This is a genomic window from uncultured Bifidobacterium sp. (assembly GCF_945269915.1).
Lineage (GTDB): Bacteria > Actinomycetota > Actinomycetes > Actinomycetales > Bifidobacteriaceae > Bombiscardovia > Bombiscardovia indica.
The window spans coordinates 57,672-115,342 of record NZ_CALYOY010000001.1; the positions used below are offsets into that span (position 1 = coordinate 57,672).

Genomic DNA, 57,671 nt, shown 5'->3' on the forward strand with positions numbered 1-57,671 from the left:
GTCGGTCGGCCTCCTGATGGGACGGGGGTACAGTCTGGGCCTGGGCATCCTGATCATCGGTGGATGACCCATCCTGACCGGTTTCCTGATAGGGGGCGGTGCCGGTGATGCCGGCCTTCTGAGCCATCTGGATGACCTGGGGAATGAGCTGATCGGTGATCTGCGTCAACTCCTCGTCCGTGGGCAATCCCTCCAGGATGGGCATGGGTCGCCCAGCCAGGAGGGCGAAGAGGGCCGGGGCCCCCTGAACCTGGAAGGTCTGGGCAATCTGCGGATTGGAGGCGATGTCGATCCGGGAAAGCTGAATCTTCCCCTCCTGGGCGTTGACCGCCTGGCCGAGCTTGGTCGCCAGGGGGAAGAGCCTGTCGTCGGTGGGTACCCAAAGCAGGAGAAGAATGGGGAAGGTGGTCGAGGTCTGCACCATGGCCTGGAAGCCGGCCTCGGTGGTGTCGATCACATACCCGCCGGCCGCCGGCGCCCCTCCGGCCTGACCCGGTTCGGCATCCACCTGGTGCTTGAGGGCACCCAGATCGACCGCCCCCGCCAGTGAAACACCGGGCTGACCCTGCTTGTCATTACTCGCCATGTTCATATCTCCTTGAGCCATTCGACCCCTACCCGTATGAAACCTCTTCCAGACAATCTAGTCGGTCCGGCGGTCTTTCACCCACCGCAATCTCGCCGGCTCAGACCGCCTCCACCTTGATGGGCTCTCGCTCGGCACCCACCGCCCGAATCTGATCCCGGGAGGTTGAGGAGGGCACATACAGGGCTATGACGTTGACGTAGGTGACCTTCATCGTGCTGGTTGCCTTCCCGTCGCCGAAGAGGGCCTTCTCAGCATCCGATGCCGGGGTGGACTCGCGCCCCTCCCCTGCGTGCCTGGTCCAGACCGAATTGATCTGGGCCACGACCAGATCTCCCCCCTCTGAGGAGTGCATGACCCGGATCTCACCATCCTGGGGGGAGAAGGTCTGGTCCTGGGACCCGCGGTTGGCCTCAATCCCCTTCTGGACAGCCTGGGTCAGGGTGTCCATGGAGGTACGGAAGTCATCCTGGGCGAAATCCTTGGCATACTGGCTGGAACCGGAATTCTGCAGGAGGTCGGCATACTGGCGGACCGCCTCGACCGGGGTGGCCTTGAGCCCCTCGTCGGTCGGGGAACCCATCTGGGCACCGATTGTGGCAACCGGGAACTTGGGCAGCTGGGCACCCTGGAAGAGCCGGGCCACCCCCCAGAGCTTGTAGTTCTCATGGGCCGACTCCTGGTTGAGGACCAAGAGACGCTTGGATTGCTGGTCCTCGGTGGTCGTGGTGATGGCAAAAACCGACCGGGGCCATCCCGGATCCCCAGGTATGACGGTCTGGGCGATGGATGTGGGGATGATGGTCTTGGGATTCAGGCTGCCTGTCGCCTTGGCGATCTGCAGCTCGCTGGTCCTGATCTGCAACTGGGGTCCGGAGACCCGCTCATCCAGGCCTGCAGGATCCTTGGACTCGTTGGCCTTGTCGAGGACCTGACCAATCTCCTTGCGGATCGCCGCCTCCTGCCTGGTCGTCAGATTGGGGGTGCGGGTGGCGGTGCCCGAAGACGGGGTCCCGGACTTCTGGACCTGGGGTACCTGGCCCTGGCAGGCCGCCAAGGAAGACAGAAGCCCCAGGGATATGACCACCACCAGTGGCCTGGTTACGAATCGATGCATCCTGCTCATCACTGCTCATCACCATCCTGCGCGAGATCGCCCTCATTGGCCAGTCTGGCCAGGTAGGATTCCATCTCCTCCTTGGAGATGACCGTGGTCTGCGAATCATCATCCACATCCAGGTCACCGGCAGCCGACCCGCCCGATTCTGCCGTCTCCACCGGACCTGCATCCGCATTCCAGGGCAGGTCGGTCGCTTCGGAACCGGCAGGGCTGACATTGTCGGAACCAGTATGGTTGGCATTGGCCATGCCACGGGCGGCGGCATAGGTCAAGGCACCCGGTCTGGGGACAACCACGGGCGATGTCTGCCTGCCGGCCCCCTGCTGGTTGCCGACGGACGCATCCCGCCCCTCTGCACGATCCGATTCCCAGGTGCCATGGTTGTCACTCCGGCCCTGGGCGGCGTCACGATTCGGACCGGACCTGGCCACCTCATGATCGGCCACCATGTTCCTGACCTGGGGATCGATCACCTTGGGCTCCTGCCCACCGACAAAGCCTTCTGTCCCGGTTGAAGATCCGGTTGATTCCGCCGAAGCCTCGACAGGGGCATCCCGGTCGTGGCGGCGATGCCTGCCCGCACCCCTCTTCCTTCTGCCCAAACCGGGTGCCACCACACTGCCCAAGGCCTGGGCCACACTCACCTCGGGCTCGAGCTCCTCCGCCTGCTCAACCTGCTTCTTGCGCCGCTTGGCGGGGTCCATGGCAAAGACCGTGGCGGAAAGGACCGTCAGAACGGCCAGGAGACCGCCACCAAAGTAGAAGGGGATGGCAAAGTCAGGCAGATTGCTACGCTCCCATAAGAGCTGCAGGTTCACGCCGGTCTTGGCGGCGGAGGTCTTTGACTCCTTCTGGTCGGGCCGGGTGTCGACCAGGACAACCAGATCGGGCCTGTCGACCTTGACCCTCATCCTGGCCGAGGAGTCACCACATTCGACCTGACGCCACATATCCGAATCCTTGAAGGGAACAGCCTTGGCCCCGTCCTTCACCTGTTCGCCCGAGACCTTACCCCGCGAGACATCGAGGGTCTCCCAATCATCGAGGCCCTTGATCCGGGTCACGTCCTGCCCGGCCGTCCAGCCGGCCGCATCCTGAGCCGTGGTCAGGGCCATACAGACCTGTGACCTCCCGGCCCCGGCCTTGAGGGGGGTTGCCTCGACACTGACCCGCTTGTCTACCAAGGGGAGCACTCCCGGATCGGTCACCACATACCGCGTATTGGCCCTGCCGCGCGCATCGACATGGGGGGAGGGCTTCCATACCGTGGCGTTCATGATGCCCAGAACGATGCAGGTCACAGCCAACAGCCCGAAGATCGGCGTGACCACACCACGCATGATCGTGCTACGGCGTGACGGCTTGCCAGGCCGGGGTTCACGTTCGGTTCCTTCAGTTTCTTGCTCCATAACATCGACATTCTACAGTGATGGACTTATAATCGGCTCGTTATGAGGGGCAAAATCTCCGTTACGCCCTAGACTTGGGGCTTATGACCACATTCATGAAGAAACGCACTACCGTTCGACAGTTCGCCTGCGTCATGTCCGCTCTGGTCCTCTGCGCCGGGCTCGCTTCCTGTTCGTCAGGCTCCGATACCCCCAAATCCGCCGCTGACACGATGAGCGGGGTTTCGGCGAAGGGGAAGCCGGGGTCCAAGCCCAAGATCAGCTTTGACACCCCCCTCAAGGTCAAGAACCAGTCCCACCAGGTCATCCAGGAGGGTGATGGGGACGTGATCGAGGACGGCGACAGGGTGTGCACACAGAGCGTGGCCCTCGACAACACGACCGGCAAGGAAATCAACTCCACCTGGGACAAGGGCAAGCCGGATTGCTCCATCGTCATCAGCAAGTCCTCCATCCCTGCGTATTACGACACCTTCCTCGGCCAGAAGGTCAATACCACGATCGCCATCGGCATCAATGACCAGGAGTCCGGCAACGCCCAGCAGGGCAGCAAGAAGAGCAGCCAGAATTCAAGCTACATCATGGCCCTCACCTTCGTTTCCAAGTCCAGGGACCTCACCCGGGCCGAGGGTGACGAGGTCAAGGACATTCCGTCCGACCTGCCCAAGATCAGCCTTGACGACAAGGGCAAGCCTTCCGTGGACCTGAACAAGTACAAGCCGAACGGCAAGCTGGTCTCCCAGACCCTGATCAAGGGCAAGGGTGCCAAGGTCGGCGAACACCAGACGGTCAGTGCCAACTACACGGGTTGGCTGGCCAGCAACGGCAAGCAGTTCGATTCATCCTGGGACAAGGGGAAGGCCGCCGACTTCAGCCTGGATCAGGTCGTCAAGGGCTGGCAGCAGGGTCTGGCCGGACAGACCGTCGGCTCCCAGGTGCTCCTGATCGTGCCCCCTGATCTGGGGTATGGCGATCAGGAGAAGTCGGGCATCCCCGCCAACTCCACCCTGATCTTCGTGGTCGATATCCTGGCCGCCTACTGACGGGTCTGCCGGTTTCCGGCATCAGACAAGGCCGGAGGCCCCACCCTTCGACATGCGGGGTGGGACCTCCGGTCCGGGTCATAACCACTTAACCGCGGTTCAGTCCGCGCCCCCTTCGATGACGATGTCATCGGGGTTCGCGGCATCGCCGTAGACCGGGGCCAGGGTCTTCTCGTAATCCTTGTGGAAGAACTGATCCTTGCCCAGCTTGACGATCTCCTCGTTGATGTAATCGAGGAGGGCCTTGTTGCCCTTCTGGACGGCCGGGGCGATGGTGGCCTCATCACCCAGCTTGGTGATGCCCACCGTAAAGCCCTTGTTGGCCTTGGCCCAGGCCAGGACCTCGGTGTTGTCGGTACTCAGCGCATCCCCGCGGTGGTCCTGCAGGGCGCTGTAGGCATCGGCGTACTGGTCGTACTTCTGGAGCTTCACCTTGGGGTAGTTCTTCTCGAAGAAAGGCTCGGCGGTCGTCCCCTTGGCGATGATCAGGTTCTTCCCCTCCAGGTCCTTGACATCCCTGATGGGTGCGGACTCAGGCGAGACCACACCCAGGAAGACCTTCATGTAGGGTTTGGCGAAATCCACCTTCCGGGCCCGCTCGTCGGTGACCGTGAAATTGGCCAGGGTCACATCCACCTTGTTGCTGGACAGGACATCCACGCGGGCCGCCGGGTCCACCGAGGTGTACTCGGGTTCGACACCCAGATCCTTGGCCAGACGCTCGGCCAGGACCACGTCGTACCCCTGGTACTTGCCATCCTTGTCCACATATCCGAAAGGCGCCTTGTCGGAGAAGACGGCAACCTTGAGCTTGCCCGACTTCTTGATGGCATCCAGGGAGCGGGCCGACTGGGAGGTTCCCGTCGACCTGCCCTCGCTCCCCCTGTCGTCGCCGGGCGTGGATGCGGACGGACCGCAGGCCGCGACCGAGGCCATCATTACGATCGAGGCCCCGACCGCCACCGTCGCCCGAACCAATCGGCTCAACACTTTTGCCGCCATAGTCCCTCTTTTCCTTGTTTTCCCTATTGGTTGTCCGCCCTCATGGACGGCTCCCGGGGTTGGTCCCCGGAAAAATCTATACATTTCCCTGACCCGCCTGATGGGCCTGTTCCCCGACCCCGTCTCCACGCCTGCGCTCGTAGGTGAAGGTGGAGAGGAACTGCCGGGCCCGCTCCGTGGCAGGGTCGGTGAAGAAGCGCTCGGGATCGTCGGATTCCTCGACAAGGCTCCCCCTGTCCAGGAGGACGATATGATCGGCGATCCCCCTGGCGAAGGCCATCTCATGGGTGACGATCATCATGGTCAACCCCTGGTCGGCCAGCTCAAGAATGACCTGGAGGACCTCACGGACCATCTCGGGATCCAGGGCAGCGGTCACCTCGTCGAAGAGCATGATCTCCGGGTGGAGGATCAGGGCACGGCAGATGGCCACACGCTGTCGCTGGCCTCCCGAAAGCTCGTTGGGCCAGGCATCCTTCCGGTCCGCGAGCCCCACCCGGTCCAGGAGCTCCAGGGCCTCCTTCCGGGCCTCGTCCCTGGACCGCTTCTGGACCAGGACCGGGGCCATGGTCACGTTGTCCAGGACGGTCTTGTTGGGAAAGAGGTCATAGCTCTGGAAGACCATGCCGATCCGGGTACGCAGGTCGGTGCTGCGGGTGCCGGAGACGCGGTTCCCCCTGGGTGCCCTGACCCCCTTGGAGGCATCGCCGGACTCAACGGTCCGCCCATCCAGGAGGATCCTGCCGCCCTGGATCGGCTCCAGGCCGGCAATGGTCCGCAACAGGGTGGACTTGCCCGAGCCGGAGGGGCCCAGGACCACGAAGACCTTCCCCTTGGGGATCCGGAAGGATATGTCGTTCAGGACCGGGACATCTGCACCGGGGTACTGCTTGACCAGGTGTTCCACCTCCAGCACGGACCTCTGCCCGACCCCGGTCCGCCCCTCCGGGTCGGTGGTTCCGGATGATCGCAATGGTTCCATCGACCGGGCCGACCCTGTCGGGCCCAGGGTCCCGGCCGATTCCCGCCCGGCTTCCAGCCGGTTTTCCTGCCCATCAGTCATGGGCCCACCTCTTTTCCAGATGCCGCGCCACCAGGGAGAGGGGCCAGCAGATGAAGAAATACATGAAGAAGATCACCCCATATATCCACAGGGTGGCCTGGGGGTATAGGAACCTGTTCGCATCGATGATCTGCTGCCCGACCTTGATCACCTCGATGACGCCCAGGAGGGCCGCCAGGGAGGTCGTCTTGACGATGCGGGTGGCCAGGTTGACGCTGGCCGGGAGCATCCGCCGGAAGGCCTGGGGCAGGATGATCCGCCGGAAGGTCTGCCAGGAATCGAGACCCAGCACGTAGGCCGACTCGTACTGGCTGCGGGGGATGGACTCCAGTGCCCCCCGGACCAGGTCGCCCAGCTCGGCCCCTCCCCAGAGGACAAAGACCAGGACACAGGCCCCGGTGGCGTCCAGATTCCAATCGAAGGCCCGGGCGAAGCCATAGAAAGCGATGAACAGGAGGGCCAGCTGGGGCATGATCCGGATGAAGTCCAGGTAGACCCTCATGACCGCACGCACCAGCCCATTGCGGATGGTCATCAGCCAACCGACCAGGAGACCGACCGGAATCGAGAGGATGACCGAGATGCCCGCTATCCACACGGTCACCCAGAGACCCGAGAAGAGGCGTGGGAAGACACCGGGCTGAAGGAGGATCTCAACGCCGTGCATAGTCGAACCTCCGTTCCAGGACGGTACCGATAACCGATATGGGCAGGAGGATGATCAGATAGGTGATGATCAGCAGGGCCAGTGACTCATAGGTGTCGTAGGAAATCCCCATCAGGTCCTTGGTCACGTACATGACATCGGCCAGGGCGATGGCCGAGACCACCGAGGACTCCTTGACCAGGAAGATCACATTGGCCACCACCCCGGGAATGGCGCTGCTCAGGGCCTGGGGAAGGATGATGTGGGTCAGGGTCTGCCGGGGTGAGAACCCCAGGACCCTGGCCGACTCCCGCTGGATCCTGGGCACGGCTTCGAGCCCGCCCCTCATGGCCTCGGCCATGTAGGAGCCCCCCAGAAAGGCCAGACCGACGACGGCACAGGTCTGGGCACTCCAACTGATCCCCAGCTTGGGCAGCCCGAAGTAGAGGAAATAGAGCTGAACCAGGAGGGGTGTATTGCGGGAGAGCTCGATGTAACCCCTGGTTACCGGGCTGAGGATGGGGACGTGTGAGACCTCCAGGGCGGCGCAGACCACGCCGATCAGGATGGCGAAGACCACGCCGAAGAAGGAGATGAAGACGGTAACGTAGGCGGCGTTGACAAAGAAGTGCGCGTTCTGTGCCATAAAGGACCAGTTCATACCCCTACCTCCCCTCCGGTCGTCCCGACCCCCGCCGGAACCTGCCCGACGACGGCCGCCTCTCTCGTGTTCGATGAACTCATGACGTTCTTCCTGGTTTCATTGCTTGGTGCCGATCTGTACGGAATACTGCCGGGACACCTTGCCCACAACCAGTCCCGGCTACCTGCACGAGCCCCCGTTTTCTGCCTTATTCCAATACAGGCCCCGGCACTCTGGTGCCCATCCTAGGGGAAAACAGATTCCCCGTGCGCTTCTGGTTATATGAAAATCGAATATCCTGTTATCCGGACGACCGCCGACCATGGCCTGGCGTTGATGGATGGAGAAAAGGACGGGTATACAAAAGGGCCCGGTTCATCTTTCATGAACCGGGCCCTTCCTCGTCCTGATGATCAGGCGTAGACCTTGGCTGCCGCCGCTACCTTCTTGATCATGTCTGGACGATACCCGCTCCATGCATACTCATCGGTAACCACGATCGGGGTCTGCTTGAAGCCCTGGGCGATGAACTGGTCAACCAGCTCCTGATTCGCGGTCAGATCCACCTGGTCGAAGTCCAAGCCCTGCTTGGTCAACTGACGCTTGGTGGCATCACACTGCGGACAGTGCGTCTTGGTATAGACCGTAATCGACATAATCGCCTTCTCCGTTGCGTTAAGGTTCGAAATCCTCCGGTACTCGGAGAGTCGGCCAGGATACCCTTCCCGCGAAATCCCGACCGGCCCTGAACCGGACCTGTTGATTGAACACTACACACGTCGAGATGAAAGTACAACACCATCAGTAGTGGCGTGTCACCGAGCCAATCCCTATATCTAGTGGTATCAAGCCATTTCGAGGGCAGAAACTACATAAGTGTGACATCCATCTCATCCCCTCGGGGGGGGGGGGCTCGGCCACTGTCAGAAGAGGGTCAACTCGTCGCTCTCCACACCCTTCATCTCCTCGTAGTCCAATATCAGGCACTCGAACCCACGATCCTCGGCCAGGGTGCGGGCCTGGGGGGTTATGGACTGAGCCGCGAACATCCCCCGAACCGGAGCCAGGAGGGGGTCACGGTTCAGGAGTTTGCAGTAACGGGTGAGCTGTTCCACTCCGTCGATGCCGCCGTGCCTCTTGATTTCGATGGCCACATGCCTGCCCTCACCATCGACGGCCATGATGTCGACAGGGCCGATCGGGGTGGGGTATTCCCGCCTGACCAGCTTGGCCCCCTCACCGATCCGCTCGATCTGCTGGGCCAGGCAGAGCTGCAGGTGGGCCTCCACCCCGTCCTTGACCAGACCCGGATCGGTACCCAGATCGAAAGTCTGGTCCGAATAGACCCGATAGAGCCGAATGGTCAGGACATCGCTGGACTTGGTGGCCGACACCCTGAGCACCTTGCAAACCGAACCGGCCGGGTCTTCTTCCTGTTCCTCGGCGATCAGGTCTTCGGGGGCGGCCGACTCGGCCTGGCCCTCATCCATGTTCCCCAGGTCGGCCTGCCCGTCCAGGGCATCGGCGGTGCCGTCGCTGCCGGAATCTTCGGGGACGATTTCACGAATCGTGCAGGGGGCGCTCATCCAGTTCAGCGGCTTGTAGGACCCGAGTTCGGAGAAAATCAGACAACTCAGGTCGGCCTTGATCAGGATCACCCGCCTGGCAGGACCCAGGGAGGCGTTGAGACGTCCGGAGTATTCGGCCGAGCAGTCGGCAACAATGATTCGCACGTGTGCCAATATATCAGCATGTCCGCATCTGGCCACCCCGACCGCATTGGCGCATGCCCTCAATCCGTCACAGTCCAATGTCTGACGTCGATAGACCTGATAGGGGCCGTGGCAGGACCGGCACAGGGGCGGCACAATACGCGATGAGGGCCCGCGCCCCGCAAGGGGGCAGACCCTCATCAAATCACAGCGGACAGGTCAACCCGTCCATGGGACCGTCTGCATGGGTCCGACACTGACAGGCTGACGAACAGTCAGCCCTGATTCCCGTCCTGACCGTCGCCCAAGTAGTGGACGACGGCCACGGTCAGCTTGTTGGTATCAAAGGAGGCGAAGCCATTGTCCACGTGGAAGCTCTGCTTTCCTCCGTCCAAGGCCTGAACCGAGACATCACCCTCCTTGAGGAGGGCCAGGACCGGCTCATGGTCGGGCATGATGCCCATGGACCCCATCGTGGCGGGCACGGTGACCGAACGGGCCTGGCCGGACCAGACGGGCTTGGCGGCCGAGACGATGGTGACCTGCATCGAGGTCTTTGCGGTTCCTGCCATTATGCCTGGTATTCCTTCTGCATGTCGTGCCACTTCTTCTCCAGGTCATCGATACCGCCGATACCGGAGAAGGCCTGCTCGGGCACGTCGTCATAGGCGCCGTCGCAGATGCGGGTGAAGGCCTCGATGGTCTCGTCCGCTGGCACATAGGAACCCTTGCGGCCGGTGAACTTCTCGGCCACGTAGAAGTTCTGGCCGAGGAACTGCTCGATCTTGCGGGCTCGGTTTACGGTGGTCTTGTCCTCCTCGCCCAGCTCGTCGATGCCGATCAGGGCGATGATGTCCTGGAGCTCCTTGTTCCGCTGCAGGATGGCCTTGACCCGGTTGGCGCAGTCGTAGTGTGCCTGACCAACGTAGCGGGGATCAAGGATCCTGGAGGTCGAGGCCAGCGGGTCCACGGCCGGGTAGATGCCCTTGGAGGCGATGTCACGGCTGAGCTCGGTGGTGGCGTCCAAGTGGGCGAAGGTGGTGGCGGGGGCCGGGTCGGTGTAATCATCCGCAGGCACATAGATGGCCTGGAGTGATGTGATCGAGTGGCCGCGGGTGGAGGTGATGCGCTCCTGGAGGGCACCCATCTCATCCGCCAGATTGGGCTGATAGCCTACGGCCGAGGGCATACGGCCCAGAAGGGTCGAGACCTCGGAACCGGCCTGCGTGAACCTGAAGATGTTGTCGATGAAGAGCAGCACATCCTGGTTCTCCACGTCACGGAAGTACTCCGACATGGTCAGGGCGGTCAGGGGAACACGCAGACGTGTCCCCGGGGGCTCGTCCATCTGTCCGAAGACCAGTGCGGTCTTCTCCAGAACGCCGGCATCCTCCATCTCACCGATCAGGTCGTTCCCCTCACGGGTTCTTTCGCCGACACCGGCGAAGACGGAGACACCGCCGTGGTTCTGGGCCACGCGCTGGATCATTTCCTGGATCAGCACGGTCTTGCCGACACCGGCACCGCCGAAGAGGCCTATCTTGCCACCCTCGACGTAGGGTGTCAGAAGGTCGATGACCTTGATGCCCGTTTCGAACATCTGGGTCTTGGACTCCAGCTGATCAAACGCGGGAGGGTTGCGGTGGATGGGCCAGCGTTCCTTGACCTCGATCCGCTCCCCCTCCTTCTTGTTGAGAATGTTTCCGGCCACGTCGAATACGTGCCCCTTGGTCACATCCCCCACGGGCACCTCGATGGGACCTCCCGTATCCGTGACCGTGGCACCGCGGACCAAACCATCCGTGGGCTTCAGGGCCACCGTACGCACGGTGGAATCACCCAGGTGCTGCTCGACCTCCAGCATGATCGTGGTCAGGGACTCCCCCTCCGTATCGGAGGACTTGTTCAGGTCCACGGTCAGGGCGTTGTAGATGTCCGGCAGGTGACCCGCGGGGAATTCGATGTCGATGACCGAACCCTGAACGCGGGTGACCCGACCCTTGGAGGCCGAATCCTGCCTGTGGCTCGCTGTGGTCGTCTCTGCTTGCTTTGCAACCATTGGCGTTCCTACTCTTCCTCTTTGTTGAGCGCATCGGCACTGCCGACGATCTCGGTAAGTTCCTGTGTAATCGATGCCTGGCGGGAGGCATTGAGCTTCCTGGTCAGATCGTCGATCAGGCTTCTGGCGTTGTCCGTCGCAGTGTGCATGGCATTCTGTCTGCTGGCCGTCTCCGATGCGGCCGAGGTGAGCAGACACTCATGGATACGCGATTGGATGTACTTGGGCAGCACCGCGTCCAGCACCTTCTGGGGGCTGGGTTCGAAGTCGTACAGGGCGGCATAGTGGGAATCGGGCTCACCGCCGGTGTCCTGCTCTCCGGGAACGGGGGAATCCACGGCCTGCTCCGGACCCTCCTCATCGTTTCGAACCAGTTCCAAGGGCAGCATTCTCAGGACACGGACCTTTTGGACCACCATGTTGATGAACTCGGTGAAAACAATGTAGAGCTCGGCAACCCCGCCCTTTTCGGCCGGGGTCATGTAGGTCTCCAAAAGTGCGTCCGATATTTCCCTGGCCACCTCCACGCCCGGGCGGTCGCTTTCACCCTCCCAGGTTCTGGCGATGTCCCTGTTGCGGTACTTGTAATAGGAGATGCCTCGGCGTCCATAGACGAAGAGCTCAGGCTTACGCCCCTGCTGGTCCAGACGTTCCAGAAGGGACTCGGTCTCCCTGATCACCGATGAGGTGTAGGCCCCGGCCATGCCACGATCGGCGGTCAGGGCCAGGACCGCCACCCGTGGGTTCTTCTCGTTCTTGCGAACGATGGGGTGGCGGATGTCATCGGTATGGGCCACCAGGGCCTGGACCGCGTCGAAGATCGCATCGGAGTAAGGCTTCGCGTCCATGGCCACGGTACGGGCCTTGGCGATATGCGAGGAGGCTATCATCTCCTGGGCGTTGAAGATCTTCTCCAAGGCCGATGTGGAGGCGATCCTTGACTTGAATGCGAGTTGTGAGGCCATCGTCTACCGCTTCCCGGCCTTTGCGTTCTTGCCCCCGTCGGCGACCAGTCTCTCCTGCTGGACCGTGACGGGCTTCTCCTCCTGCTGGTCGGCCTGACGGCCATCCAGGGTCTGCCCCTTGTGGGTCACGAAGGTCTTGGCGAAATCATCGACGGCCTTTTCCAGGGCCTGTTCCGTCTCGTCGGTGAAGTCCTCGGTCTCTCTGATGGTCTTGAGGATATCCGTGTTGTGGTCCAGGTAGTCCAGAAGTCCCGACTCGAAGGGAAGCACATCCTCCAGATCCAGATCATCCAGCTTGCCGTGCGTACCGATCCAGACCGAGACCACCTGTTTCTCCATGGAGTAGGGGGTGAACTGCGGCTGTTTGAGCAGCTCGGTCAGCCTGGCACCACGGGTGAGCTGGGCCTTGGATGCCGCATCCAGATCCGAGGCGAACATGGCGAAGGACTGGAGGGAACGGTACTGGGCCAAGGATATCTTCAGGGTCGAGGAAACCTTCTTCAGGGCCTTGGTCTGGGCGGCACCACCGACTCGGGAGACGGAGATGCCCACATCCACAGCGGGTCGCTGGTTGGCGTTGAAGAGGTCGGACTGGAGGAAGATCTGGCCATCCGTGATCGAGATCACATTGGTGGGAATGTAGGCCGAAACATCATTGGCCTTGGTCTCGATAATCGGCAGACCGGTCATGGAACCGCCCCCAAGATCATCGGAGAGCTTCGCACAGCGCTCCAGCAGACGCGAATGCAGGTAGAAGACATCCCCGGGATATGCCTCACGCCCCGGCGGACGACGCAGGAGGAGGGAAATCGACCTGTAGGCCTCGGCCTGCTTGCTCAGGTCATCGAAAACGATGAGGACGTGCTTGCCGCCGTACATCCAGTGCTGGCCGATGGCCGAACCCGTGTAGGGGGCAATGTACTTGAAACCGGCCGAGTCCGAGGCCGGGGAGGCCACGATGGTCGTGTACTCCATGGCTCCGGCCTCCTCCAGGGAGGAACGCACCGAAGCAATGGTGGTGCCTTTCTGACCGATGGCCACATAGATGCAACGGACCTGCTTCCTGGGGTCGCCGGACTCCCAGTTGCGCTTCTGGTTGATGATGGTGTCGATAGCGATGGCCGTCTTGCCGGTCTGCCTGTCACCGATGATCAACTGACGCTGCCCGCGCCCGATGGGGGTCATGGCATCGATGGCCTTGATACCGGTGGCCAGGGGTTCGTCGACGGGATGCCTGTGCATGACATCGGGCGCCTGGGCCTCCAGAATCCTACGGCTCTCGCTTTTGATCTCACCCAATCCGTCGATGGGCTCACCCAGCGGGTTCACGGTACGTCCCAGGTAGCCGTCACCGACGGGTACCGAAAGCACCTCCCCCGTCCTGTGGACCTCCTGGCCCTCTTCGACACCTGCGAAGTCGCCCAGGATGACCACGCCGATCTCTCGGGCATCCAGGTTGAAAGCCAGGCCCAGGGTGCCGTCCTCGAAAGTCAGCAGCTCGTTGGCCATGCAACCCGGCAGTCCCTCCACGTGCGCGATGCCATCACCGGCCGTCCGGACGTGACCCACCTCCTGGGTGGGTGTGTCCGTCGGCTTGTAGGACTCGACGAACTGGTCGAGCGCCTTGCGCACCACAGCGGGATCAATGGTCATTTCTGCCATGATCACTCCTTATTTTCTTTCTTGTTCAAGTCTGTCATAGTCATTCCCGCCTCAGCCCGCCGTGGCCATCAGCCGTTGCAGATGCTTCAGCTGGGTCACCACCGTGCCATCCGCGGAAACGGACCCGTACTGGACCTTCATTCCGCCGAGGACCGAAGGATCCACAACCGAGTTGATATGAACCGCCTTGCCCAGCTTCCGGCCGTAAACCGCCTGGATGTTGCTGGACTGCTCGTCGCTCATGGGAATCGCCGTGGTTACGGTGACCATGACCTGGTCCATATGCTCCGAGAACCTGTCCACCAGCCACATGACCGTATCGGGGAAACGCCGTCCACGCAGGTCCTCCGTGGCATTCAGGGCCAGCTGCTCGGTGACCGGATGCAAGTGCTGTCCATCCAGCAGGGACTTCAGCAGGTTGACCCTGGCCTGGGGCTTGCTGTACTCATCCGAAAGGTGGAAGAGCACCAGGGGCATACCCAGGAGGGCGGAGTGAATCTGGGCCAACTCGCCAGCCACCTGGTTGGTGATGCCCCGGGCGTCGGCGTAATAGGCCGTCGCATCCACGGACATATCCTCCGCAGCATTGGCGATGTGGGCGATTCTGCTCCACTGTAGGGCCGCCAGATCATGGAGGATATCCACGGTCAGTGGGTCGGCCCTGCCGCCAAGAATCAGGTCGATCACCTGCTGCTTGTCGTCGGCCGGACGGGAGGGGTCGGTCAGGGCCCGCTCCAATGTCTTGTTGGCATCCAGCAGATTGACGAAGGCGTAGAGCTCCGTGGCGACGCGGAGAGCATCCTTCCCCCTGCTCTTCAGCATGGGCGCGTACTTGTCGCGAATCTCCCTATCGGAGGCCAGTGAAGTCTCTCCTCGCATCTCACCTCCCTGTCCGCTTGGACGATGATCCCGCAGTCTGCCTGTCGATCATCATGCCTTCTGCCCGTCCGATTCGCCCTTGCCGGCATCCGCGATGATCGAATCGATCATGGAGGACTGCACGGCATTGTCCTGCAACTGGGAACCCAGAATCTTGCCTGCCAGGGCCGTGGCCAGGGTGCCCACCTCCCCCTTCAGGGAGACCAGGGCCTGCTGCTGCTGGGACCGCAGGGAACGCTGGGCGTTCTCGGTAATCTGGTTCGCCTCGGTCTCGGCCCTGTTGCGGGCGTCCGCGACGATCCGGGAAGCCTCGGCCCGGGCGTCATCCCGGATCTGTGAAGCCTCCACGCGGGCCTTGCCCAGCTGATCCTCATACTCCTTCTTGGCCTCATCGGCATCATCCCTGGCCTTCTGGGCTTTCTGAATGTTGCCTTCTATCTTGGCCGAGCGCTCATCGAAAATCGCCTGGAACTTCGGCATGAAGAACTTATAGAAGAAGACTGCGAGAATGAGCAGGATGATCAAAGACCATACGATGTCATAGAGCTTGGGGATGAACAGCTCAATCCCGTTTCCGGCTGCCACCGCGTTCATCGGCTCCTCCTTTCCGCTATCGAAGCCATGCCATCTTGTGCATCATGACGATGCGTTCGCCGCATGGGATCAGGCGATGAAGAGAGCCACGAAGCCCAGCAGTGCCAGCACCTCGATCAGTGCCAGACCGATGAACATGGTAGTACGCAGCTGGCCGCTGATTTCGGGCTGACGGGCCATGCTCTCAACGGTCTTGCCCACCGCGATGCCCAGTCCCAGGGCAGGACCCAGGGCGGCGATGCCGTAGCCCAGGATGCTCAGATTGCCGGAGACCTCAGCAAGAGTGATGATGTCCATTTAATTTCCTTTCCTAGACCGTTGCCGGTTCTTGGATCTTGACACGGTTCCGACCGCTGTGACCCGATCGGTACCGTAAAATTCTGTAGGGTGCAGCCCCTCAGACCTCCGTCCGGAGTCCCCCAGGGGACACCACTCGGCGGAGTCCATGGTTGTGATTCATCGGTTTAGTCCTCCTCAGGGTAGCTCATGGAGATGTAAACCGTTGAAAGAATGGCGAAGATATATGCCTGCAGGGCGGCCACGAATATCTCGAAGGCCGTCAGGGCGAAGCCCAGGGCAAACCAGCCGATGCCGGCCAGGGCAAGGAGCTTGTTGGTGGCCTCGATGACGTAGAACTGGGCGAAGGCCAGGCTGACAGCCACCAGAAGGTGGCCGGCAACCATGTTGGCGAAGAGTCGGATGGTCAGCGAAGCCGGCTTGACGACGATCATCTCCAGCAGCTGGATGGGCGTCAGGATGATGTAGAGGGGCCACGGAACGCCCGCCGGGAAGAGCTCGGCCTTGAAGTAGCCCCAGACCCCCTGCTCCCTGATGCCGGTGATCATGTACTGGAAGAAGGTCCACAGGGCGAAGACCAGGGGCATGGTGATGGTGGCCGTGGCCGCGATGTTCATGCCGGGAATGATGCCGCAGAGGTTGAAGACCAGGATGGTCAGGAAGATGGTCGTGATCATGGGGACGTACCGCTTGCCACGAACCTCGCCCAAGGTGTCATAGACCACGGAGTCACGGATGAACTCGATGACCCACTCGATAGCCCCCTGCCAACGCGAGGGAATCAGCTTGGCCCGGGCGGCTGTGATGCCCAGGACCAGGAGAATGACCACCATGGCGACGAACCTGACCAGAATGATACGGTTCATGGCGAATGGGGTCCCCTGGAAGAGAATCTCCGGAGGCAGGAAATCATCGACGGAAGGGAGTTCACTCGGCTTGGCCATGGCCAAACTGATCGTCCCGCTTCCTATTGCCTCTAACATCTATCGCCTCCTGAAACGACGTAGTGCTCACTATAGCGCGTAAACACCCTATAGCGGCACCGTATTGGTAGTGTAGCCCATCATTCGTAAGCCCGTAATCAACACCACGCGAACTTGACGCATAAATGACCGGACAGGGTAATCAACCCTCCCTTTCCACACTTACCGGGGTGAAGATTAGGACAGGCCATTGACCTTTGCGGCGCCCCCATTGACCAACCCGTACCCATCCCTTTCCAGGGGCAGATACCCGTCACGGCGGGGCGTACCCGGGGCGTGCCTGATCGACCGGTCCGTGCCCAACTCGCGGGCCGCACGCAGGGCCGGCACCCGGGCCAGATCGTACGGCGTGGTCTCATATACCCAGTTCAGCCAGTTGCGCCAGAGAAGATTGGCATGGGCCCTCCAGGAGAAGACGGGCTCCAGGGTGGGGTCATCATGGGGGAAGTAGTTTGCCGGGAAGGGGACGTTATCAAGGCCCTTGTCCATGTCGCGGCGATATTCCTGGGCCAGGGTGGCGCGGTCATACTCCCAGTGGCCCAGGGAGAATATCTCCGAAAAGTCCAGGGAGCAGATCAGGCCGGGGCCGGACTGGGGACCCCAGGTCAGCACCTGGAGGTCCGGCCGGGCCCGCACCTGGTCTTCGTCAACCCCGGCCAGGCGGGAGTGGGGCTGGAGGGAGATTTCGTCAAAACCGTTGGTGATGAAACAGTATTCGTCCTGAAGGTACTGGGGGAAGACCCCGAAGAGCTTACGGTCGAGCAGGTGCTTGCTGATGCCATACCGGTGATGGAGAGCGGCCATGGCCCCCCAGCAGAGGTAGATGGTCGAGAAGACATGACTGCCGGCCCAGTCCAGGATCCGGGTCAGTTCAGGCCAGTAGTCGACCTCCTCGAACTCCATCTGCTCGACCGGGGCCCCGGTGACGACCAGGCCATCGTAGTAGTTGTCCTCGAAGGCCTCCAGGTTCTCGTAGAACTTGACCAGGTGGTCCTGGCTGGTGTGGGTGGCCTCATGGGTGGAGGTCTTCATGAAGTCGACCTCGACCTGGAGGGGCGACTTGGAGATCAGCCTCAGGAGCTGTGTCTCGGTCTCCACCTTCTTGGGCATCAGGTTCAGGATGACCACCTTCAGGGGGCGCACCTCCTGGCGCTCCGCCTCATGGGTCTCCAGAGCGAAGATGCGCTCCGAATCCAGAATGGATCTGGCAGGTAGTCCAGTGGGGATGTTGATAGGCATGAGTCCATTATCCCCTTTCCGGCGCCAAAACCTCCAAGGTTTCCGGCTGATGACCCGCATAATCGCCCATACTTGACAAGAGGCCACCAATCCGTACAATAGATGACTGCTGCGCAACGCAGCCGACGCGGGGTGGAGCAGTTCGGTAGCTCGCTGGGCTCATAACCCAGAGGTCTCAGGTTCAAATCCTGACCCCGCTACCAGATGACCCGGAATTCCAGCGAATTCCGGGTCTTTGTTCTTGACACGTGCCAGGTCGGCAAAAAACAGCTGTATCCCTGTGCATTCTGAAGCAGTACTTCTATATGACCACACTTCAGATGGGTCAGCCCGCGCGATGCGGGATGACCTGGATGCCATCGGATCAGCTGGTGACCGAACGCACGGAGGCATCGGAACGGCGAAGACGGCCGACCATGAGGCCCGCGCAGAAGTAGAGCAGTGCGAAGAGAAGGACGATCAGGGCCGGGGTTGACCAGTTGGCGGCGGAAAAGACCCCTGCCGAGACCGTTTTACCACTGGGGCTGAGACCAAAGACGGCGTTGACGGCGGAGTTGTACCACCAGCCGGGAGTCAGCTTGCCGACCAGGGTCATGGCGGCCGGCATGTCAATCGGCATGGCCGAGCCGGAAGTGAACATGATGACCAGGCCCATGATGATGGCGACCGTGTTGATCACCGTGTTGGACAGGTTGAACTGGCTCAGCATATACCCGAAGGCGGAGGCTGCGACCACGAAGATCATCATGGTCAGCAGGGAGATACAGATCCTCCCCCAGCCCAGGGATTCCGGATTGCCGCCGACCACTACCGTCGAACCCAGAATCAGGATCGTGAAGTAGGCCCATGCTACCAAGCCGAAGAGGAGAGCTGCAAGAAACTGCTGGAGGTTCAGGGAGAAATTGCGGATGGGGGAGGCCATCAGCCTGCGATGCTGCTCGGCCATGCTGAATGATCCGAAAAGGAGGGCCAGACAGACGGTCAGGGCGGTCATCAGCGGGTAGGAGGCCAGACTGACGGTTTGGGCGAAACCAGCGCTCAGGGTCTTGGTCTCCTTTCTCGGAGAGGTCTGCACACTGATTTTGGCCTGGTTATTGGCGAAGTGCTTGACCGTATAGTCCGAGGCGGCCTTGAAGGCCCGGGCATCCACTGTGATAGGCCGGGCATTCCCCCTGGAGGACATCTGGGCACCTTGGCTGGCTGTGTTGGCTACTGCCGAAGGGTTTGACGAGGCGGCATTCGCCATATCGGCCATGTTCGCCGTATCCGACATGGCCTCTGTATCCACTTCAGCGTCCCTGGTCGACTGACCGAGCCCACCAAGAAGAGCCGCACTGACCCCGTCGAAGTAGGAATCGACCTGGACCTGTGCCAGGTCACCATGATCGGACTTGTAGTTGGTGGCCGTTTGGACCTTGGGGACGGATACCGACTTAGCGCCGGCGGAGACATCGGCACAGGCTTCGAGGAAACGACGGCTGAACCCCTGTGGGATGATGATGATCAGATCGGTCTGGTCACCGTTGGCCAGGGCATCCTGCATGGTCTGGTTTTCGTCGGGTAAGGAGACCATGTCGGCCGAGCGGGACAGATAGTCCGTAAGCCCCCGACCCAGATTGCGTCCGAGCGAATCCCCACTGTCACGGTTGATAACGGATACCTTGGCGCGGACCGGTTTGAAGGTGCCGACCGAACTCTCCTTGGTGGCCTCGACCGCCTGGGACATGGAACCGTATCCGATGATCATGGTGATCAGGCTCATACCGACCAGATAGATCAGCATGTAGTTCTTATGCCGCCAAATGATGCGTATGGCTGTTTTAAAGGTGCTCATATCGTTGCCTCCTCAGCAGCAGGGCCGCACCCGCCAGGAAGACGGCACTCATGATAACAAGAATCAGGCAGGTTCTCACGAAAGGTCGGAAACTGTCGTAATAGACGATGTCGTAGAAGAGGTTGGAGACCTGCTTGACCGGGTTCAGGTAGTGCAGATAGGGGGTCTTCTCCTGGATGGAGTGATCGATATCCATGGTCGAGGGGCCATACAGACCTGCGAATACGGACAGGGTGCAGTCGATGAAAACGTTCAGTCCCACCTTGATTTCCGCGGAAAGCCGGGGTAGCGCACCCAAAAGGGCACCGAAACTGGAGGCCATGAAGGTGGAGAGAACCAGGGCAACCAGGGCAACAGGGTCGCGGCCGCCGACCCCCATGCCACAGACCGTTCGAATGAAGACGTAGGCAACCATGAGGCTGATGCAGGAGAAAAGCCAGGTGGCCAGGAAGGCCCCTCCCACCCTGACCCATACAGGAGACGGGGAGACAGCAAACCGGGCACCGATTTTGGAGAGGTTGGCCTGGGTGGAGGCGATCAGACTGGCGGTCACTCCGGCGCCGATCATGCAGGCCATGCCCAAAACGGCGAAATAGTAAGGTGCGGTCATGGTTGGCTCGACGTGGGTCAACTTGATTGTCCTGGTATAGGTTCGATTACCGGACTGGATACCGGTCAGAAAATTCGGATCACGAAGGCGGGCCGGATTGGCCTGAGCCACAACCTTGAAGGTCGAACCTGTCTGGTTGAGCCGCGCCATGTACGCGCTGAGCAGACTGACTGTGACCCCCTTGGCGGAGTTGCCCCCACTCTGTATTTCGGCCGCGTCCCGATCGGCCAGGACCATGCGGATCAGCCCGTCACCATCCATATAGATATACCCGATATCCTTGTGTTCATCCAGCCGGTTCATTGCCTGGGACCGGTTCGTCACGGTATGGGCCTTGATCAGCTGATCCCCATCCTTCGTTTCAGACTGCGCCGATGAGATGGATCCCACCATCTTCCCTGCGGAGGGCACCTTCTGCCAGGCCGCGTCATTCACGACGGCGAAAGGTTGCGCTTCCACGGTATGCCCCTTCTCCACACCGCTGAGCATGCCCATCATCATGGCCGCCAGGATGACCGGGAAGGCCAGGGTCCAGAAGACGGACGAGAAATTGCGGAATGACATCTTGACGTTGGTCAGGAAAACCTGCCACATGGGTCTTCCTCCTTTCTGTCGACTGGGCCCTCAATCACGCAACTGCTTGCCGGTCAGCTCCAGGAAGACGTCATTCAGGGAGGGAGGGCGACTGGTCAGGTGGGTGAAGGAGACTCTGCGACTCTCCAGGAGGGTGAGAACATCCTGGAGGTTGCGATCGCCCCGGTTGCAGTGGATGACCAGCTCCCGGCCGTCATAATCCGCAGACTGGGTAACCGCAAGGGCATTGATCGCATCCAGGGTGGAATCGTCAAGGTCGAGGGTCTCGACGCTGATCCGCTCCCCGACCTGAATCATGTCCTTGAGCTCGTCGGCCGTGCCCAGGGCGATTGTGCGACCATGGTCCATGATCATGATCCTGTCGCAGATCTGCTCGACCTCTTCCATGTAATGGCTGGTATAGACCACGGTCGTCCCCTGCTGATTCAACTCCCCGATGCCCTCCAGGATGGCGTTGCGACTCTGCGGATCCACGGCAACCGTGGGCTCATCGAAGAAGATCAGGTCAGGCTTGTGGGCGATTCCGCAGGCGATGTTGAGCCGACGGAGGAGACCGCCCGAGAGCTTACTGGATCTGTATCTGCGGAAGTCACCCAGACCAACGAAATCGATGGCCTCGTCCACCAGGTGCCGGCGACGCGACCGGGCGGGGACATAGAGGGAACAGAAGTAGTCTATGTTCTCCTCCACGGTCAAGGTGTCAAAAACCGCCACATCCTGGGGAACCATACCCACCCTGCGCTTCAGGTCGAAGGCTGTGGGCCCCATGGTGCCACCGAAGATGGTGATGGTCCCCGAGTCGTAGGTCAGGAGGGAGAGGATGCAGTTGATGGCAGTCGTCTTTCCGGAACCGTTAGGCCCCAGCAGGCCGAAGATCTCTCCCTGATGAACGTCCATGTCGAAATGGTCCAGGGCGACCATGGACCCGTAACGTTTGACCAGACCGCTGACCTTCAGAGCCGATTCTTGATCATTGAATGTGTTCATACCCCCATCATGGTCCAATGATTCGGTTCCATGTGGTGACACCGGTCACGACTTTGTCACCAGGACGAGCCGGGTTGAATGACAAATGTCACTGCCCTGACGGGTTCAGGTGCGTCGATTCCCGTCACGGCGTAGAACTGAGAGGTATGAAACGAGGCCGACAGGAGACAGTTCGAAAGCCGGGGGCGACCGTAGCGAGGATGACGGTACGCCCCCTGCTCATGCTGACCTGCGCCATGGCCGCGTATTGGGCTTTCGGAGAGGCGAACGCGGTTTGGGTGGCCGGCACCCTCCTGGCGACCTCGGCCGGATGCCTGAGCGAATGGCTCCTCCCATCTCCTGTGGTTCTTCTGCCCCAAGGACTTCTGGCCCTGGCAACTCTCATAGTGCCTCAGTGGATGTTTCTCCTTCCCGCCATCGCCTTCGACACAGGCCTGGTCGTCAACCTTGATGACCCCCGCCCCGATTCTTCTACCTGCCGGACACCCAGCCGCCCGGAGAGAGGCGGGTTGTCAGGTCGGAACCAATGTCCGACCCTGGCATGGCTGGCGGTCGAATCGTTCTGGATAATTCCGGCTTCGGCTAATCTCATCCGCCTGGACGGGACCTGGCAACGATATGCCACTTTGGGACTGACGACCGCAATCTTCGCCCGACTGGTCGGGTTCATCTGCGCCTCCCTGTCCGGAACGGAACAGCGACTCCTGGACCTGGGCGACCTGCAGAGGTACACAATCAGGCGGATGCACTCCCGAATCGCCGACCTGGACGAGGAAAGAGCCCAGACCGCCAGGACGGTTCAATTGACTGAACGCACCCGCATCGCCCGCGAAATGCATGACAACGTCGGTCATCAATTGACCAGGGCCATCATGCAGACCAAGGCCGACCAGGTGCTTGCCCAAAGCCGCGGTGACCAGGACAGCGCCCGGGCCTTCGGCGAACTGGGCGACACCCTGGACCAGGCCATGACCACAATCCGTCGGTCGGTGCACGACTTGGAAGACCGGGGCACAGACTTCAATGCCCGAATCGAAGAAGCCTCCCGCTCTCTGGACACAGGTCAATCCACCGCCATCCAGGTCCACCTGCAGAACGATATCGAAGAGGCGCCGGCCCCCGTGGCCCGTTGCTTCGCCACCATCATCCGCGAGGCCTTGAGCAACACCGCCCGCCACAGCCATGCCCAATCGGTCAGCATCATCCTGAAGGACCTACCCATGGTCTGGCAGCTGGTGGTTCAGGATGACGGAGCCCACCATCCGGTTCCCGCCGACGGGCAATCAGGCATGGGCAGGCCCGCCTCCTACCCTGGGCAAACTTCACAGGAACGCGACTCAGGAGAACAGGCGTGGCGCGGCATGGGCCTTGCCGACATGGAGGCCCGCGCACATTCCCTGGGTGGTTCGACACTAAGCGGGCCGAATCGGGATGGGTGGCGGGTCTTCGTCAGCCTCCCCAAGAACCTGCCACTATCTGCATAGTCGATCCATGGCCCGCATCCCCCGCCCCCGCAACCTGTTTCCAGCAGTTCATACTGGATGGCGAGGCAAAGAGAGTAATGGACATGCGGCGGAGGAGATTCGTATGGAAGACCGAATAGGTCAGGCAGATGAGTAAGACAAGTAGTATGAGAGAAGCAGCGAACCGTCATGGATACATGGCGGTCACCACAGAAAGACTCCACTCATGAAGGTTGCAATCGCCGATGATGATCCCATCGTTTGCTCCTCGCTGTTGACCATTCTGACCACCACCCAGACTGCCGAGGTGATATGGACCGCCAGTGACGGACTATCGGTCCTCAACTCATACAAGGCACCCGATGGCCGACCGGACATCCTCCTCATCGACATTCAGATGCCCGGGATGGACGGGTTGGAGGCAGCCGGCAGAATCATGGAAGCCGACCCCAACGCGAGGATTCTCTTCCTGACCACCTTCGCCGATGAGGAATACATCTCCCGAGCCCTTGGCCTGGGAGCCAAGGGCTACCTGATCAAACAGGATGTGGCCTCGGTCGTCCCCGCCCTGGAAGCTGTGATGGCCGGACAGGTGGTTCTGGGATCCGAGGCCCTGGCCAACCTTCCGCTGGGCGGTCAACCGTCGACCGCGAGCGCACCCGGACGGGAACCGGACCATCGAGGGTGGAAACCCTCCGCGCCCAACCAGGAGTCTCGGAAGGAGGCCGGAAACCCGATACCGGGCAGATTCGCCGGCCTGAGCCGACGGGAGCGCGAACTGGTCGCCCTGGTCGCCGACGGACTGGACAACCACACCATCGCCGACAGGCTCTACCTCAGCGAAGGCACTGTCCGCAACCGTATTTCATCGATCCTGGCCAAGACCAACCTTTCGAATCGAACCCAGCTGGCCATTGAATGGCTGAGCAGTCGGGAAGCCTGACCCGATGCCAATCTGGCGCCCTGACCGCATCCTGGGTTCCACCTTGGCGTGACCCTTCACTTCCGGCGCTTCCCGGCAACAACCAGGATAATCAGCCCGGTGAAAGAGATAACCGTAAGCAGGATCAGGGCCTGGGAGACCGCGGAACCCGCCGCCGGCAGACTTGCGGAGGCCCCATTCCAATCATCCAGGTTGGATTCAACCTTGGTATCCAGGCAGAGGGTCTGCCCATCGATGGTAATCGAACCTGGTACAGGCCCGTTGGGCTTCCCGGAAACAGATTCGGGACCTGTGGAGGGCTGACCAGGCAGTCCGGAAACGGAACCAGAACTTGAGGGGGCAGCTGGACGAGCCAGGGAACCATCGTGGTCAGGCATGGTGGAAGGCGGATTGACCGGGCAGGCGGTCAGCGGCTTTCCGGTCACCTTGGCCCTGTCGGTATGATGGCCGGTCACTCCGACCAGGGTTCCATGAACGTCCACCGACTGCCCGGGTTTGAGAATCAGGTCATTCCATCCCTGCGGATACTTGAGGTCGACCACCCTGCCGCCGCCCGTCACGGTCCAATCCTCCAGGCTGAGATCCCTGGCCCGGAAGTAGGCTCCCCGACCCGTGCCCGGATCCTTGCCCGAATCGTTGGTGATGCGGAAGACCATATCGATATCACCCTTCACCGGAAGGGCCTGATTGGGTTCATCGCGGTCGCCATCGGGGAATCCACCGGCCGCGTCGAACTTCTCCAGATGCAGACCGGGAGTCAGGTCAGGGGTTCTGGTCCAGACCGTATTGGAGGGAATCACCCTGTCCTGGTAATACTCGGTAAAACGGTTCTCATGCCTGTCCACAGTGACCAGGCGCCGGCACTGCAGGTAGGCACGCCATCCCACCTCCTGGTTGGGCATGGCGGAGACCATAGTCAGATAGGCCGCCGTGGCGGCAACCGTCACCTTCCCATCAGGCCCGGGTACCAGGGTGAAGAGGTTCCCACCCAGGGACGAAGCATCGAAGCCCGACCCAGCCAGTTGGCCGCCCTTGGGAACCAGGACCCTGCCGTTCCTCGCCAGATCCCTGGAGGCGTAGACGGCCCATTGCCCGGTGAACAGGTCCACGTCCGGAACCAGTTGATCCTCGATGCGCCACTGGCCCACCTGGGGGTAGGCCCTGCCGGCCGGAAGGATGCTTGAGTCCAGCTGGTAGAGGAAGAGACTGTCGCGGTAGATGCTCCCGGCCCGGGAGGAGCCGCCGCCTACGTCCACGACGACATCCTTGGCGGGATTGAGCGGTTGGAGGGGGTTGGAGACGATGTTGGTCTTCCGCCTGATGTCATTCAATATCTGCACCCCCTGGTTCTTGAGCACCTGACGGTGCCCGACCCTGATGACCCGGAAGGGCAGGATCAGGTTATAGGTGCGGCCAAGCAGGGACTGGTCGATGGCCGGTTCACCCAGGGGGCTGTGGCCGACCCGGCGGGCATAGGCTGCAAGGTCCTTGGGCTGGGGGTCGCCCTTGACGGTCAGACCGGTGGCCGGGATGAAGGTGTCGACGGTCTTGGCGAAGGCGTAGACGACCCCGCCTCGAATCTGGATATTGAACCGGCTGGTGTAGTCCCTTCCATCGGACCCCGTGACCCGGATACGCCCCGGATCGATGCTCAGATACTCATCATCGAAGTCATCCACCAGACCGAGCCTCCAGACCCTGTAGGCGTTGTCGGTCTGCCTGGCATCCATGGTGACCCGGTAGACACCCGTATCCCCCTGGAGGAGGGTCCGGCCGTCGATGCTGACCGACTGGTCACGGGAGCTGACGACCTGCTTGGCCGGATTGACCACCGGAGGCAGACTGAAGACCTTGTTGGATGGGGTCAGGGAGTTGTTGATGGTCAACATCCATTGATTGCCCACCCGGTGATCAGTCGGTGCGGCCTTATCCACTGTCCCCTCGAACCGAATCTGGATCTTGGGATTACCGGAGGCCCGCCACTGGCCGATCAGGCCGGCATCGGTCAGGACCACCCGTACCAGGTGGTGGGCATCGTCCCAATGAGTGGAGTACTTGGACTTGGGAATCGGCCGGCCCCGGGAGAGGTCCATCAACTCAAGGGTCTGTTTGTCCGGCCTGAACCACTGATCGTAGACGTCGGTGAAGGCCAGCTCCCTGACCGGATAAGCCAGGTCAGCAGGGAGGGAGGGTTGGGTGTCCAGCTGGTATTCCAGCCGCTGCCCGGGTTGGACCACCTTCCCGTCCACACTCTCCTGGGTGCCTCCCTGGCCGGACTCGGAGACCACATCCTTGTTCACCGGCGGCAGGTAGGCACAGATGCCTGGCCGGTTGGTGTCGACGGTCTGCCCGTTGACGGTCTGGGAACCCTTGTTGGTCAAGGACCCATCCGCCCCGGGCTGGGCAGGCATGGCCGCGCAGAAGGTCACCTCGTCACCCTGGCCCCTGCCCATGTCTTTCCTGACCTGTGCCGCCCCACCGCCGTTGGCGAAGTTGACGGTAAAGGGCACCAGCATGCTCACCTGCAAGGGGGTGGTCATACCCCGCAACCTGGCCAGGTAGCCGGCCTTGGCCCGGGCTCTGACCGCCTTCCCCGAGACGGTGATGTCGAAGCGGTTCGTCACATCGCGACCATGCTCATTGATGGCCGATACGCTGCTGTGCCGGTAATGCCCATCCCCATCCGCGACACCCTCGGCCTCGTAGATCCGCACCTTTGCAGCGCCGTCCTGATCAACCAGGTAATCGGCAGCCGACCAGTCGTCATCCAAGGCCAGCAGGCCGGGTGCCTGAACCAGGCCGGGATCGACAGTGGCATTGACCACGGCACCGACCTTATCGCCATCCAGGAAGACATGCCCGTCGGCCCCGGTCCGGTTGGTGTGTGTCGGGTCGATGACCGCCCGCCATCGGCCGGTTGAAGGGTCCTGGAGTATCCATGACTTGTCGGGGTTGGGCGTCCAGGTGGGGAACCGCCGTTGCGGGGTCTGATGCTCGGACTCCATGGCCAACCCCTTCCACCGGACGGCACCCGTATCCTGGATGACATTGATGGTCGGCCTGTAGACGGCCACATCCAAGTCCCACTGCCAAACATGGTTCACCGGCAAATCGCCGCCCCTCCAGACGGCAGTGGCCAGATTCCCGGATGGAGTGTCACCGTTCCGGGTGTTGAAAATAAAATGATCGCTCAGATCCCGGCCGTTGGTCATGTCACGAACCCGTTGGCCGCCGATGGTATAGCGCTGGCCCATAGGCTGGAAGCCGTCACGGAAGGTCAGCTCACGGCCGTTGGTTCCGGTATTGGTGGTAATGCGTGTGTGATTGGTCATGGAATCCGCACTGGTTCCTCGCTCCACCTGTTTGTCGGGCAGGCTGGGAGGTTGGTCGGCAGGCCTGGGCTCGAAATCGTTCAGCATGATCACCACAAGGGAGATGCTGTGCTCATTGCCGGCATAGCGCTCGGCCAGTCCATCCAGGGAATCCCCCGGCTGGTCCCAGAAGGGCTGGCTGGTTCGGTAGGAAACGCCCCGGTTGCTGTAGGACCTACCGGCAATCGAAGATTGCCAGTTGCTCATCCAGATGGAGTGCTGGGCCATGCTGACCCCGTCAAAGACCCGCTGCCCGCCGTTCATGCCGGTGACGACCCCCACACCGGTCACCCGGCAGTTCCCCTGACCGCGCCTGTCGGGATGGGCCTGGTCGAACCTCTCCGTGCAGTTCCGGTTGGCCTCGTCCAAGGCCTCCTGTTTGACCCTGGTCGTGGTGTCATTCGCCCCGTCCCTGATATCCAGAAGGGCAAAGGCCCGGTCGACGCTGGCCACCTCGTGACCACCGAACCCACCCTGACCATCGTCGCGGTAGGCCCAACCCTGCCAGAAGCCGCCATTACCCTCGGCACCACCGCCGGCATGCCCGGAACCTCCGCCCGCCATGGCAGGTGTCAGGGGTACCAATAGGGTAAAGCAAGCTATCACTGCAGCCAGGAGTCCCAGCCACCCTCTTCTTCGTTTCATCTTCATCCTTTTCGTCGAGCCGAAATCCGCGGACCATCAATGCCCACAGGGAGAGCGGAGCGGAGATCCACCATCTTGGAAGGTCATCGAACCGGGCGCCCTCCACCCCATGGACCTCGAGTATGACCGGAGGAATCGGCAGGTTCCCCTGAGCCGGAGGAATGTGGTCGAATGTGCGCACGACTGGTTATGCTGTGTATGAGATACAACCGATTCGGCCGAGCCCGCGTGGCCACGGCCAGACAAAGGAGACAGGACTATGGCAGAGACCTTCAACGTGCTGGTCGAGATTCCCCGCGGTTCGCGCAACAAGTATGAAGTCGACCACGACAGCGGCCGCATCATGCTGGACCGCACCCTCTTCACCTCCATGGGGTATCCCGATGACTACGGCTACATCGAGGACACCCTGGGCGAGGACGGCGACCCCTTGGACGCCCTGGTCATGATTCCGAACTCCGTCTTCCCCGGCTGCGTGGTCGAGTGCCGCGCCGTGGGCCTCTACCACATGGTCGACGAGGCCGGCGGCGACGACAAGGTGCTCTGCGTGCCTGCCGACGTGCGCTTCGACGACATCAAGGACATCGAGGACGTCTCCGACTTCCACAAGCGGGAGATCAAGCACTTCTTCGAGCAGTACAAGGCCCTGGAGCCCGGCAAGGAGGTCATGCCCGGCGACTTCTGGACCAACGCCGAGGCCGCCGAGACCGAGATCAAGGCGGCCCGCGAGCGCCTGGCCGACCAGAAGTAAGGCCCAGGACCACTCGAGCGCCGGATGGCATCCTCTCGATAGGGACCCAAACCACCAGGAACCAGCTCCGATGGGAGTCACCCCGGCAGGAACCCTTCCGATAGGGACATTCCTGCCGGGGTTTTCCGTACACGGCGGACCGGGCGGGAACCGGCCGCCGCAAATCCGACGATCCCCTGCCGGGCCGTCTACCATGCATAAGTGAGAGATGCCCGGAACGGCAGGGAGCCACTATGACCTTTTATACCTATACCTACCTCAAGGGGGGCCAGACCGACTGGCGGCTGATCAAGATAATCGTCATCGTGGTACTGGCCCTGGCCTTCCTTTTCTTCCTGGTCATGTACGCCCGACGCAAGTGGGACCGTAAATACAAGGACCTGGCCATCATCCTGGGCACCCTGCTCCTCCTGGCGGCCGCGATCCAGTACAGCGACTACACCAATCTGCGCACGGCCAGCGTCCAGAGCGGCCAACTGACCGTCGTCATCGAGAAATCCGCGGCCAAGCTGGGAGTGGACCCTCGGACCATCAGCATCAACGACACCTCCCGGAACAACGACATGATCATCAAGACCCCCAAGGGCTACTACACCCTGGTCTTCAACGGTTCCGGTTCGCAGTTCCTCCTGGAGAAGGCCGACCTGTACCAGCCCGATGTCACCATGATCGGAGAGTAACCCATGGATATCAATTTCTACGTGAATGTGGCCCTGAAGCTGATCGTCGGCCTCCTCTTCATCACCCTCCTGATCAACGTGACCGGCAAGGGGAACCTGGCCCCCACCTCGCCCATGGACCAGCTGCAGAACTACGTTCTGGGCGGCATCATCGGCGGGGTGATCTACAGCAACTCCATTTCGATGGCCCAGTACATCGTCATCCTCCTGATCTGGGCCACCCTGATCCTCCTGACCCGCTATGCCAAGACCCACATCCACGTCGTGGGGAAGTACATCGACGGGGAGCCCGTCACCATCATCAAGAACGGGAAACTCCTGGTGCAGAACTGCCTCAAGGTCAACCTGACGGCCAAGGAGGTCGACTTCAAGCTCCGCACCCAGGGCATCAACGACATCCGTGATGTCAAGCGGGGCATCGTCGAGCAGAACGGCGGCCTGACGATCATCTCCAAGGAGGACGAGGACGTGCGCTATCCGGTCATCCTGGACGGCCGGGCCAACCCCGACGTGTTGGACATGATGGGCAAGGACGACGACTGGCTCATGAAGAGCCTGAACGAAAAAGGGATCAAGAAGGTGTCCGACGTCTACATGGCCAGGTATCAGAACGGGAAGCTCTACGCGGTCTCCTACCGGGACAAGTAGGCGGCCAAGCGTCGGGCCGGGACGCACGCTGGTGGGGACTGGACGGCATCGGATGAAACGGCCTGTGGGCACAATCCTGAGGGTCTTGCCATACCCCATATCGGGTGCCTATAATATAGCTTCATATTTCATGCGTGGCATGTGAACAGCATTCAGCGAATTCAAAGCCGGTTATTCGGCAGTTCCGCTGTCAACGCACCCGAGGCGTAGGCGGGTTCGAGGAAACCTGGTCGAGGCCCATCCCGTACCGGGATGAACGTATCGAGGAATGCTGTGTTCATCAGACTTATACTGATAGCCTTGGGCGTATCCGCCGATGCCTTTGCGGTCGCCATAGGCAAGGGACTTTCCGTCCGCAGGCTCGAGGCCCGTCACCACTGGCTGGTGGGGCTCTGGTTCGGCGGATTCCAGGCCCTCTTCCCCCTGATCGGTTACTTCGCCGCCTCCCTCCTCCAGGACTATGTAACGGCGGTCGACCACTGGATCATCATGGGATTGCTGGGCATCATCGGCATCAACATGATCCGCGAAGCCGTTTTCGATCCGGACGATGAGGGTGAACCCGGGCAGGAAGATACCAAACCGGAAGAGCCTGGCCGGCAGGGAACCAGACGGAGGGCACAGGCCAGGGAACCCTTCTCCTGGAGGAGCATGCTCCCCCTCTCCATCGCCACCAGCATCGATGCCTTCGGAGTGGGTGCCAGCCTGGCCCTGATGAACGTCAACATCTGGCTGGCCGTCCTGGTCATCGGGGTCGTGACGGCCCTGGCCTCAATACTTGGCCTGCGCATCGGCAACCTCTTCGGGGCACGATGGCGCAAGCCGGCCCAGATAGCGGGCGGCATCATCCTGATTGCCTTGGGTGTCCAGATATTCATGGAGCACCTGGGCATAATCCCCTAAGACAGAACAGAGATTCCAAGGCGAAACCAGGTATCCTGGGATGAAACCGAAGGCTCCAAGACGGGACAGAGGGTCCGGCTTGAGGGCCTGAAGCAGTCCGACCGACAGGAATCAACCTGCAGGCTGAACCGAGGTCAGACCAGGAAGTGCAGCGCCGTAATGGACAGCATCACCAAGGCACCGGAGAGCATGACCGGCACCAGGGCCATTCCGAACCAGGCAGGGCCACCAGTGCGGTCTGATGATCCAACCTGATAGGCGGAGGAAGTGTCCTGGTCCGTGCGACCGGACCTGCCGGCCTTACCGGACTCATCGACTAGACCGCCAGCCAGATCCCGCCCCCACTGCCAACCGGCAAGAACCAAACCGACCAAGAGGACCAGACCCACCACCAGGGTCAGTATTGCAGGCAGGGGGGCAGAAGCAGCCGCCCTGGCGAAGAGGGAGCAGAAGGCCGGAAGGAAGACCCAACCCGAGGCGCAGACCACCGCCAGACCGGACAGGGCCGTGGCGGAGATGCCTCGAATCACCATCCGACGATTCTTCCGTGCCATCTGCCGGGCGAACATGACCACGGCCAGGATGGTCAGCAGGACGGCCGAGGACTCCAGCCAGAGCCTGGTCAGGGGCCAGACGGCATCCAGGTCGGCCCCATCCCCCCTGGACACATCCAGGCCGACGGACCTTGGCAGAAGGAAGATGAGGGCCATCGATATCAGACCCAGCAAGGCACAGATGCCCCTATCCGGGTCGGTGGGAATGCCAGGTCCGGCAAAGGGCCAGCAGGCGAGCAAGGCAAGAAGGGCAATCACCACCAGGAGTATCTGCATAATCCTGGCCGTGGAGGGAGATCCAAGCACCCAGGTCACCAGGGCCGGCAGAACCAGCAGGGCGAGGGTCAGCAGCTGGGCAGGAATGGGGGCCTTGCCCCCGGTCCGCTTGACAGCATCCACTACACATCCTCCTGTCCGCCGGATTCGGCAGGTTTCGTTAGGCCGGTCATCACCGTCAATCCTATGCCAGTCCCCTCCCGGGGGTGACAGCCGGGCGGAATACCATATATCGAATGACGAGACCGGCGATAAGCCTGATTGTACAATGATGGCAATTGTTCATCTTGTTCGCATAGAGTGGACGACAGGCAACGAAGGAGGGTGGGGGCATGACCGATCTGACGCTGATGACTTTTGCCAGTGATCCGGCAACCGTTCTTCCGGCATTGGCCCTCCTTTCGCATCGCGTCAGGGTCCTTCCCCTGGATGCCGCCTCCCTGGTCAAGATGCCCGAGGACACGGTCCTTTTTATCGATGCCAGCGACGATCTGGCCAGCGCCAAGACCATCTGCAGCCTGATTCGCGCCTCGGGTCTGTCGACCCCGATCATCCTGGTCCTGAGCGAGGGCGGGTTCACCGTGGTCAACGCCCAGTGGGGGGTGGCCGATGTGGTGGTCCAGACCGCCTCGCCTGCCGAGGTGGAGGCCCGTCTGCGCCTGGTCCGCCAGCGCGACACCTCCCAGCCCCAGACCAGCCAGCATCAGCAGACCACTGATGACCAGGTGCCCACCGGCAGGGTCCGCTCCGGCGACCTTGTGGTGGACACCGAAAGCTATACGGCCCGGGTCCATGGCAACCCCATCGACCTGGCCTACAAGGAGTTCGAGCTGCTCAAGTACCTGGTCCAGCACCCGGGCAGGGTCTTCACCAGGGCCCAGCTTCTCCAGGAGGTTTGGGGCTATGACTACTACGGTGGCACCCGGACCGTCGACGTGCACATCCGCCGCCTGAGGGCCAAGCTGGGCGGCGAATACGAGCACCTGATCGGGACCGTGCGGAATGTGGGCTACCGGTTCGACCCGCCTGAGTCGGCAAAGACCGGCAGGAGCCAGACACAGGCGCAGGACAGGGAACAACCCCAGGACCAGTCGCAGTCATCAGATCGGAAAGGGCAGGTGCCGGAGCCCAAGCCCCTGAAACCCCAGAGGGGCAAGCCGCGGGATAAGAAGCCGGGCGACAGTGACCAGTAGGAGCGAAACCCGCAGGAAAGACCCCGGCAAGGGAGACACCCACCAAAGCGGCACCGGCAGGAAGCGGGCCGGTGGAAGAGAATCCAAGACCGAGCGTCTGACCAGAATGCATGCCGAGTACGAGATCCTCCGCCAGGTATATCCGGAGGCCTATTGCGCCCTGCACTTCCACAACCCCTTCGAGCTCCTGGTGGCGACGGTCCTCAGCGCCCAGACCACCGACAAACGGGTCAACTCGGTCACCCCGGAACTCTTCGGCCGCTACCCCGACCCGGCAGCCTTGGGCGGGGCCAACCCCCTTGATATCGAGGACATAATCCACTCCGTGGGCTTCCATCACGCCAAGGCGGAACACCTGGTGGGGCTGTCACGGATGCTGGTGGATGACTTCCATGGCGAGGTGCCCGAGACCATGGAGGAACTCACCCAATTGCCCGGGGTGGGCAGGAAGACGGCCAACGTGGTCCTGGGCAATGCCTTCAAGATCCCCGGCTTTCCGGTAGACACCCATGTGATCCGTGTCACCGGACGTCTGCGCTGGCGGACGGACTGGCGCAGTACCCACCCGGACCCGGTCAGGATCGAGCACGAAATCTGCGACTGCTTCCCACCTGAGGATTGGACCAACCTCTCCCACAGACTGATCTTCCACGGGAGACAGACCTGCCATGCCCGTAAGCCGAACTGTCTGAACTGCCCCCTGGCCACGACCTGCCCGAGTGCTGAAATCCTGGCCTGACCCGCCACCCCGTTAGAATCGAGTGCATGGCAGAGCATACAGGCAAGGACATCAGGGCCGGCATCATCTTCATCCTGGTGCTGGTGGTGCTGACCACCGGCGTCTACCTGGCCTGGCCCCTGATCACAGGTCAGGGCAGCCCCCGCCTGAGTGGTCTCAGATCCGGCGATACCATTCGCATAGCCGCCCGAGAGGCCCCGCAGTCCCTTGATATCCGCACCGAAGAAGGCTCGCCTGCCGACCAGGCCCTCATGGGGAACGTGTATCAGACCCTGCTCGCACCGGACCCACAGGGAAACCCGGCACCCGGTCTGGCCCAGAGCTGGGACGTCTCCGCAGACGGACTCATCTACACCTTCCACATCCGCACCGACGCCCGTTTTTCGGACGGACGTGCCCTGGACTCCTCGGATGCCCTCTGGTCCCTCCAGCAGATTGTCGAGAAGCAGTACGCAGGGCACGAGTGGCTGACCAACCTGTCCAGGGTCAACAACCCTGCACCCACCACCCTGTCCATCGGACTGAACAGACCCGACGCCCATCTCCTGACTGCCCTGACCGGTCGGGCGGGCATCGTGTATGACCGTCACGCCCAGGTGGACTACTCCACCGAATCAGCCGGTTCGGGACCTTACAGGGTCAAGGACTGGCAGCCGGGCATCTCCCTGACCCTGGCCAGGAACGAACACTATCAAGGACCGGACAAGGCCAAGACCGACACCGTGGTCCTGACCTACGACAGGTCCCGGGATGCGAGTGCCGTCAAGCAGGTGCAGGAGGGGAACCTCGACGCCATCGTCGATCTGCCCCCGGCCGATGCCACCCCCGCCAAGGAGGCCGCATCCAAGGAAGGGAAGACCAAGACGGGAAAAGGGGTCAAGCTCCTCAACGGCCCCAGCCAGAGCAACCTGGTCCTGGCCTTCAACAACAGCTCCGGATCCCTCCTCTCCGACCAGCACGTGCGCGAGGCCGTCCGCTACGCCTTGGACAGACAGAGCCTGGCCGACCTGGAGGCGGGCGGAGCCAAGCCCCTGGGCGGCCCCCTGAACGAGATGAGCCCGGGCTTCGATGCGGGACTGCAGGCCTTCCCCCACGACACGGACAAGGCCTCCCGGTTCGCCTCCTACTATGCCCAGCCCTATTACCGGGGCGGGCTGCGCCTGGTCTACCAGGACACTTACGGAAAGCGGATCGGCGACCTGATCGCCTCCCAGCTCAAGGAGGTGGGCATCCCCAGCAAGGTCACCATGGTGGACCGCTCAACCTTCCGCGACCAGGTGCTGGGCCGCCACGACTACGACATGACCCTCCTGACCATGAACAACGACCAGATCGGCCAGTTCGCGGACCCCAACGCCACCATGCTCTTCGACAACCGCGAGGTCCAGGATGCCTGGATCCAGGTGATCGGCTCCACCAGCCAGGACCAGTACGCAAGCCGTCTGGGTGGCTACGCCCGCCAGGTCAGCGACCTCTCCCCCAGCGACTGGCTCTATGCCCGCACCCCACAGGTCCTGACCTCCTCCAAACTCCAGGGGATGCCCCGGACCATGGTCGACCAGTACCTGCCCCTGTGGAACCTGGAGGTCAAGGACTGACCCGCCCGCCGCGGTCAGGGGCCTTGTCATTGTTCGTCCATAAAATGCTGGTATGTCTGCTGAAAACCAAGGAATCGTCAACGCCAGCCTGGCCCCCCTGCCCGACAGGGTGGGTGTGGACGGCCTGGAGGAAAAATGGTGCCAGGACTGGGAACGGTCCGGGGTCTACCACTTCCGCAACACCCGTGACCGCAGGTCCGTTTACTCCATCGACACCCCCCCGCCCACGGTGTCGGGCCACCTGCATGTGGGGCATGTCTTCTCATACACCCACACCGACGTCATCGCCCGCTTCAAGCGCATGCAGGGCTACGACGTCTTCTACCCCATGGGTTGGGACGACAACGGCCTGCCGACCGAGCGCAGGGTCCAGAACTACTACGGGGTACGGGTCGATACATCCCTGAAGTATGATCCAGACTTCAAACCGCCTTTCCACGGCACGGACGGGAAGAAGATCAGCGCCAAGGACCAGGTACCGGTCTCCCGGCAGAACTTCATCGAGCTCTGCGAGGAACTGACCGCCGAGGACGAGAAACTCTTCGAACGGCTCTGGCGCTCCCTGGGGCTCTCGATCGACTGGTCGCAGACCTACCACACCATCGGTGACCACCCCCGCCGGGTGGCCCAGAAGGCCTTCCTACGCAACCTGGCCAGGGGCGAAGCCTACCAGCAGGAAGCGCCAGGACTCTGGGACGTGACCTTCCAGACCGCCGTGGCCCAGGCCGAGCTGGAGTCACGCGAGTACGACGGCTTCTACCACCGGGTGGCCTTCCGGTTCCAGGACGGCACCCCCATCTACATCGAAACGACCAGGCCCGAGCTCCTGGCCGCCTGCGGCGCCCTGATCGCCCACCCGGACGACGAACGCTACCAGAAGTACTTCGGTCAGAAGGTCTACTCCCCCCTCTTCAAGGTCGAGGTCCCCATCCTGGCCCATCCGGCCGCAGAGATGGACAAAGGCGCCGGCATCGCCATGTGCTGTACCTTCGGCGACGTGACCGACGTCCAGTGGTGGCGTGACCTGAAGCTCCCCACCCGGTCCATCATCCAGCGCAACGGCCGGATCATCATGTCGGTACCGGACTGGATCACCGACCAGGGCGGCAGGGAGATCTTCGAGCAGACCGAGGGGAAGACCACCTTCTCCGCACGGAAGATCGTCGTGGACGCCCTGAGGGAGGCCGGCGACCTGGACGGCGAGCCAAAGCCCACCAAGCGCATGACCAACTTCTACGAAAAGGGCGACAAGCCCCTGGAGATCGTCACCTCCCGCCAGTGGTACCTGTGCAACGGAGGTACCGACAGGAAGCTCAACCAGGAGCTCCTGGAGCGGGGCAGGGAACTCGACTTCCACCCCGACTTCATGCGGGTCCGCTACAAGAACTGGGTGGAGGGACTGAACGGCGACTGGCTGATCTCCCGTCAGCGTTTCTTCGGCGTTCCCTTCCCCCTCTGGTACCCGGTGACCGAGGAGGGCGAGACCGACTACGCCCACCCCATCACCCCTGCGGAGGACAGGCTCCCCATCGACCCCAGCACCGATGTGCCTGAGGGATTTGAGGAATCCCAGCGTGACCAGCCCAACGGCTTCACGGCCGAGAAGGACATCATGGACACCTGGGCCACCAGCTCCCTGACCCCCCAGATCGTGACCCACTGGGCCGAGCCCGGCGAGGAGGACCAGGCCCTCTTCAAGGCCACCTTCCCCATGGACCTGCGTCCCCAGGGCCAGGACATCATCCGTACCTGGCTCTTCAGCTCCATCGACCGTGCCCACCTGGAGAACGGATGCCTGCCCTGGAGCAACACCACCCTGTCGGGATGGATCCTGGATCCGGACCACAAGAAGATGAGCAAGTCCAAGGGGAACGTCGTGGTCCCGGATGAACCCATCAGGAAGTATGGTGCCGATGCCGTGCGCTACTGGGCCTCCTCGGCCCGGCTGGGCCTGGACGCCACCTACGACGAGGGGCAGATGAAGATCGGCCGCCGCCTGGCCGTCAAGCTCCTCAACGCCACCAAGTTCGCCCTGGCCATCGGCCGGGAGGACGAGAACCACCATGTGGCGGATTCAGCCAGGACCACCTGGGACCCGGCCGATGTGACCGTGCCCCTGGACCGTGCGGTCCTGGCCGGCCTGGCCCGGGTGATCGACCAGGCCACCCAGGCCTTGGAGTCCTATGAGCACTCCAAGGCCCTGGAGACCGTGGAATCCTTCTTCTGGGACTTCTGCGACAACTACATCGAACTGTCGAAGAACCGCGCCTATGGCACTGCGGATGCGACGGGGAGGACACCCGACCGGGGCCAGGTGCTCAGCGCCAGGACCACCCTGGGTCTGGTTCTGGAGGCCCTGGACCGTCTCCTGGCCCCCTTCCTCCCCTTCGCCACCGAGGAGGTCTGGCAGTGGATGCACCAGGGCGAGGGATCCGTACATCGGGCTTCCTGGCCCCTTCCCGATGCCTTCAGCCAGGCGGCCCAGGGCCAGGACCCGAGCCTGCTGACCTGGGCCGGCACGGCCCTGGCCGCCCTGCGCCGCATCAAGTCAGAGGCCAAGGTCTCCATGAAGACACCCATTCTCTCGGTCTCCCTGGCAGTGGCCCCCGAAGGGAAGGAAGCCGTCAGGTCCGCCCTGGACGATGTGGCCGAGGCCGGGCGTGTGACCGGCGACCTGACCCTTGTCGAGGAGACCCCAAGGGCCGAAGCCACCGAGGAGGACACCGGTCTGCACGTGATTGCCAGCCAGCTGGGCGAGCCGCCGGCAAAGAAGCCCGGGAAGTAGGCATCTTCCCGGCACATGATTGATTAGGGTGCGGGGTTGGCCGGTAAGGATTTCTTATCGGCCAACCCCGCACTCATATGAAGCCCCTGAAACCCGGAAAGAACAAGGTCAGTGTTCTTCGGCACCGGCGCGCAGATGAAGCCTCTTGGCGGCATCGGCCACCAGATGGAGATAGGCCTCGGCCAGGTCCGGGTCAAGACCACTCTCCTTGGCCAGACCCCTCAGGCGGGCGACCTGTTGGGTCTCACGGCGTGAATCGGCCGCCCCAAAACCGGCCCTGGCCTTGAGCCTTCCGATCCTGCCGGTCACCCGGAACCTCTCGGCGAGAATGTGAACGACCGCCGCATCGATATCATCGATGCCGTCCCTGAGTTCCTCGACCTCCCCGGCGCAATCGGCAACCACCTGATTCTCGGACTTCACCTGGTCATGGATCGTCGTTTCTGATTCGGATTCACTCATATGCCCCAGTCTATCCGACCGGCGGGGCGGGTACAGGCCCTCATACAAGAACCGTCCTCGCCCATGCCTGGTGCATGGACAAGGACGGCAGAAACCGGCGGGGGCGGAAAGGATCAGCCCAACCGGGCCCGCATATTACTTCTGGTTCAGCATGGATTGGTTGATGGCGGCCAGGAAGTCACGGTTGGTGGCCGTCTTCTTCAGGCGGGGCACCAGGGTCTGATAGGCCTGTTCGGTCTCCATGCCACCCAGGAGACGACGCAGCCGGTAGACCACGGCCAGCTCTTCCGGGGCGGTGATCAACTCCTCTCGGCGGGTGCCGGAGGCGTTGATGTCGATGGCCGGGAAGAGCCTCTTGTCGGCCAGGTCGCGGGTCAGTCTGAGCTCCATGTTGCCGGTGCCCTTGAACTCCTCGAAGATGACCTCATCCATCTTGGACCCGGTCTCCACCAGGGCCGAGGAGATGATGGTCAGGGAGCCGCCGTTCTCGATGTTGCGGGCGGCGCCGAAGAAGCGCTTGGGCGGGTAGAGGGCCTGGGCATCCACGCCTCCGGACAGGATCCGTCCGGAGGCCGGGGCCGCGATATTGTATGCGCGGGCCAGACGGGTCATGGAATCCAGGAGGACCACCACATCCTGGCCCAGCTCCACCAGACGCTTGGCGCGCTCTATGGCCAGCTCCGCGACCGTGGTATGGTCTGTGGCGGGGCGGTCGAAGGTCGAGGAGATGACCTCGCCCTGGACCGTGCGCTCCATGTCGGTGACCTCCTCGGGGCGCTCGTCCACCAGGACCACCATCAGATGGACCTCGGGGTTATTGGCGCTGATGGAGTTGGCGATGGACTGCAGGGTCAGGGTCTTGCCGGCCTTGGGGGGCGAGACGATCAGGCCACGCTGGCCCTTGCCGATCGGGGCCACGATATCGATCAGACGGCCGGTGATGTTCTTGGGCTGGGTCTCCATCCGCATGCGCTCCTGCGGGTAGAGAGGGGTCAGCTTGCTGAAGTGGGGCCGGTCACCGGCTTCCTCGACGCTCATACCGTTGATGGTGTCGATGGACTGGAGGGGGACGAACTTCTGCCGCTGGTTGCGATGGTCGCCCTCACGTGGGGGTCGGATGGAACCATGCACGGCGTCGCCCTTGCGCAGGCCGTACTTCTTGACCTGACCCATGGAGACATAGACGTCGTTGGGGCCGGGCAGGTAGCCGGAGGTCCGCACAAAGGCGTAGGAGTCCAGTACGTCGATGATACCGGCCACGGGGACCATGTCCTCGGGCTTGAAGTTCTCACGGCGCTCTTCACGGGGTTCGAAGTCACGCGCATTGCGCCGGTTGTTGCGGTTGTTGTGCCGGTCATTGCGGTTGCGGCGCTCGGAGGGGTTGTGCCGGAAGTCCCGGCCCTCATCACGGCCCTCATCATAGGAACGCCTGCGCGCGTGGTCATTGCGGGAGGGCAGGGCGGCCAGGATGTCATCCAGGTTACGCACGTTCCCGTTGTCATGTTCCTCGTTGTGTTCAGGTTCCTGCTCATGCCCACGCTCGTTCCGGGAACGGTTGGTCCGGTTGCCACGCGGGGAATCCGAGGAACGGTGGCGGCGACGGGAGATGACCACGTCCTCCTCGTCAGCCACGGAGTGGGGGAATCTTCCCTCACGAGCGCCATGGCCATCCTTGTGGACGGCGGCATTCTCATCGATGCCCAGAACGTCGAAGAGATCACCGACCTTCTTCTCGTCCTGCTTGTCGGAGGTCTTCTTCTGCCGTGATGCGACGGGCCCGGACCCCTTCTTGCCGGTCTCCTCGTCGGAACCACCCTGGACCCTGCGCCTGGAAGACGCTTCCGTTTCGGACTTGGGGGCGTCCTGCTTGGCCGGAACCGCGGACTCCGGAGTCCGGACGGTAACGCCTGCCGGGGCCTGGCCGCCGGATCGGGCGGCTTCTATGGTCTCGATCAGGACCGGCTTACGCATGGTGGAAATGCCGCGTAAGCCCAACTGCCTGGCCAGTTCCTTGAGCTCAGGCAGTCTCATAGAATGTATATCTTGGCTTGTTGCCACTGTTGTAATGCCTTTCCTACGCCATGCCTAAAACCAGGCAAATAGCTTGAGAATATGCGGGTAAACCGCTCATGAAAGCCCGACGCTGACTCAGCAAGCCGAACTGAATACAAGAATACAACGAGGCCCGGATTCCCGCAAGCACAGCCCCAGCGTGTCATAAGGCCGTAGACTAGCCATTGTGAGCGAGAGAAAAACCATGCGCGAGGATCGACGGCAGGAGTTCGTGGATACCGCCTTGCAGGTCTTCGAACGACAGGGTGCGGCAAATACATCCCTGCGCGATGTAATCGGGGCCATGAACGACGGCAGGGGCGTCGGAATGAGCGTCTTCTACTACTACTTCGAATCCAAGGACGACCTGGTCAACGCCTGCCTGACCTCATACTTCGACCGCAATGCCCGGGAGGTCATCACCGTCCTGGACAACCCCTCCCTTGATGTGCAGGAAGCCCTGGACGGGATTGCCGTACCGCTCGTTGATGTGATACGGAAACTGTACGAGATCTTCGCCGAGAAGGAGAACTGGTACAACTACCTGGGCACCAACCTGAACCTGGTCAACGGGTTCCTGTCGATGATCATCACCCACCTCACCCATGCCCTGGACCGCTGGTTGGAGCAGGGCGACCTGCCCCGGACCAGACTGACCGATGCAATCGACACCACCACTCTGGCCTGGCTGCTCGCCAACGTAACGGCATCGGTCATCAGCAACGGGAAGGCGGCACTCGATCCCTCAGAGAAGTACGAAACGCACACGGCCCTCCTCACGGAGACCGTGGCCGTCCTCTCCCAACTCCTGGATTACCCCCTGGAGGTTCCCCGGGCGGTTACTTCTGTTCGTGGTATGACTGCTCGGTGTTGACATTCCAGACGTTGGTCTTGTCGGTCCTGCCGGACCTGATGTTCTTGACTGCCTCCATGGAGGTGGCCATGGAGTGGTCCTGGTTGTTGTAGTGGTGCTGACCGTTGCGCCCCACACAGTAGAGATTGCCGAAGGAATCCAGCCATTTGACCAGTTCGGGCATCTGGGTGTAAGTGTCGAAGTAGGCCGGGTAGGCCTTGATCACACGTTCGCGGTGGGAATCCATCACGTCGGTGGGACCGTTGATGATACCCATTCGTGTCAGCTCCCTGATGGCGAAATCGGTGGTCTCCTCATCGCTCATGTTCCAGAACTCGTCACCCTCCTCGCAGAAGTACTCGAGGCCGATCCAGACGGTGTCGTCCACCTTCTTGACCATGTAGGGGCTCCAGTTGTTGAAGATCTGTATACGGCCCATCTTGTAGCCCGGGTCCTGCACGTAAATCCAGCAATCCGGCACGATGGGAGGGTTGCCCAGGGTCTTCATCTTCGTGGTGTTACGGATGCGCAGGTGACGGATAAGCAGACCGACCGTGACGAAATCGCGGTAGGGCAGACCGTCGGCGACGCGGACCATCTCCTTGTCGGTGGAGGTGTCCTCATGGGCGATGGCCCGGACCAGGTCCCTGATGGGCATGGATGAGATGACCTGGTCGGCCCGGAGGGTCACCTCACGGCCGTCGGCGTTACGGTAGACCACGGAGGAGATGTGTCCGTCCTCCTGGTTCAGCCCAACCACCTCGGCCTCGGTGATGACATGGACGCCATGCTCGACGTTGCGGCGTTCCACGGTCTCCCAGAGTTGACCGGGGCCCAGCTTGGGGTACCAGAATTCCTCGATCAGGCTGGTCTCGACCTCGCGGGAGTCACGTTTCCTGGGCAGAAGCTTCTGGAAGGCGTTCTTGAGGACCCCCATGATGCTCAGGCCCTTGACCCGCTGGGCACCCCAGTCGGCGCTGATCTCGCGCGGGTGGCGGCCCCAGAGCTTCTCGGTGTATCCCTCGAAGAACATGGAGTAGAGCTTGCGACCGAAGCGGTTGATGTAAAAGTTCTCCAGGTTGTCTTCGGGCAGCTTGTGGACCAGGGTTTTCAGGTAGCTGAAACCGGCCTGCATGGTCAGCTTGAAGCCCATGGCCCGGAGGGTCTTGGTGGACAGTGAGATGGGGTAGTCCAGAAAATGATGGTTCCAGTAGATCCTCGAGACGCGGTGACGCTTGAGCATGACCCTGTCGGTCTGCTCGGGGTCGGGCCCGCCCGGCTCCAGGTCGTGGTGACGCCCCAGCTTCTTGTCATCGTAGGAGGGTGCGCCCTGGAGGGGGAGGACCTCCTTCCACCAGTCCATGATCCGGTCGTCCTTGGAGAAAAAGCGGTGGCCGCCGATGTCCATGCGGTTCCCGTTGTGCCTGACCGTGCGCGAGATACCGCCGAAGGTATCCGTGGCCTCCAGGACCGTGACGTCGTACTTGTCGTCCCCACCGTCCTTGACCAGCTCCCACGCAGCGGTCAGCCCCGCAGGACCACCGCCGACGATAACCACGGACTGCTTGCGCGCCATGCCAACCTCCTGAAAACCGTACAAATCATGTTCACTCTAACCAAGGCACCCGAACCGAGGGGTGAATATCGACTTCCCACACGATTTCTAGCCATTATGGGACTCCCCGCACATCCGGGGAGAACATGCGAATCACCTCGCAGGGACGGACCGAGACGCTCCGGGAGGGGCACCATGCACCTGCCAGATGCCCAACCCCCGCCCTTTTCCATGGGCATGTACCTTTGATCCGGTGCGGGACAAAGGGTTCGGGCTCAGGAGAGGGAGTCGGGAATATCAATGTCGGTCTTCTGAACCTCCTCAACATTGACATCCTTGAAGGTGACGATACGCACATTCTTGACGAACCGGCTGGACCGGTAGACATCCCAGACCCACGCATCGGTCAGACGGACGTCGAAGTAGACATCCTGGCCGGCCGAGCGCACATTGAAGTCGACCTTGTTGGCCAGGTAGAAGCGCCGCTCGGTCTCGACCACGTAGGTGAAGAGCTTGATGACGTCGCGGTACTCCCGGTACAGGGCCAACTCGGCATCGGTTTCGTAGTTGTCGAGATCCTCGGCGCTCATCGGCCACCCCCATTGGAACGGTCACGACCGTGACCGAGATTTCGCCACCAGGCCTGCTTGGACCCCTTGGCCTTTGAGGACCCATAGGCCCAATCGGAGGAGTCGTGCCCCTCGCCCGCTTCGGACTGATCCGCTTCGCCCTTGTCTGCTTCGGACTCGTCAGCACCAGGCTGGACCCCTGCCTGGGCGTTGGGGTTGCCTACCGCTTGGGTGGGTGCCGACTCCCGGGGACCCGAGGTTTCTGCAGCCTGTTCCGCCTGGGCTGGGGAGGCGCTGCCCGACTCGGCATCGGCAGACGAGAGGTCATCCCCGGCCGGGTCTCCCTGGCCGGTCACATCCCCCACCAGGCCTGCCCTGGCCTGGGATGCATACCGCTGCGCCTCGGAGGCGGTCATCCGCCTTCCATCCTCGGTGGTGTATCCGTGGGCTATCAGGGACTGGGCCACTCCCGGATTCTCGTCGATGACGTGCATGCCGAATGCGTTCAGGGACTGGATCGGGTCGTATTCGTCGGCCAGGGCATCCATGACGATCTGGTCCTGATACTTGCCGTTCTCGATATCCCAGAGGGCGTCGCGGGAGGTGCCCGAAACCATGAAGCCCAAGGATTGGTAAACGGAGATGGACCGGGTGTTCTTCTCTGGAACCGCCACCCATATGCGATGAAGCCCCAGACCCGTGGGCGCGGCCGCATACCCGTAGGTCATGACCCTGGGCATGGCATCACGGGAGTATCCGCGGCCCCGGTAGTCCTTGCCCAGCACCACCTGGATCCGGGCCGAACAGGACCAGCCGTCCACGTCGATCAGGAAGATCATGCCGATGACCCCGCCGGTCTTGTCGGCATCAGGCGAACCATCCAGATCATGGTCCGCATCGGTCATCATGGCCCAGGCCAGGGTGCGCCGGGACTCGGGGTCTCCCACGCCGGACTCCTTGGGGGCCAGTCCCTTGGACCAGGCCACCGACCTGCGGACCCAGGCGTTGACGACGGCACGCTCGGCCTGGGGACCCTTGCCGGTGATGCCCGTCGAATTGTAGAATGCCTGCAACTGGTCCATGGCGGTCAGATCGGAAATGACCGCAGGCCGCAGATGCACCATCTCGCCGCGAATAAAGGGAATCTCAATACGGTCAGGCAGCTGCCTGTCCTTGAGACCCTCGGGTTTGATACGTTCCGTCCGCGGTTCCTCACTGCCCTTGCCGCTAGTCGACATCACGTCACCTCCATGACCGCCACCTTGCGATGGCAATCAATTCTACCCTGCGCCCCTGGGAAAACCATGGGAATCCCCGAGGCGCAGAATGATGGTCACTGGGCGATGCGCTGCATGACGATCTTGCTGACCGCCTTGGCATCGGCCTGGCCCTTGGTGGCACGCATGACGGCACCAATGATGGCTCCCATGGGCTTCATGTTGCCGCCCTTGAGCTTGGCCACGATATCGGGGTTGTCCCTGAGGGCCTGATCGACGGCCGTATCCAGGGCACCATCGTCCGAGACCACCTGGTAGCCATGCTTCTTGACGACCTGGGCGGGACTGCCCTCTCCGGCCAGCACTCCGGAGACCGTCTGCTTGGCCAGCTTGTCGTTGAGCCTGCCGTCGGCGATCAGCCGCTCCACATCAGCCACATCCTGGGCCGAGATGGGAAGCTCGCGGAGGGTGACGCCACGGGAGTTGGCCTCGCGGGAGATCTCCCCCAGCCACCACTTGCGGGCACCGGCGGCCGTGGCACCGGCCTTGACGGTCTCCTCGATCAGATCCACCGCGTCGGCGTTGACCGCGTCCTGCATCTGCCGGTCGGTGAAGTCCCATTCCTGCTTCAGCCGGGCCCTGCGTTCACGTGGCATTTCGGGCATCCGGGCCCTGAGCTCCTCGATGTGCTCACTGGTCACATGGACCATGACCAGATCAGGGTCGGGGAAGTAGCGGTAGTCGTTGGCGTCGGTCTTGACCCGGCCGCCGGCTGTGGTCTGGGTGGACTCGTCCCAATGGCGGGTCTCCTGGAGAACCTCGCCACCGGAATCGAGCAGGGCGGCCTGGCGACGAATCTCATAGATCAGGGTCTTCTCGATGCCCTTGAAGGTGTTGACGTTCTTGGTCTCGGACCGGGTGCCCAGGGGGGCGTCGGGGCCGGCATGGAGGGAGACGTTGACATCGGCCCTCATGTTGCCCTGCTCCATCCGGGCATGGGAGATGTTCAGGGCTCGCACGATGTCCCTGATGGCGCGCACATAGGCACCGGCCACCTCGGGGGTGCGCTCGCCGGCGCCCTCGATGGGCTTGGTGACGATCTCGACCAGGGGCACACCGGCACGGTTGTAGTCGACCAGGGAGTGGTCGGCACCCTCGATACGGCCGTCGGCACCACCCAGGTGGGTGTTCTTGCCGGCATCATCCTCGACGTGGGCGCGCTCGATGGGCACACGGAAGATGGACCCGTCATCCAGCTCCACGTCCAGGTAGCCCTGACCGTTCAGGGGCTTGTCGTACTGGGAGATCTGGTAATCGCGGGGCATGTCCGGGTAGAAGTAGTTCTTCCGGGCGAACTGGCTCCACTCGTTGATCTTGCAGTGCAGGGCCAGGCCGAGCTTGACCGCGTAGTCGATGGCCGTCCGATTGACCACCGGCAGGCTGCCGGGCAGACCCAGGGAGACCGGGGTCAGCTGGGAGTTGGGCTCGCCACCGAACTCGATGTGGGCCGGGCAGAAGAGCTTGGTGTTGGTGGAGAGCTCGACATGGACCTCCAGGCCGAACACCGGGTCGTACTTGGCCACGGCATCGGCGTACTTCATGAGTTTTTCAGCCATTATGATTCCGGTTCCTTCCGATGCCTACTTGGTGGTTCCACTGACGTGTCCATCCAGCCAGGGGGCTTTCAGGTCCTTGAAGACCGGGCCTCCCCACTGCTCCTGGAGGGCCGCCTCCAAGGCCGCGGCAGGCTTGTACATGACCTCGTCGCGCATCTGGGGCGCGAAGAACTGGAAGCCCACGGGCAGACCGTCATCGCTGAGCCCGGCCGGGATGGACATGGCCGGTGTACCCGCCATGTTGGCGGGGATGGTGGCCACATCGTTCAGATACATGGCCAGGGGATCGTCCATCTTGTCGCCGAACCTGAAGGCGGTGGTGGGCGAGGTGGGCGAGACCAGGACGTCGGCCTGCTCGAAGGCCTGCTCGAAGTCGCGGATGATCAGGGTGCGCACCTTCTGGGCCGACCCGTACCAGGCATCGTAGTAACCGGCGGAGAGGGCGTAGATGCCCAGGATGATGCGGCGCTTGACCTCGTCGCCGAAGCCGGCCTCACGGGTGGCCGACATCATGTTGGCCGCGGTCTGCTCGACCCCTGCCTGGGGCATGACCCGCAGGCCGTAACGCATGCCGTCGTACCGGGCCAGGTTGGATGAGACCTCCGAGGGCATGATGATGTAGTAGGCGGCCAGGGCATAGGGGAAGTGGGGGCAGGAGACCTCGACCACCTCGGCGCCCATACCCTCCAGGAGCTTGACACCCTCATTGAAGCGGGCCTCAACGCCGGGCTGATAGCCTTCGCCTCCCAACTCCTTGACCAGGCCGACCTTCAGTCCCTTCAGGTCGCGCCTCATGCCCTCGCGGGCGGCGGAGGCCAGGGGCGGAACCGGCTTGGGGATTGAGGTGGAGTCGCGGTGGTCATAGCCGCCGATCAACTCCTGAAGGAGTGCGGCATCCAGGACGGACCGTGAGACCGGACCGATCTGGTCCAGGGAGGAGGCCATGGCGATGGCCCCGAAGCGGGAGACGCCGCCGTAGGTGGGCTTGACACCTACGGTGCCGGTCAGGGCGCCGGGCTGACGGATGGAACCGCCCGTATCGGTGCCCAGGGCCAAGGGCGCCTCGAAGGCCGCTACCGCGGAGGCGGAACCGCCGCCCGAACCACCGGGAACCCTATCGGTGTCCCAAGGATTGTGGGTGGGTTTGTAGGCGGAGTGCTCGGTGGACGACCCCTGGGCGAACTCGTCCAGGTTGGTCTTACCCAGGATGGGCATGCCGGCGGCCTTGATCTTCTCGATGACCGTGGCATCGTAGGGCGGCACCCAGCCCTCGAGGATCTTGGAGGCGGCCGTGGTGGGGATTCCCTTGGTGACGATCATGTCCTTGATGGCGATGGGGACACCGGCCAGCTCGGGCAGGCCATCGGTATCGCCCGCGGCAAGCCGCTTGTCGAAGGCATCGGCCTGGTCCAGGGCCTGGTCACCGGAAACCCGGAGGAAGGCGTCGATACGGGGTTCGGCGGCCTCGATCAGGTCGAGCTGTGCCTGGACCAGTTCACGGCTGGAGACCTCCTTGGCCCGCAGCTGCCGGGCCATCTCGGTGGCAGATTCCTTCACCAATTCGTTTCTTACGCTCATTGCTTCACTCACTCCTCACCCAGGATGCGCGGTGCCACGAACATGCCCGACTCGGTGGCGGGGGCACCCGACAGGGCCTCCTCCTGGGTCAGGGGCTGCTCAGCCTCATCGGGGCGCAGGTATGCCTCCAGGGGTATGGGGTTGGCTGTGGGAGGCACATCATCCCCGGCCACCTCCTGGACCTTGGCGATGGATTCGGCGATGACGTTGAGCTCGCCCTTGAGACGGTCCGCCTCATCATCGGTCAGAGCGATACGGGCCAGATCACCCAGATGCTTGATCTCTTCACGTGTAAAAGTTGGCATACCCATCATCATATTGGTGCTGTGTGACACGGAGGGGTCACCAAGCAACAGACTTCCGGAAGCCTGTCAGGCCACCGTCCGGAGAACCGGTCAGTCGATGTCGATCCTCTTCATGACCAGGGTCCCCAGGGCGTAGAATACGGCGGTCCAGGCCACCATGATCAGACCCGCCTGCCACCAGAGCGGGACGAAGCCCACCTGGCCAGGCATGGGTTCGGTCTGCCCACTCAGAAAATAATCGAGCAGGTTCAACGGCAGGATGTTGCTCAGGCTCTGCACCCAGACAAAATACCTGCTGACCGCCTGGATGATGCCGAAGAGCATGGGGGCGATCAGGACCAGTCCCAGAACCGTCATGACGCCGCCGACGGTCGACCTGCACATGGCTCCGATGCCCAGGGCCATGACCGCGAATACGGCCAGGAAGATGGGCCCGCCCAGGAGGTTCACCCAGGGGATGGATGCCTCGGAGGCCTTGAGTGGAATCCTGCCCGGGGCGGAGAGGATGATCTGTACCGAGGCCCAGGCCAGGAGGACGCCGATCTGGGAGGTGACCCAGGTCAGGACGGCCAGGCAGACAGCCTTGGCGGCCAGGACGGTACCACGTCGGGGATTGCTGGTCAGGGTGGCGTCGATGGAGGAGCTGCTGAACTCCGCGCTGATGCAGAGAACACCCATGATGCCGACGACGACGCTGGCCAGGGCCAGACCCGAGCCCGCGGCTACCCAATACTCCGACATGGCTATGGGAGCGGGGGTCTTCAGGGGCTTTCCGCTGGATTGGTCGATCGTACTCATGTACCTGAGACTCCAGGCCGAGGTGAGTGCACCAAAGGGCTGGAGGACCAGGGCGATGAGGGTCATGATCCAGGTCGATGCGAGCGAGGTCAGCTTCAGCATCTCGCTGCGCAGGGACCGGAGGAAGGAGAGGTGAACCCGCGAAGGCGAGAGGTCCCTTCTGTTTCCGATGACGGCTGCACGGGTCCCGACCGCGGATCGGCCCCCTCTGGGGGCCTTGTGTGCCATGCGGCTCATTGTTCGACTCCCATCAGATTGTCGCCGATATGGGCGTTGGGGTCTACGGCCACCTGGGAACGGTATTCAATCTGCCCATGGGTGGCGCTCATGTAGGCCTCCTCCAGGGAGACCTTCTCCTGACGGAATTCATACATGACGACCTGCGCGTTGGCCAGGATGGTGGCCGTGGATGCCAGGGGTGCACCCTCGATGCGGAAAAGTGCGGCATCGGGCGGGCATGAGGAATCGGGACGCAACCGGGTGACCCGCATCCCCGCGGCCGTTGAGAGGGCGGACACGAGCCTGTCGGGCTGAGGGGTGACCACCTTGATGGAGTTGCGCGAGTGCTCCTGGATGAAGTGATCGACCGTGGTCCGCTCCATGACCCGTCCCTGGCCGATGATGACCAGATCGTCGGCGGTCAGAGCCACCTCACTCATCAGGTGGGAGCTGAGGAGGACCGCCTTACCCTGGGCGGCAATGGCCCGGCAGAGCTCGCGCACCCATTTGACCCCATCCGGATCCAGGCCGTTGATGGGCTCATCCAGGACCAGGTTCCTGGGATCCCCCAGAAGGGCCGCGGCTATGGAAAGCCTCTGACTCATGCCCAGGGAGAAGGAGCCGGCGTTCTTGTTCTTCACACTGGTCAGACCCACCATGTCAAGGACCTCGTCGACCCTCCGGGATGGAATTCCATTGGAATAGGCCAAAGAACGCAGATGGGAGTATGCGGAGCGGGCCTTATGAGCCGAACGGGGATTGAGCACCGCACCGACCGTGGTCATGGGTGATCCGAGCTTGGCGAAGGGTTGGCCGTCAATCAGGGCACGACCACTCTCCGGCTTGATCAGGGCCAGACAGACGCGCATGGTCGTGGACTTTCCGGCTCCGTTCGGTCCGAGGAAACCGGTGACGCGACCGTTCCGGGCCGTGAAAGTGACATCATTGATGGCCATTTTGCCGTGGAAGCTCTTCATCAGGTGCTCGACCTCAATCATGTGTTTGAGCTTATCAGTTCGTATGCCACCCGCAGGATGTCCGATACATCTTGTCCAGCATATGGGCGAGGCGGTCAGGGTCGGTCACCGATCATGGACGCATATGACGGTCCCGCACAACCTCCCCCACCCGACTTCCGGCTCCTTGGAACCGAGCAGGGCGGTTTCCCACACGCAGAGGATCCGGCCACCCACAATCAGGAAATCAGGAGAGGCGACCGACCCCAGCACGCTGGGCGATCCAGGCATGCATGGCGACGGCGGCGGCAGCCCCGGCGTTGATGGAACGAACGGAACCGAACTGGGAGATATAGACCACATCATAGGCCAGGTCCAGGGCCTCCTGGGAGAGACCGGGGCCCTCGGCACCGAAGATCATCAGACAGCGGTCCGGAAAGTCATAGGTCTCGATGGGGACGGCACCCGGCACGTTGTCGATGGCTATCAGCCTGGGCGCAGGGGTCCCGGACCGACTGGCCTCCTCACGAAGGTCATCGGCCAGGGCGCTGATGCTGGGATGGTGGACCACATGCTGGTAGAGCTCGGTCATCAGGGCACCCTTGCGGTTCCACTTGTGGGGGCCGACGATATGGACCCGCCCGGCTGCGAAGGCATTGGCCGTGCGGACCATGGAGCCGATGTTGAAGTCGTGGGTCCAGTTCTCGACGGCCACCTCGAACCCGTGACGTCCGCGGCGGTCCAGGTCGACACGGATGGCCTCGACGGTCCAGTACCGGTAGCGGTCAAGCACGTTGCGGCGGTCCCCATGATCCAGGAGGTCGCTGTCGAAGCGGGGATCATAGGCGGCGGAATCCGGGTCGTCAGGTCGGGGCAGGTCTGGGTGCTCCAGGCTCCAGGGCCCTAGCCCCACCTGTCGGAAGGTGGGCTCCCCCGACTCCCTGGCCGCCCGGGTGATGGGATTGGGGTCCCTCATCGGTCCTGGTCCCCTCGCGGACTGAACTGCCCCTCATTAAAAACGCAGATGAAGGGCAGGCCGGTTCTGGAATCATCGACCGGGTCGACCACCTGGATGGTGGGCAATTCAGCATCGTGCCCGGGCATGCCGCCGGCCATGCCGGTCCCGTCCGAATCGGCCGACCCGTCGGCCGGGGCGGTTTCCGGACCAAGACCTCCGACCAGCGAGGCGATGGCCAGGGGTTCGGCGCCCTGCCGCCGGATGATACTGCAGTCGAGACTGAGCTCGTTCCCCTTGCGGAGGGTGACCAGGGATGAGGTCTGCACATACGATTTCTGACTGAGCCAGGCATCCAGGAGGATGACCCGCTTCCCCTTGATGGAGGGGCCCTTGATGGAGGGATAGACGAAGTCCATGACGAAGGCGTTCAGGGCCTGGCCCCGCGAAGCGGCTGCATGCAGCATGGCATCGGCCAGGGGAACGGCTGCAGCGGTCAGTGCACCCACGGCGTCGAAATCGTCGACCGAGTACCCGGCGTCCTCAAGCGCGTCCAGAAGGACGTGACCAGCCAACTCCGCACCCCGGTGGTCAAAGGTGACCCCGCTGAGTTCCGTGAAGGGACGACCATTGATCTCCTGGGCCAGGAGCTCCCTGAGCTGGTCGGCGGGCTCCATCATGCTTCGGGCGGCCTGATTCTGATCCAGGGCCAGATCGGGGGCCCCGGTCGGGCGGAAGGATCCGGTCCGTTCCGTCTCTGATGCCTTGTTCATGTCTACCAGCCTAACGCCGGTTACCAACGGACAGGCGGGCCTGCAGGGTCAGGCCTCATCGTCGGGATTGTCGGGCAGGATTTCCGGGGCGGTCAGCTCACGCAGGTTGGCCTTGTCGGAATCGATCATCTCCACCGGCTCGATGACCTTGGTCGGGTCCAGGTTCTGCAGCTTCCTGGCCGTGACCAGGACCCGGGATTCCAGGGAGGCTGCAAACCTGTTGTAGGCGGTGACCGTGTTGGTGATGCACTTGCCCAGCTTGTTGGCCTTGTCGCCCAGAACCACGAAACGATCGTAGAGCTCATGGGTCAAAGTGAAGAGGGTCTTGGCATCATCGGTGAGGTTCTGCTGCTGCCAGGCGTAGGCCACCGACTTGAGTACGGCCCAAAGGGTCACCGGGGAGGTCAGGGCCACCTTCTGGGCGAAGGCGTCATCCATCAGGGTCGGATCCACATCGAGGGCGGCCTGGAGGAGGGAGTCATTGGGGATGAAGGCCACAACGAAATCAGGGGCCGTATCGAAGGCGTTCCAGTACTCCTTGTCACCCAGGGTCTTGACATGATCGCGCAGGGCCTTGGCATGGGCCTTGAGGAGGTCGTCACGACGACGGAGCTCGTCATCCGACGCAGTGTCGGGAATCTCGCAGGCACGTTGATACTCCGAATAGGGTGCCTTGGCGTCGATGGGGATGGTCTTCCCGCCCGGCAGGTGGACCACCATATCGGGCCGCAGAACCTTACCGTCCGGGGAGGTGACCACCACCTGGGTGTCAAAGTCCACATGCTCCAAGAGCCCGGCGGATTCGACGATGTTCTTGAGCTGGGCCTCACCCCAGGCCCCACGTACCTTGTTGTTGCGCAGGGCCGAAGCCAGGGAGCTGGTCTCTTTGTCGAGCCTGCCCTGCTGCTCTCCCAGGCTCTTGAGCTGCTGACCCAGGGAGCCCATTTCCTGCTTGCGGCCTTCCTCGATCTGGGAGACCTTCTGCTGGAGAGCATCCAGGTTCTTCTGGACCGGGGCCAGGGCCGAAAGGACCTTGCTCTCCTCCTCCAGGGCTTCGGCCTGCCTGCGCCGCCTCTCCTCCTCCTGGGCCTGGACGCGACGACGCTCCTGATCCAAGCGGACCTGCTCGGCCTGCTGGGCCTGGGCCAGCTGGGACTTGACATAGGCCAGCTCCTGGCTGAGCCCATCAACCCTGGTCCGGTACTCCACCATGGCCGATTCCGACTCACGCAGTTCCTGTCGGGACTCCTCCAACTGCGAGCGCAGGCCATCCACCTCCCCACCCCGGCGGGACAGGGAGGTCTGCCGACCCCTGGCCCCGCCAAGGACATAACCGACAGCCCCTCCCGAAATCAGACCGATCAGCAGAATCAGGACAAAAAGGACTGCGGAACCTGTAGACTCGAACACATGTTCTAGTAAACCCCATATCATGGACCCACGGCGCGGCGGGGCTCACAAGCCGCAATGTCGGTGCCGTAATACGTTTATTCGGCAAGGAATGGTGAGTTGGGAATTATTCTCAACGTAAAAGAGGGCAGAATAGACGTATCGGTGACTCGAATCCGCCCAAAGGCATCCGAATCACATAGACCATGACGAAGGAGACCCGGTGGGTATCGATATCTTCCTGGCGATAGTCGATCTTGTCGTAGCCTGTGCCGCGACCTGGTTCATCATCTGGTTCTTCCTCATGCCCTCCGGCACCCCGGCCGCCCAGCAGAGAACGGGTGAAGACGAAGACGAGGAACCGGCACGTGACACCTGGACCGACATGGGGCACCGGATCGACGGACTGGATGCCAAGCGCCACCATCTGATCCGCCTGGCCATAACCGGCCTCATCCTGACCGCCCCTGTGCTGGTTCTGGACCTGTTCGACCGATTTGCACCCGATGCCCTCCCCTCCTGGCTGACCAGCCCCTGGATCCAGGCCATCCTGATCACCCCGGTCCTCTTCTACTGCGGCCGTGGAATCATCCTGGACGGATGGAACGCCATGAAGAAGCGGCGGTGCACGCCCAACCTCCTGGCCACCCTGGCAACCGGCATCGCCTACCTGTACAGCCTGGCCACCTGCGTGGCCGGTTCCCTCCTGCCGGAGGGTTCCCGGTCCCCATACTTCGACGTCGTGGGCGTGGTCATCAGCCTCCTGCTCCTGGCTCGGATCCTGGAGGTCAGGACCCACTCCTTCCTGGCGCGGTCCTATGAGTTCCTTGCCCGTACCCAACCCGGATCCGGCAGACTGGTCGACCAGGCGGAACTCCGAGGGAAGGGGGATGAGCCCGGTCGGGAGCCCTGGTCCAGCCTGACCGGGCGGCAGGTGGCCCAGGACGATATCGCCGCCGGCAACCTGCTCCTGACCAGGCAGGGCGAGCGCCTGGCGGCCGATGGACAGGTGGTGGCCGGATTCGCCTCCGTCGACGAGCACGAGCTGACCGGCACGGCGGCCCCCCTCAGCTATGGACCTGGAGACCACGTACTGGCCTCCACGAAGCTGGTCGAGGGGAACCTGGTCATCAAGGTCGAGGCGGCCGGCGGCGACACCTATGTGTCCAAGCTCATGCAGATCATCCCCGATGCCCTGACAGGACGATCCCCCGCCATGCACACCGTCGACAGGAGAATCCATACCTCCATCGCATGCATCCTGATTGCGGCCGTCTGGACATTGATGGTCTGGCTCCTCTTCGGATCCCAGCCCATCCTGGCCCATGCAGTCGCCAACACCTTCTGCGTCCTGGCCATCGCCAGCCCGACGGCCGCCGCCATGGCCATACCCCTGGCCTTCCGGACAACCCTGAACACCGGGATACAGAACGGGGTCCTCTTCACCTCGCCCGGGTCCATGAGCAGGCTGAGCCGGGTGGCGGCCGTGGCTATGGATGATTCGGCTCTGGTGGACCGTTCGGACCCCTCCGACCGGACCCAGGTCGACGAGGAAGCCTTGATTCGGGCATCCACCCATCTGCGCTCCCTGAAGGTCACGAGCCTGGTCCTGGATGGCACCAAGACCGAAGCCGGGGCGGCACAGGGGCGGGGTGCCGGGGCACATATCGAACGGGCAGCCCGGGTTGCCGGCGTGGACATGCTGGTCACCCAACTGACGGATGCACGCAAGGCCTACTGCCTGGAACGGCTGATTCACGACCTGGGGAAACGGCCGGACGACCTCCGCTCGGACGGAAGCGAGGATACAGGACGCACCCCCGATCCGGACAGGCTGGTGGCCATGGCCGCCGGCAGCCGCAACCAGCCCGAGGCCATGGAACGTGCCCAGGTCCGCATCACCTTCGGAACCTTGCCGGAGCAGACGTCGGACCAAGTTTCGGAACCCGACCTGATCCTGCGCAACGGGGACCTGGACGGTATCGCCCGGGCCATTGAGCTGAGCCGGACCACGAAGCGGATCGTCAGGCAGAACCTGACCTGGTCAACCGTCTACAACATCGTGGCCCTGGTCATTGCCTCCGGCGTTCTCTACCCGCTCTTCGGTTGGATGCTCAACCCGATGATCGCTCCGGTGGCCGCTGCCATCGCCGCCATCCTCCCCATGGTGAACGCCCATCGTCTGCACCGTCTCCACCGCCTTCGCCGCCGTTGGAGGGGCCTGGCCCAGATCGATACCGATTATCTGCCCACGGTGGCGGCCCGTCGCCCCCGAATCATCGTCGACAGTCAGTGGAGCCCTGGTTCCACCCGCGGCCGCTGATTGGGCATGAAACAGGCCGGCATCCCGTGTGGAGTCACGGGATGCCGGCCTGTTGTCCGGTTACCGGATCAGTCATCGGACACGGGGGCCTGGCCTTCGTCAGGGGCCGCGTGCCTACCATGGCCACTCTTCCCGGCACCGCGGTCAGTGTCTGAGGCCGCATCACCATCGGCGGTGACATTATCGACGCTCACCTCATCGTCCACCAGGGTGTCGGTGGGCCAGGCGGTCAGCTCCAGGTGTTCGCCACCGGTCTGATCCACCAGGACGGTGTCGCCGTCGTGGACCTTGCCGGCCAGAAGCATCCGGGCCAGCTGGTCACCGACCTCGGTCTGGACCAGCCTGCGCAGGGGCCGGGCGCCGAAGGCCGGGTCGTAGCCCATGTTGGCCAGCCACTCCCGGGCCGAGTCGGACACATCCAGGGTGATTCGGCGGTCGGTCAGACGCTGGGCCACCTGCCTGACCTGAATATCGACGATGCCACCAAGCTCGTCACGGGTCAGGGGGTTGAAGATGACCAGTTCGTCCAGCCTGTTCAGGAACTCGGGCTTGAAGTTGGCCTGGACCGCGTCCATGACCGCCTTCCGCTTGGCATCCTGGTCCAGCTCGTCCTTGATCAGGAACTGGGAGCCCAGGTTCGAAGTCATGATCAGGATCGTGTTCTTGAAGTCCACGGTCCTGCCCTGGCCGTCGGTCAGGCGACCGTCATCCAGCACCTGGAGGAGGATGTCGAAGACCTCGGGGTTGGCCTTCTCCACCTCGTCGAAGAGGACCACCGAGTAAGGCCTGCGGCGGACCGCCTCGGTCAGTTGACCACCCTCCTCGTACCCGACGTAGCCGGGGGCCGCGCCGATCAGACGGGAGACCGAAGCCTTCTCCATATACTCGGACATGTCGATGCGGACCATGGCCTTCTCATCGTCGAAGAGGAAGTCGGCCAGGGCCTTGGCCAGCTCGGTCTTGCCTACACCCGTGGGCCCCAGGAACATGAAGGAACCGGTGGGACGGTCGGGGTCTGATATACCGGCACGCGAGCGCCGAACGGCATCGGAGACCGCGCGGATGGCCTCCTTCTGGCCGATCACCCGCTTGCCCAGATAGTCCTCCATATGCAGGAGCTTCTCGTTCTCTCCCTCCATGAGCCGGCCCACGGGGATGCCGGTCCAGTCCGAAACGATCTCGGCCACCGAGTCCGCATCCACATGGTCGGGGACCATGGGTTCGCGGGCGGAGCCGCCGGTCATGTCGGCCCCGTCGGGCTCAGACCCCTGCTCGGCGGCCTGCTTGGCCTTGTCGGCCTCGTTTTCCGCCTCGGCCAGTTCCTTGCGGATACCTGGAATCTCACCGTAGAGGATCTTGGATGCCTTTTCCAGATCACCCTCGCGGGTGGCCTTGTCGGCCTCGACCCGCTTGGCATCCAGCTGGGCACGAAGGTCGCCGACCTTGTTGTGCCCCGCCTTCTCCTGGTCCCAGCGTGCCTTGAGGCCACCCAGCTTCTCGCGTGAGTTGGCCAGCTCGCCCTGGATCTTCTCCAGACGGTCCTTGGAGGCCGGATCATCGGCCTTCTTGAGCTGC

General features: G+C 62.5%; 50 protein-coding genes and 1 tRNA gene (2 of these 51 cut by a window edge). 14 read left to right on the forward strand and 37 right to left on the reverse strand.

Going from position 1 to position 57,671, the window contains the following annotated elements; translation table 11 throughout:
* The 3 genes from Q0K62_RS00210 to Q0K62_RS00220 form a co-directional block, all read right to left on the reverse strand.
* Positions 1–586, reverse strand: the 5' portion of a protein-coding gene (locus Q0K62_RS00210; protein ID WP_297315964.1) for a tetratricopeptide repeat protein. 380 nt of this gene lie to the left of the window's left edge; only the first 586 of its 966 coding nucleotides appear in the window; its start codon is at positions 584–586; its stop codon lies off the left edge, out of view.
* Between the two features lie 100 nt (positions 587–686).
* Positions 687–1,703, reverse strand: a complete 1,017-nt coding sequence (locus Q0K62_RS00215; protein ID WP_297316039.1) for a hypothetical protein — start codon at positions 1,701–1,703, stop codon at positions 687–689.
* An 8-nt stretch (positions 1,704–1,711) separates the two neighbouring features.
* Positions 1,712–3,115, reverse strand: coding sequence for a hypothetical protein (locus Q0K62_RS00220; protein ID WP_297315965.1), 1,404 nt, complete (start codon positions 3,113–3,115; stop codon positions 1,712–1,714).
* 95 nt (positions 3,116–3,210) lie between these two features.
* On the opposite strand from Q0K62_RS00220, the gene Q0K62_RS00225 reads away from it, so the two are divergent.
* A complete protein-coding gene (locus tag Q0K62_RS00225) occupies positions 3,211–4,158 on the forward strand; it encodes an FKBP-type peptidyl-prolyl cis-trans isomerase (protein ID WP_297315966.1) in 948 nt (315 codons plus the stop codon).
* Positions 4,159–4,257: 99 nt separating this feature from the next.
* On the opposite strand, the gene Q0K62_RS00230 is transcribed toward Q0K62_RS00225, so the two are convergent.
* From Q0K62_RS00230 to metA, 15 genes are all read right to left on the reverse strand, one after another.
* Positions 4,258–5,160 (reverse strand): cysteine ABC transporter substrate-binding protein, encoded by a 903-nt coding sequence (locus Q0K62_RS00230; RefSeq protein ID WP_297315967.1) that lies wholly within the window; start codon positions 5,158–5,160, stop codon positions 4,258–4,260.
* A 76-nt stretch (positions 5,161–5,236) separates the two neighbouring features.
* Positions 5,237–6,142: an amino acid ABC transporter ATP-binding protein gene (locus Q0K62_RS00235; protein WP_297316040.1), complete on the reverse strand. Its 906-nt coding sequence runs from the start codon at positions 6,140–6,142 to the stop codon at positions 5,237–5,239.
* A 73-nt stretch (positions 6,143–6,215) separates the two neighbouring features.
* Positions 6,216–6,890 carry an amino acid ABC transporter permease gene (locus tag Q0K62_RS00240; RefSeq protein WP_297315968.1) on the reverse strand — a complete coding sequence of 225 codons (675 nt, stop codon included), beginning with the start codon at positions 6,888–6,890 and terminating at the stop codon, positions 6,216–6,218.
* Complete coding sequence (locus Q0K62_RS00245) at positions 6,877–7,530, reverse strand: amino acid ABC transporter permease (protein ID WP_297315969.1); 654 nt, start codon at positions 7,528–7,530, stop codon at positions 6,877–6,879. Before Q0K62_RS00245 ends, Q0K62_RS00240 begins: the two co-directional genes overlap by 14 nt.
* A gap of 395 nt (positions 7,531–7,925) precedes the next feature.
* Positions 7,926–8,168: a glutaredoxin-like protein NrdH gene (gene nrdH / locus Q0K62_RS00250; protein WP_297315970.1), complete on the reverse strand. Its 243-nt coding sequence runs from the start codon at positions 8,166–8,168 to the stop codon at positions 7,926–7,928.
* Positions 8,169–8,435: 267 nt separating this feature from the next.
* Complete coding sequence (gene nucS / locus Q0K62_RS00255; RefSeq protein WP_297315971.1) at positions 8,436–9,245, reverse strand: endonuclease NucS; 810 nt, start codon at positions 9,243–9,245, stop codon at positions 8,436–8,438.
* Between the two features lie 254 nt (positions 9,246–9,499).
* A complete protein-coding gene (locus tag Q0K62_RS00260; protein ID WP_297315972.1) occupies positions 9,500–9,796 on the reverse strand; it encodes a F0F1 ATP synthase subunit epsilon in 297 nt (98 codons plus the stop codon).
* On the reverse strand, positions 9,796–11,283 hold the full coding sequence (atpD, locus tag Q0K62_RS00265; protein WP_297315973.1) for a F0F1 ATP synthase subunit beta: 1,488 nt from the start codon (positions 11,281–11,283) through the stop codon (positions 9,796–9,798). Before atpD ends, Q0K62_RS00260 begins: the two co-directional genes overlap by 1 nt.
* Positions 11,284–11,291: 8 nt before the next feature.
* Entirely contained in the window at positions 11,292–12,248 is a 957-nt protein-coding gene (locus Q0K62_RS00270) for a F0F1 ATP synthase subunit gamma (protein ID WP_297315974.1), read from the reverse strand.
* A gap of 3 nt (positions 12,249–12,251) precedes the next feature.
* Positions 12,252–13,910: a F0F1 ATP synthase subunit alpha gene (gene atpA, locus Q0K62_RS00275; protein WP_297315975.1), complete on the reverse strand. Its 1,659-nt coding sequence runs from the start codon at positions 13,908–13,910 to the stop codon at positions 12,252–12,254.
* A gap of 51 nt (positions 13,911–13,961) precedes the next feature.
* The gene (locus Q0K62_RS00280) at positions 13,962–14,789 is read right to left on the reverse strand and encodes a F0F1 ATP synthase subunit delta (protein ID WP_297315976.1); all 828 of its coding nucleotides are present in this window, start codon (positions 14,787–14,789) and stop codon (positions 13,962–13,964) included.
* A gap of 51 nt (positions 14,790–14,840) precedes the next feature.
* Positions 14,841–15,383 (reverse strand): F0F1 ATP synthase subunit B, encoded by a 543-nt coding sequence (locus Q0K62_RS00285; RefSeq protein ID WP_297315977.1) that lies wholly within the window; start codon positions 15,381–15,383, stop codon positions 14,841–14,843.
* Between the two features lie 69 nt (positions 15,384–15,452).
* Entirely contained in the window at positions 15,453–15,680 is a 228-nt protein-coding gene (gene atpE / locus Q0K62_RS00290; RefSeq protein ID WP_015022486.1) for an ATP synthase F0 subunit C, read from the reverse strand.
* A gap of 167 nt (positions 15,681–15,847) precedes the next feature.
* Positions 15,848–16,663: a F0F1 ATP synthase subunit A gene (gene atpB, locus Q0K62_RS00295; RefSeq protein ID WP_297315978.1), complete on the reverse strand. Its 816-nt coding sequence runs from the start codon at positions 16,661–16,663 to the stop codon at positions 15,848–15,850.
* A 177-nt stretch (positions 16,664–16,840) separates the two neighbouring features.
* The gene (gene metA, locus Q0K62_RS00300) at positions 16,841–17,902 is read right to left on the reverse strand and encodes a homoserine O-succinyltransferase (protein WP_297315979.1); all 1,062 of its coding nucleotides are present in this window, start codon (positions 17,900–17,902) and stop codon (positions 16,841–16,843) included.
* Between the two features lie 126 nt (positions 17,903–18,028).
* Here metA and Q0K62_RS00305 point away from each other — a divergent pair.
* A tRNA-Met gene (locus Q0K62_RS00305) sits at positions 18,029–18,105 on the forward strand.
* A 161-nt stretch (positions 18,106–18,266) separates the two neighbouring features.
* Here Q0K62_RS00305 and Q0K62_RS00310 read toward each other — a convergent pair.
* From Q0K62_RS00310 to Q0K62_RS00320, 3 genes are read right to left on the reverse strand one after another with little or no spacing between them, the layout of a single operon-like run.
* Positions 18,267–19,736 carry an ABC transporter permease gene (locus Q0K62_RS00310; protein WP_297315980.1) on the reverse strand — a complete coding sequence of 490 codons (1,470 nt, stop codon included), beginning with the start codon at positions 19,734–19,736 and terminating at the stop codon, positions 18,267–18,269.
* A complete protein-coding gene (locus tag Q0K62_RS00315) occupies positions 19,723–20,940 on the reverse strand; it encodes an ABC transporter permease (protein WP_297315981.1) in 1,218 nt (405 codons plus the stop codon). The genes Q0K62_RS00310 and Q0K62_RS00315 overlap by 14 nt, the downstream gene beginning before the upstream one ends.
* A gap of 30 nt (positions 20,941–20,970) precedes the next feature.
* Complete coding sequence (locus Q0K62_RS00320) at positions 20,971–21,927, reverse strand: ABC transporter ATP-binding protein (RefSeq protein ID WP_297315982.1); 957 nt, start codon at positions 21,925–21,927, stop codon at positions 20,971–20,973.
* Between the two features lie 200 nt (positions 21,928–22,127).
* Here Q0K62_RS00320 and Q0K62_RS00325 point away from each other — a divergent pair, with 200 nt between their 5' ends.
* Positions 22,128–23,411, forward strand: a complete 1,284-nt coding sequence (locus Q0K62_RS00325; RefSeq protein ID WP_297315983.1) for a histidine kinase — start codon at positions 22,128–22,130, stop codon at positions 23,409–23,411.
* Positions 23,412–23,616: 205 nt separating this feature from the next.
* The gene (locus Q0K62_RS00330) at positions 23,617–24,333 is read left to right on the forward strand and encodes a response regulator transcription factor (RefSeq protein WP_297315984.1); all 717 of its coding nucleotides are present in this window, start codon (positions 23,617–23,619) and stop codon (positions 24,331–24,333) included.
* A gap of 56 nt (positions 24,334–24,389) precedes the next feature.
* On the opposite strand, the gene Q0K62_RS00335 is transcribed toward Q0K62_RS00330, so the two are convergent.
* Positions 24,390–28,349 (reverse strand): LPXTG cell wall anchor domain-containing protein, encoded by a 3,960-nt coding sequence (locus Q0K62_RS00335; RefSeq protein ID WP_297315985.1) that lies wholly within the window; start codon positions 28,347–28,349, stop codon positions 24,390–24,392.
* 259 nt (positions 28,350–28,608) lie between these two features.
* On the opposite strand from Q0K62_RS00335, the gene Q0K62_RS00340 reads away from it, so the two are divergent.
* The 4 genes from Q0K62_RS00340 (at position 28,609) to Q0K62_RS00355 (ending at position 31,331) form a co-directional block, all read left to right on the forward strand.
* Complete coding sequence (locus Q0K62_RS00340; RefSeq protein WP_297315986.1) at positions 28,609–29,100, forward strand: inorganic diphosphatase; 492 nt, start codon at positions 28,609–28,611, stop codon at positions 29,098–29,100.
* A 233-nt stretch (positions 29,101–29,333) separates the two neighbouring features.
* The gene (locus Q0K62_RS00345; protein WP_297315987.1) at positions 29,334–29,780 is read left to right on the forward strand and encodes a DUF3290 family protein; all 447 of its coding nucleotides are present in this window, start codon (positions 29,334–29,336) and stop codon (positions 29,778–29,780) included.
* A 3-nt stretch (positions 29,781–29,783) separates the two neighbouring features.
* On the forward strand, positions 29,784–30,428 hold the full coding sequence (locus tag Q0K62_RS00350; protein ID WP_297315988.1) for a DUF421 domain-containing protein: 645 nt from the start codon (positions 29,784–29,786) through the stop codon (positions 30,426–30,428).
* Between the two features lie 273 nt (positions 30,429–30,701).
* A complete protein-coding gene (locus tag Q0K62_RS00355; RefSeq protein ID WP_297315989.1) occupies positions 30,702–31,331 on the forward strand; it encodes a manganese efflux pump MntP family protein in 630 nt (209 codons plus the stop codon).
* Between the two features lie 134 nt (positions 31,332–31,465).
* Here the strand turns inward: Q0K62_RS00355 and Q0K62_RS00360 are convergent, their stop codons facing one another.
* Complete coding sequence (locus Q0K62_RS00360; protein ID WP_297315990.1) at positions 31,466–32,284, reverse strand: hypothetical protein; 819 nt, start codon at positions 32,282–32,284, stop codon at positions 31,466–31,468.
* A gap of 209 nt (positions 32,285–32,493) precedes the next feature.
* On the opposite strand from Q0K62_RS00360, the gene Q0K62_RS00365 reads away from it, so the two are divergent.
* From Q0K62_RS00365 to valS, 4 genes are all read left to right on the forward strand, one after another.
* Positions 32,494–33,354, forward strand: coding sequence for a response regulator transcription factor (locus tag Q0K62_RS00365; protein ID WP_297315991.1), 861 nt, complete (start codon positions 32,494–32,496; stop codon positions 33,352–33,354).
* Positions 33,355–33,460: 106 nt separating this feature from the next.
* Positions 33,461–34,093, forward strand: a complete 633-nt coding sequence (gene nth, locus Q0K62_RS00370; protein WP_297316041.1) for an endonuclease III — start codon at positions 33,461–33,463, stop codon at positions 34,091–34,093.
* Between the two features lie 26 nt (positions 34,094–34,119).
* Complete coding sequence (locus Q0K62_RS00375; protein WP_297315992.1) at positions 34,120–35,691, forward strand: ABC transporter substrate-binding protein; 1,572 nt, start codon at positions 34,120–34,122, stop codon at positions 35,689–35,691.
* Positions 35,692–35,743: 52 nt separating this feature from the next.
* Positions 35,744–38,476, forward strand: a complete 2,733-nt coding sequence (gene valS, locus Q0K62_RS00380) for a valine--tRNA ligase (protein WP_297315993.1) — start codon at positions 35,744–35,746, stop codon at positions 38,474–38,476.
* Positions 38,477–38,584: 108 nt separating this feature from the next.
* On the opposite strand, the gene Q0K62_RS00385 is transcribed toward valS, so the two are convergent.
* Together Q0K62_RS00385 and rho are read right to left on the reverse strand one after the other, a co-directional pair.
* Positions 38,585–38,938, reverse strand: a complete 354-nt coding sequence (locus Q0K62_RS00385) for a chorismate mutase (RefSeq protein ID WP_297315994.1) — start codon at positions 38,936–38,938, stop codon at positions 38,585–38,587.
* A 135-nt stretch (positions 38,939–39,073) separates the two neighbouring features.
* Positions 39,074–40,996 carry a transcription termination factor Rho gene (gene rho, locus Q0K62_RS00390; protein ID WP_297315995.1) on the reverse strand — a complete coding sequence of 641 codons (1,923 nt, stop codon included), beginning with the start codon at positions 40,994–40,996 and terminating at the stop codon, positions 39,074–39,076.
* Positions 40,997–41,177: 181 nt separating this feature from the next.
* On the opposite strand from rho, the gene Q0K62_RS00395 reads away from it, so the two are divergent.
* Positions 41,178–41,864: a TetR/AcrR family transcriptional regulator gene (locus Q0K62_RS00395; RefSeq protein ID WP_297315996.1), complete on the forward strand. Its 687-nt coding sequence runs from the start codon at positions 41,178–41,180 to the stop codon at positions 41,862–41,864.
* On the opposite strand, the gene Q0K62_RS00400 is transcribed toward Q0K62_RS00395, so the two are convergent.
* The 11 genes from Q0K62_RS00400 to rmuC all read right to left on the reverse strand — a co-directional run bounded on the left by Q0K62_RS00400 (position 41,830) and on the right by rmuC (position 53,794).
* Positions 41,830–43,419 (reverse strand): NAD(P)/FAD-dependent oxidoreductase, encoded by a 1,590-nt coding sequence (locus Q0K62_RS00400; protein WP_297315997.1) that lies wholly within the window; start codon positions 43,417–43,419, stop codon positions 41,830–41,832. The two genes, Q0K62_RS00395 and Q0K62_RS00400, sit on opposite strands and share 35 nt — an antisense overlap.
* 254 nt (positions 43,420–43,673) lie before the next feature.
* Positions 43,674–43,988, reverse strand: coding sequence for a DUF2469 domain-containing protein (locus Q0K62_RS00405; RefSeq protein ID WP_297315998.1), 315 nt, complete (start codon positions 43,986–43,988; stop codon positions 43,674–43,676).
* Entirely contained in the window at positions 43,985–45,205 is a 1,221-nt protein-coding gene (locus Q0K62_RS00410) for a GNAT family N-acetyltransferase (protein WP_297315999.1), read from the reverse strand. The genes Q0K62_RS00405 and Q0K62_RS00410 overlap by 4 nt, the downstream gene beginning before the upstream one ends.
* 95 nt (positions 45,206–45,300) lie before the next feature.
* Positions 45,301–46,800: an Asp-tRNA(Asn)/Glu-tRNA(Gln) amidotransferase subunit GatB gene (gene gatB, locus Q0K62_RS00415; RefSeq protein ID WP_297316000.1), complete on the reverse strand. Its 1,500-nt coding sequence runs from the start codon at positions 46,798–46,800 to the stop codon at positions 45,301–45,303.
* A 24-nt stretch (positions 46,801–46,824) separates the two neighbouring features.
* Positions 46,825–48,378, reverse strand: coding sequence for an Asp-tRNA(Asn)/Glu-tRNA(Gln) amidotransferase subunit GatA (gene gatA, locus Q0K62_RS00420; RefSeq protein ID WP_297316001.1), 1,554 nt, complete (start codon positions 48,376–48,378; stop codon positions 46,825–46,827).
* 8 nt (positions 48,379–48,386) lie between these two features.
* Complete coding sequence (gene gatC / locus Q0K62_RS00425) at positions 48,387–48,683, reverse strand: Asp-tRNA(Asn)/Glu-tRNA(Gln) amidotransferase subunit GatC (protein ID WP_297316002.1); 297 nt, start codon at positions 48,681–48,683, stop codon at positions 48,387–48,389.
* A 90-nt stretch (positions 48,684–48,773) separates the two neighbouring features.
* Complete coding sequence (locus tag Q0K62_RS00430) at positions 48,774–49,718, reverse strand: ABC transporter permease subunit (protein WP_297316003.1); 945 nt, start codon at positions 49,716–49,718, stop codon at positions 48,774–48,776.
* Complete coding sequence (locus tag Q0K62_RS00435; protein WP_297316004.1) at positions 49,715–50,698, reverse strand: ATP-binding cassette domain-containing protein; 984 nt, start codon at positions 50,696–50,698, stop codon at positions 49,715–49,717. The genes Q0K62_RS00430 and Q0K62_RS00435 overlap by 4 nt, the downstream gene beginning before the upstream one ends.
* A 205-nt stretch (positions 50,699–50,903) precedes the next feature.
* Positions 50,904–51,632 (reverse strand): TrmH family RNA methyltransferase, encoded by a 729-nt coding sequence (locus Q0K62_RS00440; protein WP_297316005.1) that lies wholly within the window; start codon positions 51,630–51,632, stop codon positions 50,904–50,906.
* On the reverse strand, positions 51,629–52,291 hold the full coding sequence (locus Q0K62_RS00445; protein WP_297316042.1) for an orotate phosphoribosyltransferase: 663 nt from the start codon (positions 52,289–52,291) through the stop codon (positions 51,629–51,631). Before Q0K62_RS00445 ends, Q0K62_RS00440 begins: the two co-directional genes overlap by 4 nt.
* A gap of 141 nt (positions 52,292–52,432) precedes the next feature.
* Positions 52,433–53,794: a DNA recombination protein RmuC gene (gene rmuC / locus Q0K62_RS00450; RefSeq protein WP_297316006.1), complete on the reverse strand. Its 1,362-nt coding sequence runs from the start codon at positions 53,792–53,794 to the stop codon at positions 52,433–52,435.
* Positions 53,795–53,996: 202 nt separating this feature from the next.
* Here rmuC and Q0K62_RS00455 point away from each other — a divergent pair, with 202 nt between their 5' ends.
* Positions 53,997–56,096 carry a hypothetical protein gene (locus tag Q0K62_RS00455; RefSeq protein ID WP_297316007.1) on the forward strand — a complete coding sequence of 700 codons (2,100 nt, stop codon included), beginning with the start codon at positions 53,997–53,999 and terminating at the stop codon, positions 56,094–56,096.
* 68 nt (positions 56,097–56,164) lie between these two features.
* On the opposite strand, the gene clpB is transcribed toward Q0K62_RS00455, so the two are convergent.
* Positions 56,165–57,671: the 3' portion of an ATP-dependent chaperone ClpB gene (clpB, locus tag Q0K62_RS00460; RefSeq protein ID WP_297316008.1), read on the reverse strand. It continues 1,280 nt past the right edge of the window; 1,507 of the gene's 2,787 nt are visible here — the last part of the coding sequence; its start codon lies off the right edge, out of view; the stop codon is at positions 56,165–56,167.

Coding starts and splice junctions, on each gene's coding strand:
- Q0K62_RS00215 (WP_297316039.1), bottom strand. CDS start 1,703: ATGCATCGATTCGTAACCAGGCCACTGGTGGTGGTCATATCCCTGGGG.
- Q0K62_RS00220 (WP_297315965.1), bottom strand. CDS start 3,115: ATGGAGCAAGAAACTGAAGGAACCGAACGTGAACCCCGGCCTGGCAAG.
- Q0K62_RS00225 (WP_297315966.1), top strand. CDS start 3,211: ATGAAGAAACGCACTACCGTTCGACAGTTCGCCTGCGTCATGTCCGCT.
- Q0K62_RS00230 (WP_297315967.1), bottom strand. CDS start 5,160: ATGGCGGCAAAAGTGTTGAGCCGATTGGTTCGGGCGACGGTGGCGGTC.
- Q0K62_RS00235 (WP_297316040.1), bottom strand. CDS start 6,142: ATGGAACCATTGCGATCATCCGGAACCACCGACCCGGAGGGGCGGACC.
- Q0K62_RS00240 (WP_297315968.1), bottom strand. CDS start 6,890: ATGCACGGCGTTGAGATCCTCCTTCAGCCCGGTGTCTTCCCACGCCTC.
- Q0K62_RS00245 (WP_297315969.1), bottom strand. CDS start 7,530: ATGAACTGGTCCTTTATGGCACAGAACGCGCACTTCTTTGTCAACGCC.
- nrdH (WP_297315970.1), bottom strand. CDS start 8,168: ATGTCGATTACGGTCTATACCAAGACGCACTGTCCGCAGTGTGATGCC.
- Q0K62_RS00260 (WP_297315972.1), bottom strand. CDS start 9,796: ATGGCAGGAACCGCAAAGACCTCGATGCAGGTCACCATCGTCTCGGCC.
- atpD (WP_297315973.1), bottom strand. CDS start 11,283: ATGGTTGCAAAGCAAGCAGAGACGACCACAGCGAGCCACAGGCAGGAT.
- Q0K62_RS00270 (WP_297315974.1), bottom strand. CDS start 12,248: ATGGCCTCACAACTCGCATTCAAGTCAAGGATCGCCTCCACATCGGCC.
- atpA (WP_297315975.1), bottom strand. CDS start 13,910: ATGGCAGAAATGACCATTGATCCCGCTGTGGTGCGCAAGGCGCTCGAC.
- Q0K62_RS00280 (WP_297315976.1), bottom strand. CDS start 14,789: ATGCGAGGAGAGACTTCACTGGCCTCCGATAGGGAGATTCGCGACAAG.
- Q0K62_RS00285 (WP_297315977.1), bottom strand. CDS start 15,383: ATGAACGCGGTGGCAGCCGGAAACGGGATTGAGCTGTTCATCCCCAAG.
- atpE (WP_015022486.1), bottom strand. CDS start 15,680: ATGGACATCATCACTCTTGCTGAGGTCTCCGGCAATCTGAGCATCCTG.
- atpB (WP_297315978.1), bottom strand. CDS start 16,663: ATGTTAGAGGCAATAGGAAGCGGGACGATCAGTTTGGCCATGGCCAAG.
- metA (WP_297315979.1), bottom strand. CDS start 17,902: ATGCCTATCAACATCCCCACTGGACTACCTGCCAGATCCATTCTGGAT.
- Q0K62_RS00310 (WP_297315980.1), bottom strand. CDS start 19,736: ATGAGCACCTTTAAAACAGCCATACGCATCATTTGGCGGCATAAGAAC.
- Q0K62_RS00315 (WP_297315981.1), bottom strand. CDS start 20,940: ATGTGGCAGGTTTTCCTGACCAACGTCAAGATGTCATTCCGCAATTTC.
- Q0K62_RS00320 (WP_297315982.1), bottom strand. CDS start 21,927: ATGAACACATTCAATGATCAAGAATCGGCTCTGAAGGTCAGCGGTCTG.
- Q0K62_RS00325 (WP_297315983.1), top strand. CDS start 22,128: ATGACGGTACGCCCCCTGCTCATGCTGACCTGCGCCATGGCCGCGTAT.
- Q0K62_RS00330 (WP_297315984.1), top strand. CDS start 23,617: ATGAAGGTTGCAATCGCCGATGATGATCCCATCGTTTGCTCCTCGCTG.
- Q0K62_RS00335 (WP_297315985.1), bottom strand. CDS start 28,349: ATGAAACGAAGAAGAGGGTGGCTGGGACTCCTGGCTGCAGTGATAGCT.
- Q0K62_RS00340 (WP_297315986.1), top strand. CDS start 28,609: ATGGCAGAGACCTTCAACGTGCTGGTCGAGATTCCCCGCGGTTCGCGC.
- Q0K62_RS00345 (WP_297315987.1), top strand. CDS start 29,334: ATGACCTTTTATACCTATACCTACCTCAAGGGGGGCCAGACCGACTGG.
- Q0K62_RS00350 (WP_297315988.1), top strand. CDS start 29,784: ATGGATATCAATTTCTACGTGAATGTGGCCCTGAAGCTGATCGTCGGC.
- Q0K62_RS00365 (WP_297315991.1), top strand. CDS start 32,494: ATGACCGATCTGACGCTGATGACTTTTGCCAGTGATCCGGCAACCGTT.
- nth (WP_297316041.1), top strand. CDS start 33,461: ATGCATGCCGAGTACGAGATCCTCCGCCAGGTATATCCGGAGGCCTAT.
- Q0K62_RS00375 (WP_297315992.1), top strand. CDS start 34,120: ATGGCAGAGCATACAGGCAAGGACATCAGGGCCGGCATCATCTTCATC.
- valS (WP_297315993.1), top strand. CDS start 35,744: ATGTCTGCTGAAAACCAAGGAATCGTCAACGCCAGCCTGGCCCCCCTG.
- Q0K62_RS00385 (WP_297315994.1), bottom strand. CDS start 38,938: ATGAGTGAATCCGAATCAGAAACGACGATCCATGACCAGGTGAAGTCC.
- Q0K62_RS00400 (WP_297315997.1), bottom strand. CDS start 43,419: ATGGCGCGCAAGCAGTCCGTGGTTATCGTCGGCGGTGGTCCTGCGGGG.
- Q0K62_RS00405 (WP_297315998.1), bottom strand. CDS start 43,988: ATGAGCGCCGAGGATCTCGACAACTACGAAACCGATGCCGAGTTGGCC.
- Q0K62_RS00410 (WP_297315999.1), bottom strand. CDS start 45,205: ATGTCGACTAGCGGCAAGGGCAGTGAGGAACCGCGGACGGAACGTATC.
- gatB (WP_297316000.1), bottom strand. CDS start 46,800: ATGGCTGAAAAACTCATGAAGTACGCCGATGCCGTGGCCAAGTACGAC.
- gatA (WP_297316001.1), bottom strand. CDS start 48,378: ATGAGCGTAAGAAACGAATTGGTGAAGGAATCTGCCACCGAGATGGCC.
- gatC (WP_297316002.1), bottom strand. CDS start 48,683: ATGCCAACTTTTACACGTGAAGAGATCAAGCATCTGGGTGATCTGGCC.
- Q0K62_RS00430 (WP_297316003.1), bottom strand. CDS start 49,718: ATGAGCCGCATGGCACACAAGGCCCCCAGAGGGGGCCGATCCGCGGTC.
- Q0K62_RS00435 (WP_297316004.1), bottom strand. CDS start 50,698: ATGATTGAGGTCGAGCACCTGATGAAGAGCTTCCACGGCAAAATGGCC.
- Q0K62_RS00440 (WP_297316005.1), bottom strand. CDS start 51,632: ATGAGGGACCCCAATCCCATCACCCGGGCGGCCAGGGAGTCGGGGGAG.
- Q0K62_RS00445 (WP_297316042.1), bottom strand. CDS start 52,291: ATGATGGAGCCCGCCGACCAGCTCAGGGAGCTCCTGGCCCAGGAGATC.